This is a genomic window from Streptomyces sp. NBC_01485 (assembly GCF_036227125.1).
Lineage (GTDB): Bacteria > Actinomycetota > Actinomycetes > Streptomycetales > Streptomycetaceae > Streptomyces.
Genome location: NZ_CP109435.1, coordinates 1,413,287 through 1,470,203 on the forward strand (window position 1 = coordinate 1,413,287; position 56,917 = coordinate 1,470,203).

50 protein-coding genes, 3 rRNA genes and 1 riboswitch (1 of these 54 only partly in view) are annotated in these 56,917 nt (G+C 68.6%); of the genes, 19 read left to right on the plus strand and 34 right to left on the minus strand.

The window, feature by feature from the left end:
- The 3 genes in view from OG352_RS06600 to OG352_RS06610 are tightly spaced (each overlapping or abutting the next) and all read left to right on the plus strand, a layout consistent with a single transcriptional unit that may run on beyond the window.
- Window positions 1–45 carry the 3' portion of a hypothetical protein gene (locus OG352_RS06600; protein ID WP_329215324.1) on the plus strand. Its footprint begins 528 nt before the window's first position, so the window shows 45 of its 573 coding nt (coding positions 529–573); the start codon falls outside the window, past its left edge; it ends in the stop codon at window positions 43–45.
- Window positions 42–1,076 (plus strand): tyrosine-type recombinase/integrase, encoded by a 1,035-nt coding sequence (locus OG352_RS06605; RefSeq protein WP_329215325.1) that lies wholly within the window; start codon window positions 42–44, stop codon window positions 1,074–1,076. The genes OG352_RS06600 and OG352_RS06605 overlap by 4 nt, the downstream gene beginning before the upstream one ends.
- Window positions 1,073–1,393 carry a hypothetical protein gene (locus OG352_RS06610; RefSeq protein ID WP_329215327.1) on the plus strand — a complete coding sequence of 107 codons (321 nt, stop codon included), beginning with the start codon at window positions 1,073–1,075 and terminating at the stop codon, window positions 1,391–1,393. Before OG352_RS06605 ends, OG352_RS06610 begins: the two co-directional genes overlap by 4 nt.
- A 60-nt stretch (window positions 1,394–1,453) precedes the next feature.
- Here OG352_RS06610 and OG352_RS06615 read toward each other — a convergent pair whose 3' ends face one another.
- A complete protein-coding gene (locus tag OG352_RS06615) occupies window positions 1,454–1,795 on the minus strand; it encodes a DUF6233 domain-containing protein (RefSeq protein WP_329215329.1) in 342 nt (113 codons plus the stop codon).
- A 45-nt stretch (window positions 1,796–1,840) separates the two neighbouring features.
- Between OG352_RS06615 and OG352_RS06620 the strand changes: the two genes are divergently transcribed.
- Both OG352_RS06620 and OG352_RS06625 read left to right on the plus strand, forming a co-directional pair.
- Window positions 1,841–2,032, plus strand: a complete 192-nt coding sequence (locus tag OG352_RS06620) for a hypothetical protein (protein WP_329215331.1) — start codon at window positions 1,841–1,843, stop codon at window positions 2,030–2,032.
- Window positions 2,033–2,058: 26 nt separating this feature from the next.
- The gene (locus OG352_RS06625; protein ID WP_329215333.1) at window positions 2,059–2,187 is read left to right on the plus strand and encodes a hypothetical protein; all 129 of its coding nucleotides are present in this window, start codon (window positions 2,059–2,061) and stop codon (window positions 2,185–2,187) included.
- Here OG352_RS06625 and OG352_RS06630 read toward each other — a convergent pair.
- Window positions 2,184–2,381 (minus strand): hypothetical protein, encoded by a 198-nt coding sequence (locus tag OG352_RS06630; protein WP_329215335.1) that lies wholly within the window; start codon window positions 2,379–2,381, stop codon window positions 2,184–2,186. The genes OG352_RS06625 and OG352_RS06630 overlap by 4 nt on opposite strands.
- Window positions 2,382–2,797: 416 nt before the next feature.
- Here OG352_RS06630 and OG352_RS06635 point away from each other — a divergent pair, with 416 nt between their 5' ends.
- Window positions 2,798–3,016, plus strand: a complete 219-nt coding sequence (locus OG352_RS06635; protein WP_329215337.1) for a hypothetical protein — start codon at window positions 2,798–2,800, stop codon at window positions 3,014–3,016.
- Window positions 3,017–3,074: 58 nt separating this feature from the next.
- Here the strand turns inward: OG352_RS06635 and OG352_RS06640 are convergent, their stop codons facing one another.
- Entirely contained in the window at window positions 3,075–3,254 is a 180-nt protein-coding gene (locus OG352_RS06640; RefSeq protein WP_329215338.1) for a hypothetical protein, read from the minus strand.
- A gap of 162 nt (window positions 3,255–3,416) precedes the next feature.
- On the opposite strand from OG352_RS06640, the gene OG352_RS06645 reads away from it, so the two are divergent.
- The 3 genes from OG352_RS06645 to OG352_RS06655 all read left to right on the plus strand — a co-directional run bounded on the left by OG352_RS06645 (window position 3,417) and on the right by OG352_RS06655 (window position 5,259).
- Window positions 3,417–4,646, plus strand: coding sequence for a helix-turn-helix domain-containing protein (locus tag OG352_RS06645; RefSeq protein WP_329215340.1), 1,230 nt, complete (start codon window positions 3,417–3,419; stop codon window positions 4,644–4,646).
- A gap of 89 nt (window positions 4,647–4,735) precedes the next feature.
- Window positions 4,736–5,074, plus strand: a complete 339-nt coding sequence (locus OG352_RS06650) for a hypothetical protein (protein ID WP_329215342.1) — start codon at window positions 4,736–4,738, stop codon at window positions 5,072–5,074.
- A complete protein-coding gene (locus OG352_RS06655) occupies window positions 5,071–5,259 on the plus strand; it encodes a hypothetical protein (protein WP_329215344.1) in 189 nt (62 codons plus the stop codon). Before OG352_RS06650 ends, OG352_RS06655 begins: the two co-directional genes overlap by 4 nt.
- 269 nt (window positions 5,260–5,528) lie before the next feature.
- On the opposite strand, the gene OG352_RS06660 is transcribed toward OG352_RS06655, so the two are convergent.
- Entirely contained in the window at window positions 5,529–5,762 is a 234-nt protein-coding gene (locus OG352_RS06660) for a helix-turn-helix domain-containing protein (protein WP_329215346.1), read from the minus strand.
- 205 nt (window positions 5,763–5,967) lie between these two features.
- Here OG352_RS06660 and OG352_RS06665 point away from each other — a divergent pair, with 205 nt between their 5' ends.
- Window positions 5,968–6,177 (plus strand): hypothetical protein, encoded by a 210-nt coding sequence (locus OG352_RS06665; RefSeq protein ID WP_329215349.1) that lies wholly within the window; start codon window positions 5,968–5,970, stop codon window positions 6,175–6,177.
- 5 nt (window positions 6,178–6,182) lie between these two features.
- On the opposite strand, the gene OG352_RS06670 is transcribed toward OG352_RS06665, so the two are convergent.
- The 4 genes from OG352_RS06670 to OG352_RS06685 form a co-directional block, all read right to left on the minus strand.
- The gene (locus OG352_RS06670) at window positions 6,183–7,130 is read right to left on the minus strand and encodes an endo-1,4-beta-xylanase (RefSeq protein ID WP_329215351.1); all 948 of its coding nucleotides are present in this window, start codon (window positions 7,128–7,130) and stop codon (window positions 6,183–6,185) included.
- Between the two features lie 55 nt (window positions 7,131–7,185).
- Entirely contained in the window at window positions 7,186–7,950 is a 765-nt protein-coding gene (locus tag OG352_RS06675) for a carbohydrate ABC transporter permease (protein ID WP_329223734.1), read from the minus strand.
- A 128-nt stretch (window positions 7,951–8,078) separates the two neighbouring features.
- Window positions 8,079–9,080: a carbohydrate ABC transporter permease gene (locus OG352_RS06680; protein WP_329215353.1), complete on the minus strand. Its 1,002-nt coding sequence runs from the start codon at window positions 9,078–9,080 to the stop codon at window positions 8,079–8,081.
- 6 nt (window positions 9,081–9,086) lie between these two features.
- Window positions 9,087–10,379: an extracellular solute-binding protein gene (locus tag OG352_RS06685; protein WP_329215355.1), complete on the minus strand. Its 1,293-nt coding sequence runs from the start codon at window positions 10,377–10,379 to the stop codon at window positions 9,087–9,089.
- A gap of 465 nt (window positions 10,380–10,844) precedes the next feature.
- On the opposite strand from OG352_RS06685, the gene OG352_RS06690 reads away from it, so the two are divergent.
- Together OG352_RS06690 and OG352_RS06695 are read left to right on the plus strand one after the other, a co-directional pair.
- Complete coding sequence (locus tag OG352_RS06690; protein WP_329215357.1) at window positions 10,845–12,809, plus strand: APC family permease; 1,965 nt, start codon at window positions 10,845–10,847, stop codon at window positions 12,807–12,809.
- A 542-nt stretch (window positions 12,810–13,351) separates the two neighbouring features.
- Window positions 13,352–13,771 carry a TOBE domain-containing protein gene (locus tag OG352_RS06695; protein WP_329215359.1) on the plus strand — a complete coding sequence of 140 codons (420 nt, stop codon included), beginning with the start codon at window positions 13,352–13,354 and terminating at the stop codon, window positions 13,769–13,771.
- A gap of 212 nt (window positions 13,772–13,983) precedes the next feature.
- On the opposite strand, the gene gcvP is transcribed toward OG352_RS06695, so the two are convergent.
- Window positions 13,984–16,872, minus strand: coding sequence for an aminomethyl-transferring glycine dehydrogenase (gene gcvP / locus OG352_RS06700; protein ID WP_329215361.1), 2,889 nt, complete (start codon window positions 16,870–16,872; stop codon window positions 13,984–13,986).
- A 185-nt stretch (window positions 16,873–17,057) separates the two neighbouring features.
- Window positions 17,058–17,153: riboswitch (glycine riboswitch) on the minus strand.
- A gap of 112 nt (window positions 17,154–17,265) precedes the next feature.
- Here gcvP and OG352_RS06705 point away from each other — a divergent pair.
- Entirely contained in the window at window positions 17,266–17,637 is a 372-nt protein-coding gene (locus OG352_RS06705) for a PRC-barrel domain-containing protein (protein ID WP_329215363.1), read from the plus strand.
- A gap of 16 nt (window positions 17,638–17,653) precedes the next feature.
- Here the strand turns inward: OG352_RS06705 and OG352_RS06710 are convergent, their stop codons facing one another.
- The 14 genes from OG352_RS06710 to OG352_RS06775 all read right to left on the minus strand — a co-directional run bounded on the left by OG352_RS06710 (window position 17,654) and on the right by OG352_RS06775 (window position 33,644).
- On the minus strand, window positions 17,654–18,115 hold the full coding sequence (locus tag OG352_RS06710) for a nucleotidyltransferase domain-containing protein (RefSeq protein ID WP_329215365.1): 462 nt from the start codon (window positions 18,113–18,115) through the stop codon (window positions 17,654–17,656).
- A gap of 98 nt (window positions 18,116–18,213) precedes the next feature.
- Window positions 18,214–19,659, minus strand: a complete 1,446-nt coding sequence (locus OG352_RS06715; protein WP_329215367.1) for a DNA polymerase IV — start codon at window positions 19,657–19,659, stop codon at window positions 18,214–18,216.
- Window positions 19,660–19,727: 68 nt separating this feature from the next.
- Window positions 19,728–20,411 (minus strand): MerR family transcriptional regulator, encoded by a 684-nt coding sequence (locus OG352_RS06720; protein WP_329215369.1) that lies wholly within the window; start codon window positions 20,409–20,411, stop codon window positions 19,728–19,730.
- Between the two features lie 244 nt (window positions 20,412–20,655).
- A complete protein-coding gene (locus tag OG352_RS06725) occupies window positions 20,656–21,129 on the minus strand; it encodes a bifunctional nuclease family protein (RefSeq protein ID WP_093771173.1) in 474 nt (157 codons plus the stop codon).
- Between the two features lie 84 nt (window positions 21,130–21,213).
- Window positions 21,214–21,951, minus strand: a complete 738-nt coding sequence (ftsR, locus tag OG352_RS06730) for a transcriptional regulator FtsR (RefSeq protein ID WP_329215372.1) — start codon at window positions 21,949–21,951, stop codon at window positions 21,214–21,216.
- 43 nt (window positions 21,952–21,994) lie between these two features.
- A complete protein-coding gene (locus OG352_RS06735; RefSeq protein WP_329223735.1) occupies window positions 21,995–22,879 on the minus strand; it encodes an FHA domain-containing protein in 885 nt (294 codons plus the stop codon).
- A gap of 82 nt (window positions 22,880–22,961) precedes the next feature.
- A complete protein-coding gene (locus tag OG352_RS06740; RefSeq protein WP_329215374.1) occupies window positions 22,962–23,795 on the minus strand; it encodes a DUF881 domain-containing protein in 834 nt (277 codons plus the stop codon).
- 5 nt (window positions 23,796–23,800) lie between these two features.
- A complete protein-coding gene (locus OG352_RS06745) occupies window positions 23,801–24,133 on the minus strand; it encodes a small basic family protein (protein WP_030798533.1) in 333 nt (110 codons plus the stop codon).
- Window positions 24,130–25,026, minus strand: coding sequence for a DUF881 domain-containing protein (locus OG352_RS06750; RefSeq protein WP_329215378.1), 897 nt, complete (start codon window positions 25,024–25,026; stop codon window positions 24,130–24,132). The genes OG352_RS06745 and OG352_RS06750 overlap by 4 nt, the downstream gene beginning before the upstream one ends.
- Window positions 25,027–25,132: 106 nt before the next feature.
- Entirely contained in the window at window positions 25,133–27,628 is a 2,496-nt protein-coding gene (locus tag OG352_RS06755; protein WP_329215380.1) for a mannose-1-phosphate guanyltransferase, read from the minus strand.
- A gap of 115 nt (window positions 27,629–27,743) precedes the next feature.
- The gene (locus tag OG352_RS06760) at window positions 27,744–28,352 is read right to left on the minus strand and encodes a CDP-alcohol phosphatidyltransferase family protein (protein WP_329215382.1); all 609 of its coding nucleotides are present in this window, start codon (window positions 28,350–28,352) and stop codon (window positions 27,744–27,746) included.
- A gap of 109 nt (window positions 28,353–28,461) precedes the next feature.
- Window positions 28,462–28,578 (minus strand): 5S ribosomal RNA (gene rrf, locus OG352_RS06765).
- 95 nt (window positions 28,579–28,673) lie between these two features.
- A 23S ribosomal RNA gene (locus tag OG352_RS06770) occupies window positions 28,674–31,798 on the minus strand.
- A gap of 319 nt (window positions 31,799–32,117) precedes the next feature.
- Window positions 32,118–33,644 (minus strand): 16S ribosomal RNA (locus tag OG352_RS06775).
- The 16S, 23S and 5S rRNA genes sit together here, the layout of an rRNA operon.
- A gap of 588 nt (window positions 33,645–34,232) precedes the next feature.
- Between OG352_RS06775 and OG352_RS06780 the strand changes: the two genes are divergently transcribed.
- Both OG352_RS06780 and ptsP read left to right on the plus strand, forming a co-directional pair.
- Complete coding sequence (locus OG352_RS06780) at window positions 34,233–34,682, plus strand: PTS sugar transporter subunit IIA (RefSeq protein ID WP_329215384.1); 450 nt, start codon at window positions 34,233–34,235, stop codon at window positions 34,680–34,682.
- 79 nt (window positions 34,683–34,761) lie between these two features.
- The gene (gene ptsP / locus OG352_RS06785) at window positions 34,762–36,432 is read left to right on the plus strand and encodes a phosphoenolpyruvate--protein phosphotransferase (RefSeq protein WP_329215386.1); all 1,671 of its coding nucleotides are present in this window, start codon (window positions 34,762–34,764) and stop codon (window positions 36,430–36,432) included.
- A gap of 86 nt (window positions 36,433–36,518) precedes the next feature.
- On the opposite strand, the gene OG352_RS06790 is transcribed toward ptsP, so the two are convergent.
- Both OG352_RS06790 and OG352_RS06795 read right to left on the minus strand, forming a co-directional pair.
- Window positions 36,519–37,412 (minus strand): hypothetical protein, encoded by an 894-nt coding sequence (locus OG352_RS06790; protein WP_329215388.1) that lies wholly within the window; start codon window positions 37,410–37,412, stop codon window positions 36,519–36,521.
- A 349-nt stretch (window positions 37,413–37,761) separates the two neighbouring features.
- Window positions 37,762–39,729 (minus strand): acetoacetate--CoA ligase, encoded by a 1,968-nt coding sequence (locus OG352_RS06795; RefSeq protein WP_329215390.1) that lies wholly within the window; start codon window positions 39,727–39,729, stop codon window positions 37,762–37,764.
- A gap of 214 nt (window positions 39,730–39,943) precedes the next feature.
- On the opposite strand from OG352_RS06795, the gene OG352_RS06800 reads away from it, so the two are divergent.
- Window positions 39,944–42,310, plus strand: a complete 2,367-nt coding sequence (locus OG352_RS06800) for a glycoside hydrolase family 31 protein (RefSeq protein ID WP_329215392.1) — start codon at window positions 39,944–39,946, stop codon at window positions 42,308–42,310.
- Between the two features lie 16 nt (window positions 42,311–42,326).
- Here OG352_RS06800 and OG352_RS06805 read toward each other — a convergent pair whose 3' ends face one another.
- Window positions 42,327–42,863, minus strand: a complete 537-nt coding sequence (locus OG352_RS06805) for an NUDIX domain-containing protein (RefSeq protein ID WP_329215394.1) — start codon at window positions 42,861–42,863, stop codon at window positions 42,327–42,329.
- Between the two features lie 47 nt (window positions 42,864–42,910).
- Entirely contained in the window at window positions 42,911–43,729 is an 819-nt protein-coding gene (locus OG352_RS06810; protein WP_329215396.1) for a M15 family metallopeptidase, read from the minus strand.
- Between the two features lie 98 nt (window positions 43,730–43,827).
- On the opposite strand from OG352_RS06810, the gene OG352_RS06815 reads away from it, so the two are divergent.
- Together OG352_RS06815 and OG352_RS06820 are read left to right on the plus strand one after the other, a co-directional pair.
- Complete coding sequence (locus OG352_RS06815; protein ID WP_329223736.1) at window positions 43,828–44,253, plus strand: Zn-ribbon domain-containing OB-fold protein; 426 nt, start codon at window positions 43,828–43,830, stop codon at window positions 44,251–44,253.
- Entirely contained in the window at window positions 44,250–45,440 is a 1,191-nt protein-coding gene (locus tag OG352_RS06820) for a lipid-transfer protein (RefSeq protein WP_329215398.1), read from the plus strand. Before OG352_RS06815 ends, OG352_RS06820 begins: the two co-directional genes overlap by 4 nt.
- Before the next feature lie 466 nt (window positions 45,441–45,906).
- Here OG352_RS06820 and OG352_RS06830 read toward each other — a convergent pair whose 3' ends face one another.
- From OG352_RS06830 to OG352_RS06850, 5 genes are read right to left on the minus strand one after another with little or no spacing between them, the layout of a single operon-like run.
- Window positions 45,907–46,512 carry a GTP-binding protein gene (locus OG352_RS06830; RefSeq protein ID WP_329215400.1) on the minus strand — a complete coding sequence of 202 codons (606 nt, stop codon included), beginning with the start codon at window positions 46,510–46,512 and terminating at the stop codon, window positions 45,907–45,909.
- On the minus strand, window positions 46,493–50,149 hold the full coding sequence (locus OG352_RS06835; RefSeq protein WP_329215402.1) for a hydantoinase B/oxoprolinase family protein: 3,657 nt from the start codon (window positions 50,147–50,149) through the stop codon (window positions 46,493–46,495). The genes OG352_RS06830 and OG352_RS06835 overlap by 20 nt, the downstream gene beginning before the upstream one ends.
- 24 nt (window positions 50,150–50,173) lie before the next feature.
- Window positions 50,174–50,569, minus strand: coding sequence for a DUF742 domain-containing protein (locus tag OG352_RS06840; protein WP_329215404.1), 396 nt, complete (start codon window positions 50,567–50,569; stop codon window positions 50,174–50,176).
- 9 nt (window positions 50,570–50,578) lie between these two features.
- A complete protein-coding gene (locus tag OG352_RS06845) occupies window positions 50,579–51,010 on the minus strand; it encodes a roadblock/LC7 domain-containing protein (protein ID WP_329215406.1) in 432 nt (143 codons plus the stop codon).
- Window positions 51,007–53,931, minus strand: coding sequence for a nitrate- and nitrite sensing domain-containing protein (locus OG352_RS06850; protein WP_329223738.1), 2,925 nt, complete (start codon window positions 53,929–53,931; stop codon window positions 51,007–51,009). Before OG352_RS06850 ends, OG352_RS06845 begins: the two co-directional genes overlap by 4 nt.
- Window positions 53,932–54,351: 420 nt before the next feature.
- Between OG352_RS06850 and OG352_RS06855 the strand changes: the two genes are divergently transcribed.
- Window positions 54,352–55,002 (plus strand): hypothetical protein, encoded by a 651-nt coding sequence (locus tag OG352_RS06855; protein WP_329215408.1) that lies wholly within the window; start codon window positions 54,352–54,354, stop codon window positions 55,000–55,002.
- 134 nt (window positions 55,003–55,136) lie between these two features.
- Here the strand turns inward: OG352_RS06855 and OG352_RS06860 are convergent, their stop codons facing one another.
- Window positions 55,137–56,321: an NAD(P)/FAD-dependent oxidoreductase gene (locus OG352_RS06860; protein WP_329215409.1), complete on the minus strand. Its 1,185-nt coding sequence runs from the start codon at window positions 56,319–56,321 to the stop codon at window positions 55,137–55,139.
- A gap of 97 nt (window positions 56,322–56,418) precedes the next feature.
- The gene (locus tag OG352_RS06865; RefSeq protein WP_329215411.1) at window positions 56,419–56,742 is read right to left on the minus strand and encodes a bifunctional 3-phenylpropionate/cinnamic acid dioxygenase ferredoxin subunit; all 324 of its coding nucleotides are present in this window, start codon (window positions 56,740–56,742) and stop codon (window positions 56,419–56,421) included.
- Window positions 56,743–56,917 lie beyond the last annotated feature (175 nt).

The following is a 56,917-nucleotide window of genomic DNA, read 5'->3' on the forward strand; positions in this document are numbered from 1 at the left end:
ATGGAGACGGTCTCACTGACACGGCTCCGGGCTGTACGCCGATGACCGCCCTCGTCCCGCGCCAGTCGGCGGAGCTGTCGACCGACCGGCACGACCCCCGCGACGACTGGCCCGACGAAGCCCGCGCACTCGCCGACCACCTCGCCGCCATCTACGGCGACCGCGACCCGCTGCCCACCCTCGCCGGAGGATGGATCGCCCGCCAGAAGAGCCGCCACACCAGGCGGGCATACGTGCGCACCTTCAAGGCATGGGAGGAGTACGCCCGCTCCACCACGGTCCACCCACTCCAAGCGAAACTGCCGCTCGCCGACGCCTACGCCAAACACCTCGCCAAGACCCCGACGAGGAACGGTCGGCCCCCGGCCGAGACCACGCAGGCCCAAGCCCTCGCCGCCGCCGGGAGCTTCTACACCTACGCCGCCCGACTCCAAGCCGTCGACTCCGACCCGTTCAGCGCCGTCAACCGGCCCTACGTCGACCCCGACTACTCGCCCACCGAAGGCATGACAGAGGCAGAGACCACCCGCCTCGTCGAGACCGCCCTCGACTGGGCACCCCGCTCCTACGCCCTCGTCATGCTCCTCTACCTCACCGGCGCCCGCATCGACGAACTCCTCGCCCTCAACGCCAACCAACTCGGCTACAACCGAGGCCACCGAACCCTGCCCCTCACCCAGAAGGGCGGCAAGAAGCGGCCCGCACCCGTACCGCCACTCGCCCTCGACGCGCTCCTCGCCTACCTCGACGACCGCGCCGACGGCCCGCTTTTCACCACGGACTCCGGCCGCCGCTGGACCCAGCCCGAAGTCTGGAAGCACCTCCGCGTCCTCGCCCGCCGCGCCGGGATCCCACAGGCCGCCACTATCAAGCCCCACACGCTGCGACACCAGTTCATCACCGACAACCTCGCCAACGGCGTCCCGCTCCAAGACGTGCAAGACGCCGTCTCCCACTCCGACCCCCGCACCACCCAGAGGTACAACCGACGCCGTCGGCAACTCGACAACCACCCCGCCTACGCCCTCGCTGCCAAGCTAGGGGAGCGGCTGAACTCACACGAGGAGAGTCCATGACTCTGGAGTTCCGTCCATGCGGCGAACCACAGGGCTTCGATCTCTTCGAGGGTGACGACAAGGTTGGAGAGCTGATCTACTGCCCGCCCGACGAAGAGCTCGACCGGGCAACTTGGACCATTAGCGTCTGGAGCGCCATGGGTACCGGCAAGACGTGGTACTCCGACACCGCTGAAAGTCACGAAGAGGCAGCGACTCACGCACGCGAGATGTGCGAGGAGCGCAACGCCGAGCGCCGCGAGCTGAGCAAGGGAGCCCACGGCTGGACAACGAGCAGCATCCCCATGGGTGGTAAGCCGGGGTGGCGCCGCCGGTAAGCAGCCCCGTGCCAGACTGGCCGCATGCCCGTCAGGCTCCCCCGTCCTGGCGGGCGCCCGCTACCCGTCGAGGTATCCGAGTTCCGAGTCGGGTCGGCAGTGTGTGCAGGCGGGGATGCCTTCGGCGAGCCAGCGGAGGGCGTCTGTGCGGCTGATTCCCCGGGACCGTTTGCCGGCCATGTGGCAGCCGCCGACGTGGATCATGTTCGGTGGTGCGTCCCGATTGAGGCCCATCTCGATCAGCCAGTCCGGTGCTGGCGTCCGGGCTTCGAGGCCGTGCTGTTTCTCGGCTGTTTTGCGTTCTTCGTCTGCGATCCATCGTCGGGTGCGTTCGAGGTCGGCTTGCTGGACGCGTTCGAGGAAGCGCAGCATGTCGAGTCGAGGCGGGGTTGGATCGCTCACGCGTTCGAGTCTATGGCCGTCCGGTGCGCATGCCACCCTGGGGCCGTGAACCCCGACCGCTACCACCTCGCCCTCACCTCTACCGGCCGGCCGGTCATGCATGGCTGGTGGGGCAGCGAGGTCGTGGCCCGCTCGCAGTGCGCCGTCTGGGTCGGGTTGTGGGGCGTACTGCCGGGCGCGCGGGTGGTCCTCGTCGACGAGGAGGCGGGCGTGACGTTGACGAGGTGGCCGGACTAGGTGTGAGGGTCTGCCATTCTGGCGCGATGGACGACGAGCAGCAGGCCCCGCAGCAGGGTGACGACTTCGACGACGTGTCCGGCGCAGGGGCTGACTTCCCGGTCGACGAGTACCGGCTGTCGACGCGCCCCGGCGGTGTCGGGGACAGCGACTAGCCCGCCGGGTGGCGGACGCTCATCTTCAGCCCCATTTCAACGGCGTACCGGTCATGCCCGCCGTCGATGGCGAACGCGGTTACCGCCGCTTGCACGGCCTGCGCGGTGTCGACGGTGAGCCGCCCGTTCTGGATTTCCTCCCAGGCGGTGCGTTCGAGCTGGAGGAGGGTGTCGGGGAAGTCGAAGGTGGCCACGGGCGGATCCTACGTCGACCATGTTGCGCGTCTCCGCAAAATGGTCCCGGCCTGCCGGACACCCGCCGCTGGTCACCGCCAGGGGTACGCACCATCTGCTGACCCTTACGCCGCCTCCACCACCTCGGCCCGGACGGCTGCCGCCCACTCCTCGTACAGCCGCTCCAACACGACCCGCCCCTCCGGCGTCAACCGCACACGCGGGTCCAGCCACGTTTGCCGCGCACCGCATGGAGCCTCCGACAGGCGGGCACACCGGACAGCAGACCGTGCGGCAACCTCAAAGGAGGACTCGGCAATGCAATGTCCAAGTTGCGGCGCTTCCGCCATCCAGGGCTCGAACGGCTCATGGATCTGCTCGAACCAGTGCGGCTGGTCAAGCGGGCACGCCCCCACCCCACGGGTACCCTCAGCACATGACTCAGCAGCGGCCGACGGAAACCGTGCCGGGTGACACCGCCCGCCCTCGGGTCAGCCCTGAGATCACGACGACCGAGTGCCGACAATGCGGCGCCCAGGTGGCGGGATTGAACGGCCGTTACGCCTGCGGGCTGTGCGGCTGGGTCAACCACTGGTCGGAGGGATACGGAAATCTCCCCACGGCCGAGGACGACCCGGACCATCCCGGACGCTGAAAAGCCGCCGCGCCCCTCGTTCCCCCACGGGAGCGGGGGGCGTTCTGCTGTTCCCCGGCTACGCGGCGGTGGTCATCTCCGCGCGTACCGCCGCCACCCACTCATCGCGTAGTGCCGCGTACCGGGCCCGATCGCCTGCCGGGAGATGCCCGCCGGCCCGCGTCATGAGCGCCCGAATCTCGGCGTTGATGGCCGCAGCAGACCGCACGGAACCCGGGCGGGTGATGGAGGGGGACATGCCCCCAGCGTATCGACAGCGGGGGCCGTTCACTCATCGCGATCCAGGCAATCTCAGACACGGAGAAGGCCCCAACGGACCGTAATCCGTAAGGGCCTTCCCAAGTACACCACCGGCCGTCGGGCGTACCGTTCCAAGTGGACGCAAGGAACGGAGACCAGTATGACCCACGGTTCTGACATCCACCCCTCAGCCGAGAGCAACGGGCAACGCCTCGCCCGCCTGCGAGCCCGTCACCGCTGGACACAGCAGCGCCTCGCCACCGAATCCGGCTACTCCCTCGCCACCATCCGCGCCTTCGAACAAGGACGCCGCAGCCTCGACCGCGCCAGCATCGTCCTCACCTTCGCGCAAGCCCTCGACTGCCACCCCACCGAAATCACCGGAGCCCCCTACATGCCGGTCCAGGCCGACCGCGACGGGCAAGCCGCCGTCGCCTCGGTGGCCGCCGTCCGCCGCGCACTGATGCGCCACGGCCGGCCAACCCGACCAACGGACGCCGAAGCAGCCACCGTCAACCTGCCCGAGCTCCACGATCGGGTGGCCGAGGCCAACCAGCACCGGCAGGCGGCAGCCCTCGCCAAGTCCGGCGCCGCACTGCCCGCGCTGCTGCGCGACCTCCAGGTCGCGGCCGAACTGACCGAAGGCGACACCCGGCGTCGGGTGTTCGGCCTGCTGGCGTCCGGCTACGAGTGCGCAATGCAGTACCTGTACAAGCTGGGCCACACCTCGGATGCGACCTTGGCCACCGAGCGCGTGCTGTGGGCGTCACGGGAGACCGGGGATCCGCTGCGGGTTCTGGCCGCGCACTGGTACGACGCGGGCGAGTTCCTGTCGATCGGCGAGCACGACGAGGCCGGGGCCATCATCGACGACGCCCTCACCGAGCTCGGCGCGATGCCGTCACCCGGGCCGGAAGCCGTGTCCCTGAAGGGCGCATTCCACCTGAAGGCCTCGCTGAACCTGGCCCGCGCCAAGGACACGGCTGCCGCGGTCCGCCACCTCGGACACGCGCAGCAGGCCGCCGACCGACTCGGGGAGGACCGCAACGACTGGCAGATGCAGTTCGGCCCCACCAACACCGCCCTCTGGTCCGTCAGCCTGCCCGTGGAGATGGGCCACGGCAAGGACGCGGTCGCGCGAGCGGAGAAGGTGAAGCTCCCGGCCGGCTACTCGCGGGAGCGGACCTCGCACTTCCACATCGACCGCGGCAGGGCGTTCTTCTACAACGGGCAGCGGGAGCAGGCTGTGGCCGCATTCCTGGATGCGGAGCGGCTGGCGCCGCAGGCGACGCGTGCGCATGCGGCGGTGCGGGAGACGGTCGGCACGATGATCCGTACCCGCAAGCGGGGCGAGCTGGTGGAGTTGGGGATTCGGCTCGGCGTCGTCTGACACAGGTACTACAGTCTGTAGCACTTCCGTGACCCCCTGGGCTCTAGCGTCGGTTGAGCAGCACAAACCACGAGGCCAGGGGGTTCCGCATGTCAGGCAGAAGCGCAGGGCTGGGCACGGTCGATGTGCTCGCTCTGCTCCCTCTCCCCGCGCTCGACGGGCTGTCGCAGGAGCGGGTACGCGGCGCGGCTTGCATCTGGTGCGACACGCGCCTCGACACGGCAACCGCTGTCGACCTCGGTGAGCGCCGCCACAGGCGTTTGGACGGCCACTACAGCACGTTCCCGCGGGCCTGCCCCGCATGCGTCCGCGAGGCCGCCATACGGGCCATCCGCGACCATCCCGGCATGTGCGAGCAGTGCACCGACGACGCCTCCCACTGCGACGTGCGCGCCGCACTGGAACACCTCGCCCGGGAGGGCCGATGAACACCACGATCGCGACTCCGGAATACGTCGCCCTGCTGGAACACGGCACAACATGCCCCACCTGCATGGCCATGGACAAGGACGGCAAGAACCTCGGCCTGCCCTGCGAGCCAGGCGACCGCATCTACCAGGCATACCGGCAGACGCTACGCGGCCCCGCCGCACCACCCCAGACCGGAGCCTGACATGCGGCGCTGCGCCCGCTGCGGGCGACCCATCGAACCCGGCGACACATACAACGAGACGATCCCCGACTCGACGTCCGCCGCCCGCCCGACCGTGTACGTCCACGACTGGGAATGCAACCGGCCCCGCACCCTGGTGATACCCCACACCCGCTGAACTCCCGGCCGCCTCGCACCGCAGCGTGGCCCCCGGGACGGCCGCCCCCTGGAGGGGAAACGCGGCCACGGCCCGCCGCCGAGCGTCACCCCGCCCGCCGGCGGCGGGCCACTCACTGGACAAGATCAGCGAGAGACACGTCGAGCGCGCGAGCGATACGGAGCAGCGTCTCCAGGGTCGGATTGTTCCGGCCCGCTTCGATCTCCTGAAGGCTCCAGCGGCTGATGCCCGCCGCGAGGTGGAGGCGCTCCTGTGTCAGGTTCTGATGCATGCGTTCGGTGCGGATGCGGTCGCCGATGGCGTGGCGGCAGGCTTTGAGCCAGTCATCGTCGGAGAGGTCGAGCACTCGACACACGCTCTGACGTGGATGATCTTAAGTCAGCCCGGCAGACCAGGCATTTTTAGATCAAGGTCCATCGCGGCGCGCAAGACCAGCGCAGACAAAACACCCGTTCGGATGATGTGATCCTTGACGTCTTGCCTAACAAGAAACCACAGGCCAACGATTACATGCGCCCCCCACGCACCCGCACGACGACAGGCGACGCACCATGACCGACGAGCAGTCCGACCCCACCCCGGCGCTCGCCCTCACCAACCTCCAACGCGACCGTGTCAACTTCGCGCGCTGCGACCTCGAAGCCGCCCGCACCGAAGACCTCGGACAACTCCCCCCTGCCGGCCTCATCTTCCTCGTCGAACGCATGCGGGGACGCCTCGGCGACATCCTGGACCTCGTCGATGAACTAGCAGACAACTGAGTCCCCTAACCAACATTGTGATCCCAGATCGTGATCCCGACGCACCGCCGCACCGCGAGGCACGCCTCGGTCATGTCCCGGTACCAGTCGGCCTGTTGGGCCAGTTTCTCCTCGGTCGCGGGCAGCAGCATCCGTACGTCGACCTCGGTGAGCGCGGTGTCCAGGCCGAGCCGGGCGAAGCGGCGGAGGTTGTCCTCCAGGGTCGTCGGATAGCCGTACTGCAGGGCGAGATGGGCCTGCAGGCCGACGCCGTCGAGCGGGACGCCCTGCGCCTTCAGTTCCTTGGCCAGGCCGTAGTAGGCGTCGCTCTTCGGGCCGACGGCCTCGATGTTGTAGTCGTTGAGGTAGAGCTTCGCCTTCGGGTCGGCCTGGTGGGCCCAGCGCAGGGCGTCGGCGATGTAGCCGGGGCCGAGCGTCTTGTAGAAGACCGTCTCACGGTAGGTGCCGTCCTCGTTGAACGCCTCGTTCACGACGTCCCAGGAGTAGACCTTGCCCCGGTAGTGGCGCACCTCGGTCTGGATGTGCTTCTTGAGCACGGCCCGCAGCGCGTCGGCCGTCCACTCCTTGCCGGTCAGCCAGCCGGGCAGTTGGCTGTGCCAGACGAGGGTGTGGGCGCGGACCTTCTGGTGGTGGGCGCGCGCGAGGTCCACGATCGCGTCGCCGGCCGTCCAGTCGAAGACGCCCTGCTGCGGCTCGGTGGCATACCACTTCATTCCGTTGCCCGGCGTGATCATGTCGAACTCGCTGCCGAGGATCTTCGTGTAGGCGGTGTCGGTGAGTTCGGGGTTGTCGGTGGCGCTGCCGAAGTAACGGCCGTGGCGCTGCGCGAGGTCGGCGAGGGTGGGCGGGTCGTCGCAGTGGGCCTGGGCGGCCGGGTCGGCGGCGACGACCGCCAGGAGCGCCCCGGTCAGGGCGCCGACGAGTCTGAGCCGGGTGCGGGACGTGCGGGACATGGTGCGACTCCTCACGGTCGGTGGGTGTGGCGTGCCGTACGTCCGCGGGCGCGCGTCATCCCTTCGTGGCGCCGGCGGTGAGACCGCCGACGAGCTGGCGCTCGGCGACGGAGTAGAAGGCCAGGGCGGGAACCATGGCGAGGACGAGGTAGGCGAAGACGCGCGCGTACTCCGCGGAGTACTGGCCCTGGAACTGCTGGACGCCGATCGGGATGGTCCACCAGGTGGGCTCGTTGAAGACCAGCAGCGGCAGGAAGAAGTTGTTCCAGCTCCCGACCACGGCGAGGACGGAGACCGTGCCGAGGGCGGGCCGGGCCATCGGCAGCAGGATCCGCCAGAAGAAGCCGAGCGGCCCGCAGCCGTCGAGGGTGGCCGCCTCCTCCAGCTCGGCCGGGATCTCCCGGAAGAAGCCGCGCAGGATGACGATGGTCATCGGCAGCCCGAACGCGGCCTGCGGCAGGATCACGCCGAGCGGGTTGTCCAGCAGGTTCATGGAGCGCAGCAGCAGGAACAGCGGCAGCGCCGCCACCGCGAAGGGGAACATCAGCCCCATCGTGAACAGGGTGAACAGCATCTCCCGCCCGCGGAAGGCGAACCGGGCGAAGGAGAACGCGGCGAGCGCGGACACCGCGACGACCACCACGGTCGTCCCGACCGCGATCAGTGTGCTGCTGCCGACGAGCTGCCAGAACGAACCGGAGCCGAGGATGTCCGTGTAGTTGGAGACGACCCAGGGGTCGGGCAGCCCGATGGGGTTGCGGGAGAGCTGGTCGGTGGACTTGAAGCCGGACAGCACGGCGTAGACCAGGGGTACGGCCATCAGCGCGCCGACGGCGACGAGGACGAGATGCAGCGGAAGGCTGCGCCCGACCCGCCGGCTCCTGCCTGTCGTACCCGTCGCACTCGTCGTACCTGTCTTGCGGACGCTCCGGCCCGTCTTGACGACGCTCACGAGCCGCCGCCTCCTCGCATGGTCGTGGTGGCGCCCTGAAGATCGCGGCGCAGCACGAACCGCTGGTAGGCGAGGGCGAAGACGAGGCTGATGCCGAACATGGCCACGCTGATCGCGCTCGCGTAGCCGACCTGGTACCGCTTGAAGCCGTACTGGAACATGGTCACGGCCATCGTCTCGGAGTGGTGGTCGGGACCGCCCGCGGTGACCACCCACACCAGGTCGAAGAGCTGGATCGAGCCGATGACCGACAGGAAGACGCTGATCCGCAGGGTCGGCGCGAGCAGCGGCAGGGTGATGTTGCGGAACCGCTGCCAGGGCCCGGCGCCGTCGATCAGGGCCGCCTCGGTCAACTCGGCCGGGATGGACTGGAGTCCGGCCAGGTAGAGCATCATGTGGAAGCCGAAGTACTTCCACGTCATGACCAGGAACAGGGTGGCCATGACGGTGGACGGGTCGGCGAACCACTGCCCGCCCACCCCGTCCAGCCCGACCGCGCCCAGGACATGGTCGGCGAGACCGTCGTCCGGGGCGAAGATCATGCTGAACAGGACGCCGGTGATCGCCTCGGAGAGGATGTACGGCGCGAAGAACAGCATCCGGTACACGGCCCGGCCGCGGATCTTCTGGTTGAGCGCGACCGCGAGGGCGAGCGCGAACGGCAGTTGCAGGACGAGCGAGAGCCCGACCAGGAGCAGGCAGCGCCACAGGTCGCCCAGGAACACCGGGTCCTGGAAGAGCCGGGTGAAGTTGTCGCCGCCGATGTAGTCCTCGGGCATGCCGAAGCCGCCCCAGCGGAAGAGCGAGGCGTACAGCGCGAACAGCATCGGCAGCAGCACGAGCGTGCCGAACAGCACCAGCGCGGGCACCTGGAAGCCGACGGCGGTGAGCCAGTGCAGCGCCCGCCGCCGCGCCCGGCCCCGGTCCGGGCCTGCGGCCGGGGGCGGGAGGTCGACGTCGGGGCCGCGGCGCTTGTCCGGGAGGAAGGTGGAGGTCATCGCCTGCTACTGCTCTTCCTTGGCGACCTTGGTGATCGACTCGGTGACCTGCTGGGGCGACTTGGACCCGGCGATGAGGGCGGCGACGCTGTCGTTGACCTCCTGGCCGAGGGCGGGCGCGTACGCCTGGTCGAGGTAGAGCTGGAAGCCGGTGGCGGCCTTCAACTGGGCCTGTACAGCCTTGATGTTGGGGTCGGTGATGGCGCTCTCGGCGGCCGGGACGACGGGCAGCACCCCGGTCTTCTTGACCAGTTCGGTGTCCGTGGCGGCCGAGGCGAAGAACTTCAGGAAGTCGACGGCCGCCTGCGGGGCGCCCTTGCGCAGGGCGTGCCCGCCGCCTCCGCCGAACACCTCGGTGATCACGCCCTTGCCGCCGTCGACCGCCGGGAACGGGAAGAACCCGAGGTCCGCGCCGAGCCCCTTGCCCGCGTCGGCCTCCACCGCCGGCGCCCACTGGCCCATGAGTTCCATCGCCGCCTTGCCGTTGCCCACGGTGGCCGCCTGGCCGGTGGGGCTGTTGTAGGCGGCGCCGAGGAAGCCCTTCTGGAACGGCTGCAGGTCGACGAGGTCCTGGAGGTGCTGCCCGGCCTGGACGAACCCGTCCCCGGTGAAGTCCTTGGCGTCCCCGGCCTTCTGCAGGGCGTCGATGCCGGCGGTGCGCATCGCCAGGTACGCCCAGTAGTACATGCCGGGCCACTTCTCCTTGCCGGCCAGGGCGAGCGGGGTGATCTTGGCTGCCTTCAGCTTGCGCACGGCGTCGAGGAAGCCGCTCCAGGTGGTGGGCGGCGCGCTGACACCGGCCTGCTTGAAGAGCGCCTTGTTGTACCAGAACCCGATCATGCCGATGTCGAACGGGACGCCGTACACCTTGTCGTCCAGCAGATACGGCTCGCGGGCGACCGACAGCAGGCTCTCCCCCCAGTCCTTCGTCCGGTCCGTGAGGTCCTCGACGAGCCCGGCGTCGACCTGCTGCTTCAGGACACCGCCGCCCCAGGTGTGGAAGATGTCCGGGAGCTTGCCCGAGGCGGTCAGCGCCGTCATCTTCGACTTGTAGGCGTCGTTCTCCAACTGAACGATCTTGATCTTCACGTTGGGGTTCTGGGCCTCGAACTGCTTGGCCAGACCGGCCCAGACGCCCTTGGCCGGCTGGGTGGTGGAGATGTTCCACCACTCGATCGTGGTCGTCCCCGACGACCCCCCGTCCGAGTCGCCGCCGCAGGCGCTCAGTGCCGTCATGCTCAGACCGGCCGCGGCGGAGGCCGCCAGGAAGCCGCGGCGGGAGAATGCCGGGTCGCCCATCATGCGCTCCTTGATTGATCGAAAGTTTCGAACCAAATTCAGAAAGCTTCGCTGCTGCCGCACCCTAGAGACACCCTCCGACGGGTGGCAACCCCTTGAACACAGGGAATCCAAGGGCCCGTTCACGGAACAGGCCCCGAAGGGGCCCGGAAGAGAGCCGAAACATTCGACTTGGTCGGCGAACCTTACGAAGCGCAGCGCGGTGCGCGTCCGGCGGCCGGAAACAAACCCGTCCGCGCGACACCGGACAGGACACGGGCGCGTCTGCCCCGCGACCAGTCTTAACGGAAGCTTGACGCCCGTCCGGCCCATGATCCGTGGGCCCGGGCGTCACTCTCCGCTTACGCTGATCCCGCCGTCCGCGTGATGGCCGAAACCACACGCCGAGCCGCCGAGTCTCCGAGGTACTGAGCCACTGGGTGTCTCTGCCACTGAGTCTCCGAGCCGCACATCAGGAGCACGCCGATGGCCACCACCGAGCACCCTCCCTCCGGTCGCCTGCGCACCTGGATGCTGGAGGGCCTGTCCGACATGGGCAAGGGCCACGGCCAGCCGGCCGCCCCGGGCACCGAGGCGGCGCCCCAGCCCGAGCACAAGGGGCAGCGCTGGTACCGGGTCATGTGCCTGACCGGCGTCGACTACTTCTCCACCCTCGGTTACCAGCCGGGCATCGCCGCCCTCGCGGCCGGCCTGCTCTCCCCCGTGGCGACCGTCGTGCTCGTCATAGTCACGCTGGCCGGCGCCCTGCCGGTCTACCGGCGGGTGGCCGAGGAGAGCCCGCACGGCGAGGGCTCGATCTCGATGCTGGAACGGCTGCTGTCCTTCTGGCAGGGCAAACTGTTCGTCCTGACCCTGCTGGGCTTCGCCGCCACCGACTTCCTGATCACCATCACCCTGTCCGCGGCGGACGCCTCGACCCACCTCGTCGAGAACCCACACCTCACCAGCACCCTGCACGGGCAGCAGATGATCATCACCCTCATCCTCGTCGCCCTGCTCGGTGCGGTGTTCCTCAAGGGCTTCCTGGAGGCCATCGGCGTCGCCGTCGCCCTGGTGATCGTCTACCTCGGCCTGAACGTCGTCGTCGTGATCGTCGGCCTGTGGCACGTGCTCACCGAGGGCCATGTGGTCACCGACTGGACCAGCGCCCTGACCGCCGAGCACGGCAACGTCTTCGCGATGATCGGCGTCTCCCTGCTGGTCTTCCCCAAACTGGCCCTCGGCCTGTCCGGCTTCGAAACCGGCGTCGCGGTCATGCCCCACGTCCAGGGCGACCCCGACGACACCGCGGAGCACCCCAAGGGCCGCATCCGCGACACCAAGAAACTGCTGACGACCGCCGCCCTGATCATGAGCGTCTTCCTGATCGCCACCAGCTTCATCACCACCTGGCTGATCCCCGAGAAGGAGTTCGAGCCCGGCGGCAAGGCCAACGGCCGCGCCCTCGCCTACCTGTCCCACGAGTACCTGGGCAACGCCTTCGGCACGGTCTACGACGTCTCGACCATCGCCATCCTCTGGTTCGCCGGCGCCTCCGCCATGGCCGGCCTGCTCAACCTGATGCCCCGCTACCTGCCCCGCTACGGCATGGCCCCGCACTGGGCACGCGCCGTCCGCCCCATGGTCATCGTCTTCACCCTGATCGCCTTCCTGGTCACGTGGATCTTCGACGCCGACGTCGACGCCCAGGGCGGTGCCTACGCCACCGGCGTCCTGGTCCTCATCAGCTCCGCCGCGATCGCCGTGACCATCGCCGCCCGCAAGGCCGGCCAGCGGGGCTGGACGATCGGCTTCGCCGTCATCTCGGCGGTGTTCCTCTACGTCACCGTCGCGAACGTCTTCGAACGCCCCGACGGCGTGAAGATCGGCGCCTGCTTCATCGCCGGCATCGTCCTGGTCTCCCTGCTCTCCCGGCTGGCCCGCGCCTTCGAGCTCCGCGTGACCAGCGTGACGCTCGACGACATGGCGGAACGTTTCATCCGGGACATGGCCAGCCGCAAGATCCGGTTCATCGCCAACGAGCCCGACCAGCGCGACAAAGCCGAGTACCGCGACAAGATCGAGCAGATCCGCCAGGACAACGACATGCCGGAACAGGAGGACTTCGTCTTCGTCGAGGTCACGGTCCTCGACCCCTCCGAGTTCGAGTCCGGCCTGACCGTACGCGGAGAGGTCCTGCACAACCGCTACCGCGTCCTGACCCTGGAGTCCTCCTCCATCTCCAACGCCCTGGCCGCGCTGCTCCTGCACACCCGCGACTCCACCGGCCGCATCCCGCACATCTACTTCGAGTGGACCGAGGGCAACCCGTTCGCCAACTTCCTGCGCTTCTTCCTCTTCGGCCAGGGCGAGGTCGCCCCGGTCACCCGAGAAGTCCTGCGCGAGGCAGAACCCGACCGCGCCCGCCGCCCCCGCGTCCACACCGGCTGACCCCTGCCACCTGGGCGCCTGGGCGCCTGGGCCGGTGCACCGTCAGAAGTCGGCCCCATGCAAGGGCTGGAACTGAGACAGGGCCAGGGCCAGGGCCAGGCGGCAGACCGCCGTACCCGCCGTCAAGCGCCACCGGCGCGCCGACGTCCGGCTCGCCCTGAGCTGCGCGCCGGGCTTCTGCACGCTGACGTTCCTGGTCGACCGGGACGCCGAGACCCTCACCCTCCCCCACGCCCTGCTGTGGCTGACCCTCTCCACCGGCGTCCTCGCCATGCTCCCGACGGCTTGAGCTCGACCCCCGCGTCCTCACGGGCAACCCGCTGCTCTGGCACGACCTGGGCACGGGCGCACGCCGCTCCCTGGAGCACGGCACCCTGCACGAAGGCGCCGACGTGCTGGAGCACCTGCGCCACGAGATCGACGACACGATCACCCGGGCAATCCTCAAAGCCTCGGACCTGCCCTGAGGACACCTCCACTCACGGCGACGCACAACCACGCATACCAGACATATGCGCCTCGTCCCCCTACCGTTGGGGCCCATGACCCTGAGCATCCGCAATCAGCTCCCCGGCACCATCACCGCCGTCCACCCCGGCGAGGTCATGGCCACCGTCAGGATCCACCTGGCCGGCGGCCAGGACCTCATGGCGGCCATCACTCTGGAGGCCGTGAACCAACTCGGCCTCACCACGGGTACCGCCGTCCGCGCCCTGGTCAAGTCGACCGAGGTCTCCCTGTCCACCGGCCAGGTCGACGGCCTCTCGATCCGCAACCGCCTCCCCGGCACGATCACCGGACTCACCACCGGCGCGGCCATGGCCTCCGTGAAGGTCTCCGTGCCGGGCGGCGAACTCACCGCGGTGATCACCACGGACGCGGCCACCGACCTCGGCCTCTTCGTGGGCTCCGACGTCATCGCGCTGATCAAAGCGACCGAGGTGTCCCTGGCGACGGCGTAGCCCGCGGGCGGACCCCGCCCGGGAGGGACGCCGTCGGCGAATCCACGGGCGGCCGGGTACCAGTTCCGCGAATGTGACACTCCCGATAGGAAGTGTCACATTCGCGGCCGACAGCACCCGGACCTCCGGCACGGACTCACCCGGCCCCGGACCGCCCAGGCGGAATTCACCAACGGCATCCGGGACGGACGGGGCCCCGCGCCCCCACCCACTCAGTCCTCGTACGCGTCCAGCGGCGGGCACGAGCAGACCAGGTTCCGGTCGCCGAAGGCCTGGTCGATCCGGCGCACCGGCGGCCAGTACTTGTCGGCGGCGGACACACCGGCCGGGAAGACGGCCTCCTCACGCGTGTACGCGTGCTCCCACTCCCCGCCGAGCGCGGCCGCGGTGTGCGGGGCGCCCCGGAGCGGGTTGTCCTCGGCCGGCCACTCGCCCGCCCCGACCTTCTCGATCTCCGCGCGGATGGCGATCATCGCCTCGCAGAAACGGTCCAGCTCGATGAGGTCCTCGGACTCGGTCGGCTCGATCATCAGCGTCCCGGCCACCGGGAACGACATCGTCGGCGCGTGGAACCCGTAGTCGATGAGCCGCTTGGCGACGTCGTCGACGCTCACCCCGGTCGCCTTGGTCAGCGGCCGCAGATCGATGATGCACTCGTGCGCGACCAGCCCGCCCGGCCCGTTGTAGAGCACCGGGTAGTGCGGCTCCAGCCGCTTGGCGACGTAGTTGGCGCTGAGCACCGCCACCTGTGTGGCCCGCTTGAGCCCCTCGCCGCCCATGAGCCGCACATAGGCCCAGGAGATCGGCAGGATCCCCGCGGACCCCCAGGGCGCGGCCGAGATCGGCCCGACACCCGTCTCGGGCCCGGCGGCGGGCTGCAGCGGGTGGTTCGGCAGATACGGCGCGAGGTGCGACCGTACGGCCACCGGCCCGACCCCCGGACCGCCGCCGCCGTGCGGGATGCAGAACGTCTTGTGCAGGTTCAGGTGCGAGACGTCCCCGCCGAAGTGCCCCGGCTTGGCGAGCCCGACGAGCGCGTTGAGGTTGGCGCCGTCGACGTACACCTGTCCGCCCGCCTCGTGCACCTGGGCGCAGATGTCGGCGACGTGCTCCTCGAACACCCCGTGCGTGGACGGGTAGGTGATCATCAGCACCGACAGCTCGTCCCGGTGCTGCTCGATCTTCGCCCGCAGGTCCTCGACGTCGATCTCGCCGTCCTCGGCGGTCTTCACGACGACGACCTTCATGCCCGCCATGACGGCACTGGCCGCGTTGGTGCCGTGCGCGGAGGACGGGATGAGGCACACGGTCCGCTGCTCGTCCCCGTTGCCCCGGTGGTACCCGCGGACGGCGAGCAGCCCGGCCAGCTCACCCTGCGACCCGGCGTTCGGCTGCAGCGACACCTTGTCGTACCCGGTGACCTCGGCGAGCTGCTCCTCCAGCTCACGGATGAGCGTGAGGTAGCCCTCCGCCTGCTCGGCCGGCGCGAAGGGGTGCAGCTGCCCGAACTCGGGCCAGGTGACCGGCTCCATCTCGGTGGTCGCGTTGAGCTTCATGGTGCAGGAGCCCAGCGGGATCATGCCCCGGTCCAGCGCGTAGTCCCGGTCGGCGAGCCTGCGCAGGTAGCGCAGCATCGCGGTCTCGGAGCGGTGCCGGTGGAAGACGGGGTGCGTCAGGATGGTGTCGGACCGCCGCAGCCCGGCGGGCAGGGAGTCGCCGGTGGCCGCGTCGAGCGACTCGATGTCGCCGTCCACCCCGAAGGCGGCCCAGACGGCGGCCATCTGAGCCCGGGCGGTCGTCTCGTCGCAGGCGATCGACACCTGGTCGGCGTCGACGAGGTACAGGTTGACCCCGTGCTCCTCCCGCGCCGCGGCGACGACCTCGGCGGCCTTCGCCGTTACCCGCACGGTCAGCGTGTCGAAGTACGACCCGTGCACGACCTCGACGCCGCCGGCCGCGAGCCCGGCGGCGAGGATCGCCGCGTACCGGTGCGTGCGCAGGGCGATCGCCCGCAGCCCGTCCGGCCCGTGATAGACGGCGTACATCCCCGCCATCACCGCCAGCAGCACCTGCGCCGTGCAGATGTTGCTGGTGGCCTTCTCGCGCCGGATGTGCTGCTCACGCGTCTGCAGTGCGAGCCGGTAGGCCCTTTGCCCGTCAGCGTCGACGGACACCCCCACGAGCCGCCCGGGCAGGCTGCGCGCGAACTTCTCGTGCACGGCCATGTAGCCGGCGTGCGGCCCGCCGAAGCCCATCGGCACCCCGAATCGCTGCGTCGTCCCGACCGCGATGTCCGCCCCCAGCTCACCGGGCGACTTCAGCAGCGTCAGCGCGAGCAGGTCCGCGGCGACCGTGACGAGCGCGCCGAGCCCGTGCGCCTGGTCGATCAGCGGCTTGAGGTCGCGTACGGCACCGGAGGCGCCGGGGTACTGCACGAGCACGCCGTTGATCTCGCGCTCGGCGAGCTCCGCCGGAATCCCGCCGCTCAGGTCGGCGACGACGACCTCCAAGCCGGTCGGCTCGGCGCGGGTCTCGATCACGGCGATGGTCTGCGGCAGCGCGTCCGCGTCGACGAGGAAGAGGCCCTTCTTGTTCTTCCCCATCCGCCGGGACAGCGCCATCGCCTCGGCGGCGGCCGTGCCCTCGTCGAGCAGCGAAGCGCCCGAGGTCGGCAGCCCGGTCAGGTCGGCGACCATGGTCTGGAAGTTCAGCAGCGCCTCGAGCCGGCCCTGCGAGATCTCCGGCTGGTACGGCGTGTAGGCCGTGTACCAGGCCGGGTTCTCCATGACGTTGCGCAGGATGACGGGCGGCGTGAACGTCCCGTAGTACCCGAGCCCGATCATCGAGTCGAGCACCTGGTTGCGATCGGCCAGCGAGCGCAGCTCGGCCAGCACCTCGGCCTCGGTGCGCGCGCCGGGCAGGTCCAGCGCGTCGGCGTTCTTGATCACATCCGGGACGGCGGCGGCGGTGAGCTCGTCGAGGGAGCCGTAGCCGACCTGCGCGAGCATCTTGGCCCGCGCCTCGTGGTCGGGCCCGATGTGGCGCTGCTCGAAGGGGATTCCCTGTTCGAGCTCGGAGAGTGGAATGCGATGGGCTGTCATTACGGAGGCCTCCTGGTCTGACACGACCTTCGAGGGTCACCACGGCGCGGGTACCCGGACGGCCTCCCCCTCTGTCATCTCAACCTGAGAGCTTCACCGGCCGCCCGAGGGCAGCCGGCTTTCACCGTCGGTGAGAGCGGGAGCCGTCGACGCCGTCGGCAACCCGCTCTGCTTTCCAGAGTGACCTCGTCCGTGCGGTACGTGGGCCTGAGAGATTCCGGGGAGGATTTGCTCCTTCGGCGCCTCCGGTGATGTCCGGAGGACTCTCCCGCACGGGGTCAGCAGCCGTTGTCAGAGTACCAGCGAGGTCAACGTCACTCTCTCGAGTGGCCGCCCGTCCCAATGTGCTCTTTTGTAGTGCTTACGGATGAGTTGCGACCAAGTGGAGGGCCCGTGCAGACCGACATCGATCCGCGCAACCTGATCGGCCGCAAGGCGTTCGACCGCAACGGCACGAAGATCGGCACCGTCGACGAGGTCTACCTCGACGACGCCACCGGCGTGCCGGAGTGGGCGGCCATACGCACCGGCCTGTTCTCCCGCGACGCCTTCGTCCCCCTGGAGCCCAGCGAGCTGGTCGAGGGCACCCTGCACATCCCCTTCGACCGGGCCCTGATCAAGGACGCCCCGGACTTCGGTGTGGGCCGCCACCTCTCCCCGGAGCAGGAACTCCAGCTCTACCACCACTACAGCCTCGACGTGGCCGCCCCGCCTCCGCTCCCCGACCACGACTTCGGCCGACTGGCGGGCACGGACGAGAGCTGAGGCCCTCTGATCCAGCTCAGCCACAGGCCCGTATCAGCGCCCCGAGAATCCCGGCAGGGTCGTACAGCGGCCGGGCGCCGTCCATGACGACTCTCCGTGTGCCCGCGTCGACCGGACCGGTCCGCGCCCAGTCGGTAGAACCGACGCCCACCTCGACCTCCAGACCGGAGGCGGTGACATACCGCCGTTCGGTGATGGCCCCCCACTCCTGGACGCGGACCAGCTCCCCCATGGGCAACTCGCGCGTCCAGGCGTCGTCGTCGCCGTAGCGGGCAGGGGCCGTCGACAACAGCACGAGATCGACGTCCGAGTCGGGACGCGCGACCCCACGCGCACAGGACCCGACGAGGAGCAGCCCGACCACGTCGCTCCGATTCGCGGACCACCGAGTGACCCGATCCACCACCTGCCGCATCTCGGCCTCACGCTCCGGCGACACCCCGGCCGGATCCGCGAACCGGCCTCCGTGCAGTTTCATACAGCTCCCCATCCCTCACAGGCGCCCTCACGGAACACCGCCACCACTCCGACTCACCCCACACTTCGAGCCGCTTCACTCTGTGTAACTGATCCGACTCACCGAGAGTTCCCGGACCCTGCCGCCGACGACCCTGAATCCACGTCCTGCGCCCCGACCGTCCCGACCGCCGCCTCGCCGCCCTCCTCAGGTCTTCGCCGAACCAGCGGCAGCGGATCCGCCGGTTCCAGTTCCGGATCCTCGGTCCGGAACGTCCGCACCCGTCCCGGCCCCGACTCTGGCGTCTCGAACCGCACGGTGACCCGGCCCAACCCGCTGCCCTGCACCCACCCGTGGCCGAGCACGGCATGCCGCACGTCGTGTCCCGGTCGCCACTCGTGCTCCACCGGCACCGCCGCCTCGCCGACAGACTCGTCCGCGAGTTCCTCACCGGGCCCGTCCTCCCGCTCCACCGCCGCCGCCTCCACAGCCTCCGCCGCCTGCGCGAACAGGTCCTCCTGTGTGAAGTCCGCCAGGCCGCTGACACCCACCCCGAGCAGCCGCACCCCACCTGTCGTGTCCACGGAGTCCAGCAACCGGGCCGCCGCTTCCCGGATCACCGCCTGATCGTCCGTGGGCCCGCGCAGGGTCTCGGACCGGGTGAGCGTGGAGAAGTCGTACCGCCGCACCTTCAGCACGATGGTCCGCCCCGACAGACCCGCCCCCCGCAGCCTCCGCACACACCGGTCCGCCAGCCGCTGCACCTCCAGCTCGACCCGGACCCGGTCGTGGATGTCCACGTCGTACGTGTCCTCGACGGACACCGACTTGGTCTCCCGCGCGGCCACCACGGGCCGGTCGTCGCGCGCCAGCGCCATGGCATACAGGGCGTGCCCATGCGCCTTGCCCAGGAGCCGCACCAACTCGTCCTCACCGGCCTCGGCGATCTCGTCGACCGTGATGATCCCGGCCCGCCTCAGATGGTCCCCGGTCGCCGGGCCGACCCCCGGCAGGGTCCGCACCGACATGGGCCCGAGCAGCGCCCGCTCGGTCCCCGGCTCGATGAGCACCAGGCCGTCGGGCTTCGCCTGCTCCGAGGCGATCTTCGCGAGCATCTTGCAGGAGGCCAGGCCCACCGAACCCGTGAGCCCGGTGACGGCCCGTATGTCCGCGCGCAGTCTGACGCCGGCCAGCCGCGCCGACTCGCCGTCCCACGCTGCTTCCCCGGCCTCCAGGTCCACGAAGGCCTCGTCCAGACTCAGCGGCTCCACCAGCGGCGACAGTTCCCCCAGCAGCCCCATGACCTGCTCGCTGATCGACCGGTAGAAAGCGAAGCGCGGGACGAGATAGGCGGCGTTCGGAGCCAGCCTGCGCGCCTGGGCCATGGGCATCGCCGAGTGCACCCCGAAGGCCCGCGCCTCGTAGGAGGCGGTCGCGACCACTCCACGGGGCCCCAGACCGCCCACGACCACGGCCTTCCCGCGCAGACTCGGCTTCGACGCCTGCTCCGCCTGCGCGAAGAAGGCATCCATGTCGAGATGCAGGATCGTGGGCGCGTTTCTCACATGTCCGATGCTGCACCACACCACTGACAATGAGGTCCGCAGCCGCCCCTCGCGCCCTGCGAGGAGCCTCAGACCGCCCGGTTGCGCCGCCGCGCCAGCTCGTCCGCCGGGTTGTGCCCGACGAGCGTCTCACCGGTGTCGACCCGTTCCCCGTGCAGTTGCGACAGCGCGCTCTCGACGTCGCGCCACACCACGCCCACGGCGATCCCGAAGATGCCCTGACCGCCCTGGAGCAGCGCGTGGACCTCGTCCGGCGAGGTGCACTCGTAGACCGTGGCGCCGTCGCTCATCAGCGTCATGCGCTCCAGGTCGCTGAACCCGCGCTCCCGCAGATGCTGCACGGCGCTGCGGATGTTCTGCAGCGACACACCGGTGTCGAGGAACCGCTTGACGATCTTCAGGACGACAACGTCCCGGAAGCTGTACAGCCGCTGCGTACCCGACCCGTGGGCGGGGCGCACACTCGGCTCGACGAGCCCGGTGCGCGCCCAGTAGTCCAGTTGCCGATAGGTGATGCCCGCGGCCGCACAGGCCGTCGGGCCGCGATAACCGATCTGCTCGGACGCCATGGACGTCGCCCCTCCGCTGCTCGGCACGGCCGCCGGTCGATGCGGAGCCTGATCGGCCGCGCTGCCGTGCGGGGGATACCCCCTGCCCGACCGCAGCTGAGAGCTTGGGGGAGGGTACGGACCGCTCCCCCCGACACCGAGTCCGGGGGCACCCCCAGCCGTACCGTCGCCGCTGCTTCTCACGCCGACCTCCGTCCTTGACCTGCCTTCTCGACGGTAGGCAGTCACCAGGGGTGCGTCAACGATCGCCACACTCGGCACGCCGAGTGATAATCACCCTAGGAGTGGTTTCCCGCACCTCACCGCGGGGAAAGGCTAGCCGAATGCGCTGAGAAGTAGCCGTAGGACGCTCTCACTCGCCGCTGGCATTTGCCGTGTCCTGTACGGGCGCCCCCTACAGGACGCCCACGTCACGCGCAGGTACCAACTATTGGTTGCTGGTGCCGAAGTCCTCGGGCGAGATCTGGTCGAGGAACTCGCGGAACTTCTCCACCTCGTCCTCCTGCTCGTCCGGGATGGCGATCCCCGCGTCGTCGAGCACCGTGTCACTGCCGTAGATCGGCGTCCCGGTGCGCAGCGCCAGCGCTATGGCGTCGGACGGCCGCGCGCTCACCTCGACCCCGCTGGCGAAGACCAGCTCCGCGTAGAAGACGCCCTCCCGCAGATCCGTGATGCGCACTTCGCTGAGCTCCTGGCCGACGGCCTCCAGCACGTCCTTGAACAGGTCGTGAGTCAGCGGCCGCGCGGGGGCCATGCCCTGCTGGGCGAAGGCGATCGCCGTCGCCTCCCCCGGTCCGATCCAGATGGGGAGGTAACGGTCGCCTCCCACTTCTCGCAGCAGCACGATCGGTTGGTTGGAGGGCATCTCGACCCGGACACCTACGACATCGAGCTCGTTCACACAGCAACCCTAGGCCGTGCCCGGGACGTTTGGGTAGTCGGGCCGGGAACGGGCGACCGATCCGCCGAGGGCGAAACACCCCGCTCAGGGCAGCCGTACCCCGAGCGCCGTCTGCACCAACGCCGCGTGCAGCGCGACCGTGAGCCCCGCGAGCTCCTTCGTACGGGCCTCCGCATGGGCCCTGGTCTGCGGATTGCGGTGCCGCCTGAGGGGGGCCACCACCTGGTCCACGAGCCCGGCCTCACGGTCGGCCGCGGCCTTCATCACCCGCAGATGCCGAGGCTCGATCCCGAACCTGCCCAGCTCGGCCACGAGTGCGGCCACCGTGGCCGCCTCGGCGTCATAGACCCCGTCCTCCAACGGCACGACGAGCCCGTACGACTCCCACTCCACGAGTTCCGGCTCCCCGATCCCCGCGGCCGCCAGCAGCTCGGACCGGCCGATCCGGGCGACGGTGGGCGTGTCGGAGACCTCCAACACGGCCTCACCGTCCCGCTGCCGGCCCACGGTCGGCAACGGCGCGGCCTCGCCGCGCTCCATGGCGTCCAGATGCTCGCGGATGACCTTGAGCGGCAGGTAGTGGTCCCGCTGCATCCTCAGTACGTGGCCGAGGCGCTCGACGTCCTCCGCGCTGAACTTGCGATACCCCGAAGGGGTCCGCTGCGGCTCGATGAGCCCCTCCGACTCCAGGAAACGGATCTTGGAGATGGTGACTTCGGGGAACTCGTCGCGCAGCGCGTTCAGCACGGTGCCGATGCTCATCGGACCACCGTCCGCGGCGGCGGTGCCGTGTCCGGCACCGCCCCTCGGTGTTCGAAGCATGGACCTTCCCTGGGGGTCCCCCCGGACGGCGCCCGGGGGAGGGTCAGTAGCCCCGCTGGCTCGCGTAGAAGACCAGCCGGTACTTGCCGATCTGCACCTCGTCACCGTTCGACAGAGCGACCTCGTCGATCCGCTCCCGGTTGACGTACGTGCCGTTCAGACTGCCGACGTCCGCCACCGTGAACGTGCCGTCCGGGTTGCGCCGGAACTCCACGTGGCGACGCGAGACCGTCACGTCGTCGAGGAAGATGTCGCTCTGCGGGTGACGGCCGGCCGTGGTCAGGTCGCCGTCCAGCAGGAAGCGGCTGCCCGAGTTCGGACCGCGGCGCACGACCAGCAACGCGGAACCCAGCGGCAGCGCGTCGACCGCGGCCTGCGCCTCGGGAGAGAGCGCGGGCAACTGCGTCTGGCCGGTGACCTCGGCGTCGTAGGCCTCGAGACCGGAGATGGAGATGGTTGAGGTCGTCTCCGACGCACGCTCGGGCGTCAGACCGGGGCGCAGCGGCGCGCCGCAGTTGGAGCAGAAGCGGCTGTTCTCCGCGTTGCGGTTACCGCACCTCGTACACACCAGGGCCGACATAGGGGAAAACCCTCCACCCGTACTTGAGGTTGACGGTTGGCCGAAACCTATGCCGCCGGACTGCGCAGGGTCAACCGACGCCGCACCCTGGCCTCCGGAAACATCGCCGCCCGGACCGTCCACCTGGTCCCTGAACAGCGGCCGCTGACCCTCTGCGTCGGGCTGTGCGCGATGGCGAGCGGTCGCGTTGTCGCTGCCCTCTCGCGCGCTCTTGCCGAACAACTTCGCAAACAACTTCACGGGCGATTCCCCTTGACCGAAACAGACCCGCCCGTGGGGCAGGACGAACCCTGACTGAATACACCGGCCGACCCGGACACCTTCACAACGTCCATGTCCACCAGACAGTTTCCACCACGCACCACCCGATCGGTGCGTCGACCCCCCGCAACCTCATGCCCCTGCCTGACGCCCCCCATGCACCCCCGGTTCACTGCGTCGACGACCGAGCGTAGTCAGGCTGCTTCGCCGCTCGCAAGGCGTCCACAACGATCTTGTCCGACCGCTCGACGGTCACGGTGGCCTGCTCCTTCTCGAGATTCTGCACCACGCCTCCAGGGATGTTCAGCGCCGGCTCGAGGTCCTGCGGGTTACCGATGACCTTGAAACGAAAGGGCGCGTTGATCTTGTTCCCGTCGACGCTCACGCTCTTGCCGGAATCCGTCAGGTACGTGCCGGCGACGACCCGCACACCGTTCACCTGGATCGCCTCGGCCCCGGCCGCGCGCAGCTCCTGGATCGCGTCGAGCAGCATGTCCGCCTTGACCGTCCCCTTCGTGTCCCCGATGGTCATCGTGATGCCGGGCCCCTGCGCAGCCACCGTGCCCGCCAGAATGCCGAGCTGCTTCTCCTTCTCGACCGTCTGCTTACGGGCCTCCTCGGCCTGGTCGGAGCTGTTCTCCAGCTCCTGCTGCTGCTTCTCGAGGCCCTGCTTCTCGTCCTCAAGACGCTGACTGCGGTCGTCCAGTTCATCGAGGATGCGCACAAGATCCTCCTGACGTGCGCCGCGCAGGGCGTTTCCGCTGTCGCTGTTGGAAGCGACCTGGACGGCCAGGCCGAAGCCGAGACCGAACAGCAGCAGGGCCACGATGAGTTGGGCCCGCGACACGCGCGGCGGCCAGAGCCCCTGCACCAGCCGCTGCCGGCCGGTCAGCACGGGCGCGGCAGGCTCCTCGGCCGCGTCGTCCACGGACGACGTCACGGGGACCTCCTCGGGCAACTCCTTGCGCGGCCTGTTCTCGGGCGCCTCATCCTGGTCGCTCATCGGCCTCACGCCCGGAAGACGTGCCGACGGATCGCCGCGGCGTTGGAGAAGATCCGGATACCGAGGACGACCACCACACCCGTGGACAGCTGCGACCCCACGCCCAACTCGTCACCCAGGAACACGATCAGAGCGGCCACCACCACGTTCGACAGGAACGACACCACGAACACCTTGTCGTCGAAGATGCCGTCGAGCATGGCCCGCAGCCCGCCGAACACGGCATCCAGCGCCGCCACCACGGCGATCGGCAGATAAGGCACGACGGCTGCCGGAATCTCCGGCTGGACCAACAGGCCCGCCACGACTCCCACGACGAGGCCCAGTACGGCGATCACGATGCGTCCTTCTCAGTTCTCGGCTGTGCTGTACGTACGATCACACTCGGTGCGGCGGGCAGCCGGACGTCGTCCACCACGGAGATGGCCGTCCGGATGCCGTAGTTCTCCTGCAGGGCGTTCAGATACAGCCCGTCGGCGCCGTTCTGGAACCGGGTGCTGAGGTTTTTCCCGTCCCCCACCGCGAGCACCGTGTACGGCGGCACCAGCGGCTTGTTGTCGACCAGTATCGCGTCCCCCGCGGCCCTGATCGCCGACAGCGCCGTCAGCCGTTGTCCGTTGATCGAGACGGCCTCGGCACCCGACGCCCACAGTCCGTTGACCACGCGCTGCATGTCACGGTCCCGGACCCGCCCGGTGTCGGAGAAGCCAGAGGTCTCGCGCGGGTCGCCGTCACCGCCCGTGGTGGCCTCCTTGGCGTCGTCCACCACCAGTTTGACGCCTGGGCCGTGCACCTCGACGGCACCCGACAGGATGCCCACCAGGTCCGCCTGGTCGCTGCCGCCGCTCTGCTTGAGCGCCTCCTTCTGCCGGGCGCTCACGTCGTCGCGCAGCTTGTCGACGGCGCTCTCGAGCTCGTCGGCCGCCTCGGTCTCGCTGTCGATGCGGTCGATCAGCTCCTCGCGCTCCTTGGCGACGACCGGCGCCGCCACCCGCGCCTGCGCCGCACCGACGGTGACCACGAGGGCCGCGAGCACCAGCCCTCCGGCGAGACCGAGCTTCGCCCGCACCGTCTTGGGCAGCCCGCCCTTGCCTTCGGCCTGCTTGCGGGCGGCGGCCTCGGCATACCCGTCGTCGAGGCTGTGGTCCATGACGTTGGTGAGCAGCGACATGGACGCGTCCGGGCGCGACGCGCGCGCGGGTGTGCTCCGAACGGGGGGCTGCTGCGGCATGCCGCACATCGTCGCACGTCGCGCCCAGTACCTCCGAATGGCCCCACCGGCGTGCCGGACAGGCCCCCTGGGGGACACTTGTCCGGCACGCGCGCGTGCGCGTGGTTCAGCGTCCGGCGCTGTCCACGACCGACGACCACTCGTCGAGCAGAGCCTGTGCGGACGCGTCGTCCGGCCCCTCCGCCCACAGATGGGTGACGGCCTCGGCCGGGTCGGGCAACACCATCACCCAACGCCCATCCGTCTCCACCACCCGAACACCGTCGGTGGTGTCCACGAAGCGGTCTCCGGCCGCCTCGACGACCCGCCGCATCACGAGTCCCTTGACGGCCCACGGGGTCGCCAGATCCCGCTTCAGGACGTGCGCCCTCGGAATCCGCGCGTCGATCTGGCTGAGGGTGAGCTGCGTCCGCGCCACCAGCCCGATCAGCCGCACGAAGGCCGCCGTACCGTCGAAGACACTGCTGAACTCCGGGACGATGAACCCGCCCTTGCCGTCGCCGCCGAAGATGGTCGTCTCGTCCCGCCCGACCCGCGTGAGGTCGTCGGGCGAGGTCGTCGTCCACTCGACCTGCGTCCCGTGATATGCCGCCACCTGCTCGGCGATCCTCGTCGTGGTCACAGGCAGCGCCACCCGCCCGCTGCGCCGCTCGGCGGCCACCAGGTCGAGCAGCACGAGGAGCGCCCGGTCGTCCTCGATGATCCGGCCCTTCTCGTCAACGAGGGAGAGCCGTTCACCCACCGGGTCGAACCGCACGCCGAACGCGGCCCGCGACGAGGCCACGATCTCCCCGAGCCGCACGAGCCCGGAGCGCCGCTGGTCGCCCGTCTCCGTGGGCCTGGCCTCGTTCAGGCCGGGGTTGATGGTCAGCGAGTCCACCCCGAGCTTCCCGAGGAGACTCGGCAACACCAGCCCGGCACTGCCGTTCGAGGCGTCCACTACGACCTTGAGTCCGGACTCGGAGATCCCCGTCGTGTCCACGTTCCGCAGCAGCGACCCGGTGTACGAGTCGAAGACACTGGCCGGGAAGTGCAGGTCCCCGATCTCTCCCGGGAACGCCCGCCGGTACTCCTGCCGCGCGAACACCCGGTCCAGCTTGCGCTGACTGCCCTGCGACAGGTCCGCGCCCTGCCCGTCGAAGAACATGATGTCCACGGAGTCCGGCACCCCGGGCGAGGTCCGGATCATGATCCCGCCGGCACTCCCCCGCGCGGTCTGCTGCCTCGCCACGGGCAGCGGTACGTTCTCCAGGTCGCGTACGTCGATGGCACTGGCCTGGAGCGCGGAGATGACGGCCCGCTTCAGCGCACGGGCACCACGGGAGTGGTCCCGGGCCGTGGTGACGGTGGCCCCCTTCTTGAGCGTCGTGGCGTAGGCCCCGGCGAGACGCACGGCCAGCTCGGGCGTGATCTCGACGTTCAGGATTCCGGACACCCCGCGGGCGCCGAAGAGGTGCGCCTGTCCCCTCGACTCCCAGATCACCGACGTATTGACGAACGCGCCGGCTTCGATGGTCTTGAAGGGATAGACCCGCACATTGCCCTGCACGATCGATTCCTCACCGATCAGGCATTCGTCGCCGATGACGGCGCCGTCCTCGATCCGGGCCGCCCGCATGATGTCGGTGTTCTTTCCGACGACACAGCCCCGCAGATTGCTGTGCTGCCCGACGTACACGTTGTCGTGCACGACGGCTTTATGCAGAAAGGCCCCGCTTTTCACGACGACATTGGATCCGACGACCGTGTGCTCGCGGATTTCGGCGCCGGCCTCCACCTTCGCGTAGTCCCCGATGTACAGGGGCCCGCGCAGTACGGCATCGGGATGCACTTCGGCACCTTCGGCCACCCACACACCCGGGGAGATCTCGAAGCCGTCGATCTCGACGTCGACTTTGCCCTCCAGCACATCGGCCTGGGCCTTCACGTAGCTCTCGTGCGTGCCGACGTCCTCCCAGTAGCCCTCGGCGATGAACCCGTAGATCGGCTTGCCTTCCTTCATCAACTGCGGGAAGACGTCGCCCGACCAGTCGACGGACACATCGGCCTCGACATAGTCGAAGACCTCGGGCTCCATGACGTAGATGCCCGTGTTCACGGTGTCGGAGAACACCTGGCCCCAGGTTGGTTTCTCCAGGAAACGCTCGACCTTGCCCTCTTCGTCGACGATGGTGATGCCGAATTCCAGCGGATTGGGCACACGCGTCAAACAGACGGTGACCAGCGCGCCTTTTTCCTTGTGGAAGTTGATGAGGTCGGTGAGGTCGAAGTCAGTGAGGGCATCACCGGAGATGACGAGGAAGGTGTCATCCTTCAACGCCTCCTCAGCGTTCTTCACGCTTCCGGCGGTACCGAGTGGCTTCTCCTCATTGGCATAGCTGAGCTCCATTCCGAGCTCTTCGCCGTCGCCAAAGTAGTTCTTGACCAACGACGCCAGGAACTGGACAGTTACGACGGTCTCGTTGAGCCCATGCCTTTTGAGCAGCCTCAGCACGTGCTCCATGATCGGCCGGTTGACTACCGGCAGGAGCGGCTTGGGCATGCTTGAGGTCATGGGGCGAAGGCGTGTGCCTTCGCCTCCGGCCATCACGACGGCCTTCATGTCGGAAGCGTCCTCCTAAAGAGACGACGGTCTAGCCGACTTCACCCGTCCAGATTGTCCCGCACTTTTCCGCCGCGGGCCATCGAGCCACTGCTACTACTGCCAATCGGCGAGCTCAGTCGGCCATGGCGTCCGCACGAACGAGACGGCGGACCTGTACCACGTAGAGGACTCCTGCCCACCAGTAGAGCGTTGTACCCCATCCGGCGAACGCCCATCCGAAAATCGCACCGAGTGACGCCAGCCACCCACTTCCGTCACTGAGCAGAAGCAGTGGGAAGGCGTACATCAGGTTGAAGGTGGCCGCCTTCCCCAGGAAGTTCACCTGCGGCGGTGGATAGCCGTGCCGCCTGAGGATGCCCACCATCACCAGCAGAACCAGCTCACGCGCAAGAAGTACAGCGGTCAACCAGACGGGCAGAATCTCCCGCCAGGTGAGACCGACCAAAGTCGAGAGAATGTAGAGCCGGTCCGCAGCCGGGTCGAGGAGCCGGCCGAGGCTGCTGATCTGGTTCCAGCGCCGCGCGAGCATGCCATCCAGATAGTCACTGACCCCGCTGAAAGCCAGCACGAGGAGAGCCCAGCCGTCGCTTTGCGGGCCTCCGAACTCGGGCCGGAGAATCAGCCACAGGAACAGGGGCACGCCGACGAGACGCGCCATGCTGAGGATGTTCGGGATGGTGAGGACCCGGTTTGTCTGGACACGGGTCTCTTGGACCTCCACCCGGGGGCCTCCAGTAGGAAATGAGCCAACGATGCCCCCTGACCATACCCCAACGCAAAAAAGCTCTGGCTCTTGGGCTGTATGCCCAAGAGCCAGAGCTCTAAAAGGAGTTCGGCGGTGTCCTACTCTCCCACAGGGTCCCCCCTGCAGTACCATCGGCGCTGTAAGGCTTAGCTTCCGGGTTCGGAATGTAACCGGGCGTTTCCCTCACGCTATGACCACCGAAACACTATGAAACTGTTTCAGCCGCACCACACCCCGGCCAAAGGGGGTGTGGGGCTGTTCGTGGTTTCAGAACCAACACAGTGGACGCGAGCAACTGAGGACAAGCCCTCGGCCTATTAGTACCGGTCAGCTCCACCCATTACTGGGCTTCCACATCCGGCCTATCAACCCAGTCGTCTACTGGGAGCCTTAACCCCTCAAAGGGGGTGGGAATACTCATCTCGAAGCAGGCTTCCCGCTTAGATGCTTTCAGCGGTTATCCCTCCCGAACGTAGCCAACCAGCCATGCCCTTGGCAGAACAACTGGCACACCAGAGGTTCGTCCGTCCCGGTCCTCTCGTACTAGGGACAGCCCTTCTCAATATTCCTGCGCGCGCAGCGGATAGGGACCGAACTGTCTCACGACGTTCTAAACCCAGCTCGCGTACCGCTTTAATGGGCGAACAGCCCAACCCTTGGGACCGACTCCAGCCCCAGGATGCGACGAGCCGACATCGAGGTGCCAAACCATCCCGTCGATATGGACTCTTGGGGAAGATCAGCCTGTTATCCCCGGGGTACCTTTTATCCGTTGAGCGACGGCGCTTCCACAAGCCACCGCCGGATCACTAGTCCCGACTTTCGTCCCTGCTCGACCCGTCGGTCTCACAGTCAAGCTCCCTTGTGCACTTACACTCAACACCTGATTGCCAACCAGGCTGAGGGAACCTTTGGGCGCCTCCGTTACTCTTTAGGAGGCAACCGCCCCAGTTAAACTACCCATCAGACACTGTCCCTGATCCGGATCACGGACCCAGGTTAGACATCCAGCACGACCAGACTGGTATTTCAACGACGACTCCCCCTGAACTGGCGTCCAGAGTTCAAAGTCTCCCAGCTATCCTACACAAGCCGAACCGAACACCAATATCAAACTATAGTAAAGGTCCCGGGGTCTTTCCGTCCTGCTGCGCGAAACGAGCATCTTTACTCGTAGTGCAATTTCACCGGGCCTATGGTTGAGACAGTCGAGAAGTCGTTACGCCATTCGTGCAGGTCGGAACTTACCCGACAAGGAATTTCGCTACCTTAGGATGGTTATAGTTACCACCGCCGTTTACTGGCGCTTAAGTTCTCAGCTTCGCCACACCGAAATGTGACTAACCGGTCCCCTTAACGTTCCAGCACCGGGCAGGCGTCAGTCCGTATACATCGCCTTACGGCTTCGCACGGACCTGTGTTTTTAGTAAACAGTCGCTTCTCGCTGGTCTCTGCGGCCACCCCCAGCTCGGAGAGCAAGTCCCCTCACCAGTGATGGCCCCCCTTCTCCCGAAGTTACGGGGGCATTTTGCCGAGTTCCTTAACCATAGTTCACCCGAACGCCTCGGTATTCTCTACCTGACCACCTGAGTCGGTTTAGGGTACGGGCCGCCATGAAACTCGCTAGAGGCTTTTCTCGACAGCATAGGATCATCCACTTCGCCACAATCGGCTCGGCATCAGGTCTCAGCCTTAATGTGCGACGGATTTGCCTATCGCACGGCCTACACCCTTACCCCGGGACAACCACCGCCCGGGATGGACTACCTTCCTGCGTCACCCCATCACTCACCTACTACAAGTCTGGTCCGTCGGCTCCACCACTTTCCATTCCCCGAAGGGTCCGGAACGGCTTCACGGACTTAGCATCGCCTGATTCAATGTTTGACGCTTCACAGCGGGTACCGGAATATCAACCGGTTATCCATCGACTACGCCTGTCGGCCTCGCCTTAGGTCCCGACTTACCCTGGGCAGATCAGCTTGACCCAGGAACCCTTAGTCAATCGGCGCACACGTTTCTCACGTGTGTATCGCTACTCATGCCTGCATTCTCACTCGTGAACCGTCCACCACTGCCTTCCGGCGCGGCTTCACCCGGCACACGACGCTCCCCTACCCATCACAGCAGGCGTTGGCCCTATATGCTGCAATGACACGACTTCGGCGGTACGCTTGAGCCCCGCTACATTGTCGGCGCGGAATCACTAGACCAGTGAGCTATTACGCACTCTTTCAAGGGTGGCTGCTTCTAAGCCAACCTCCTGGTTGTCTCTGCGACTCCACATCCTTTCCCACTTAGCGTACGCTTAGGGGCCTTAGTCGATGCTCTGGGCTGTTTCCCTCTCGACCATGGAGCTTATCCCCCACAGTCTCACTGCCGCGCTCTCACTTACCGGCATTCGGAGTTTGGCTAAGGTCAGTAACCCGGTAGGGCCCATCGCCTATCCAGTGCTCTACCTCCGGCAAGAAACACACGACGCTGCACCTAAATGCATTTCGGGGAGAACCAGCTATCACGGAGTTTGATTGGCCTTTCACCCCTAACCACAGGTCATCCCCCAGGTTTTCAACCCTGGTGGGTTCGGTCCTCCACGAAGTCTTACCTCCGCTTCAACCTGCCCATGGCTAGATCACTCCGCTTCGGGTCTTGAGCGTGCTACTCAAACGCCCTATTAGGACTCGCTTTCGCTACGGCTACCCCACCCGGGTTAACCTCGCAACACACCGCAAACTCGCAGGCTCATTCTTCAAAAGGCACGCAGTCACGAGAATGCATGCAAGCATGCACTCCGACGCTCCCACGGCTTGTAGGCACACGGTTTCAGGTACTATTTCACTCCGCTCCCGCGGTACTTTTCACCATTCCCTCACGGTACTATCCGCTATCGGTCACCAGGGAATATTTAGGCTTAGCGGGTGGTCCCGCCAGATTCACACGGGATTTCTCGGGCCCCGTGCTACTTGGGTGTCTCTCAAACGAGCCGTTGACGTTTCGGCTACGGGGGTCTTACCCTCTACGCCGGACCTTTCGCATGTCCTTCGCCTACATCAACGGTTTCTGACTCGCCTCACAGCCGGCAGACTGTGAAAGAGAGATCCCACAACCCCGTATGCGCAACCCCTGCCGGGTCTCACACGCATACGGTTTGGCCTCATCCGGTTTCGCTCGCCACTACTCCCGGAATCACGGTTGTTTTCTCTTCCTGCGGGTACTGAGATGTTTCACTTCCCCGCGTTCCCTCCACATACCCTATGTGTTCAGGTATGGGTGACAGCCCATGACGACTGCCGGGTTTCCCCATTCGGAAACCCCCGGATCAAAGCCTGGTTGACGACTCCCCGGGGACTATCGTGGCCTCCCACGTCCTTCATCGGTTCCTGGTGCCAAGGCATCCACCGTGCGCCCTTAAAAACTTGGCCACAGATGCTCGCGTCCACTGTGCAGTTCTCAAACAACGACCAGCCACCCATCACCCCCAACCCTCACCGGGTCGGAGTGCACTGGGGCCGGCACTGAAGACAGACCTTGCGGCCATACCCTCAGACACCCAACAGCGTGCCCGACCAACCCCCGCCCGAAGATCATGCTTTCCACACCCTTACGAGCAGTACTTGCAGCCTCCGACCCGGAAACCGGCCGAATAATCAACGTTCCACCCTTGAGCAACCACCGTCGGACATACGCCGACGTAATGGCCCTGGACCACCGGGCAAGCCCGGCAGCCTAGATGCTCCTTAGAAAGGAGGTGATCCAGCCGCACCTTCCGGTACGGCTACCTTGTTACGACTTCGTCCCAATCGCCAGTCCCACCTTCGACAGCTCCCTCCCCGTGAGGGGTTGGGCCACCGGCTTCGGGTGTTACCGACTTTCGTGACGTGACGGGCGGTGTGTACAAGGCCCGGGAACGTATTCACCGCAGCAATGCTGATCTGCGATTACTAGCAACTCCGACTTCATGGGGTCGAGTTGCAGACCCCAATCCGAACTGAGACCGGCTTTTTGAGATTCGCTCCACCTCACGGTTTCGCAGCTCTTTGTACCGGCCATTGTAGCACGTGTGCAGCCCAAGACATAAGGGGCATGATGACTTGACGTCGTCCCCACCTTCCTCCGAGTTGACCCCGGCAGTCTCCTGTGAGTCCCCATCACCCCGAAGGGCATGCTGGCAACACAGAACAAGGGTTGCGCTCGTTGCGGGACTTAACCCAACATCTCACGACACGAGCTGACGACAGCCATGCACCACCTGTACACCGACCACAAGGGGGCGACCATCTCTGGCCGTTTCCGGTGTATGTCAAGCCTTGGTAAGGTTCTTCGCGTTGCGTCGAATTAAGCCACATGCTCCGCTGCTTGTGCGGGCCCCCGTCAATTCCTTTGAGTTTTAGCCTTGCGGCCGTACTCCCCAGGCGGGGAACTTAATGCGTTAGCTGCGGCACCGACGACGTGGAATGTCGCCAACACCTAGTTCCCACCGTTTACGGCGTGGACTACCAGGGTATCTAATCCTGTTCGCTCCCCACGCTTTCGCTCCTCAGCGTCAGTAATGGCCCAGAGATCCGCCTTCGCCACCGGTGTTCCTCCTGATATCTGCGCATTTCACCGCTACACCAGGAATTCCGATCTCCCCTACCACACTCTAGTCTGCCCGTATCGAATGCAGACCCGGGGTTAAGCCCCGGGCTTTCACATCCGACGTGACAGACCGCCTACGAGCTCTTTACGCCCAATAATTCCGGACAACGCTTGCGCCCTACGTATTACCGCGGCTGCTGGCACGTAGTTAGCCGGCGCTTCTTCTGCAGGTACCGTCACTCTCGCTTCTTCCCTGCTGAAAGAGGTTTACAACCCGAAGGCCGTCATCCCTCACGCGGCGTCGCTGCATCAGGCTTTCGCCCATTGTGCAATATTCCCCACTGCTGCCTCCCGTAGGAGTCTGGGCCGTGTCTCAGTCCCAGTGTGGCCGGTCGCCCTCTCAGGCCGGCTACCCGTCGTCGCCTTGGTGAGCCATTACCTCACCAACAAGCTGATAGGCCGCGGGCTCATCCTTCACCGCCGGAGCTTTCAACCCCCACCCATGCGAGTGGAAGTATCATCCGGTATTAGACCCCGTTTCCAGGGCTTGTCCCAGAGTGAAGGGCAGATTGCCCACGTGTTACTCACCCGTTCGCCACTAATCCACCCCGAAAGGCTTCATCGTTCGACTTGCATGTGTTAAGCACGCCGCCAGCGTTCGTCCTGAGCCAGGATCAAACTCTCCGTGAATGTTTTCCCGACTATGCTTAATTAAAAGCGCGGGTCGACACCACGAGAGCGGAACAGCCAGGCGGAATAAGCCCGGCCGTTCACAGCGTCCTCGCTGTGTTTTATTTCAAAGGAACCTCATCCCCGGCTATCACTGCCGGGAACGGGGTATCAACATATCTGGCGTTGATTTTTGGCACGCTGTTGAGTTCTCAAGGAACGGACGCTTCCTTTGTACTCACCCGAGAGACTCTCTCAGGCTTTCCTCCGGGCTTTTCCCTTCGGTCTTGCGTTTCCGACTCTATCAGGGTTTTTCCGGCTTCCTGACCACCGTCCTGCAGGCATGCAGAAGATGATCCAGAATTAGGATCTGACAAGCTGGATGCTGCTCGGCAAACGCGCTTGATCGCGTCGTTCACCCTCAAGCAGGAGTACGACTGTACACGGGGCCGCGGAGGCGCTGCAAATCGGCTAGGGTAGTGGTCTAGACCATGAATCAGGAGCTCTCGTGCGGAACCGTTACTTCATGTGACATAACGTTCTGCACGGTGCGCTGTCCTGGACACGCAGTAACGGCCCATTTACATCACCGCCCCTGGGAGGCTTCCCATGACCACCGTGACGTCCCCTGTTGTAGGACACGCTGTCGGACTGGCTGCCGTGCCGGATCCGGTCTTCTCCGGAGCCATGGTCGGCCCGGGCACGGCGATCGACCCGGTGCGTGAGCCTGCCGAGGCCGTCGCACCCGTGGACGGAGTCATCGTCTCCCTCCACCCGCACGCCTTCGTCGTGGTCGACGCCGAGGGACACGGGGTACTCACCCATCTCGGGATCGACACCGTGCAGCTCAATGGCGAGGGCTTCGAGGTCCTCGTGAACAAGGGCGACACGGTTACGCGCGGACAGAGCATCGTCCGGTGGAACCCGGCCGCCGTGGTGAAGGCCGGCAAGTCCCCGGTCTGTCCGATCGTCGCCCTTGAGGCCGCAGCCGATTCACTCGGCGAACTCCGTGAGGACGGCGATGTGAAGGCCGGCGACGTTCTCTTTTCCTGGCAGTAGTACCGCCGCCGTCATCAAGGCGGTACACAGGACAACCACCGCGGCGGCGGGATCCGCCGCACTATCGGAGACGGGTGAGATGGAGACAACGCTGCGAGGCGTCGGCGTGAGTCACGGTGTGGCGATCGGCGAGGTTCGACACATGGGAACGGCGGTGCTCGAACCGCCTGCCAAGCAGATCCCCGCGCAGGAGGCGGAGCGCGAACAGGGGCGCGCCCGCAAAGCCGCGGAGGCCGTGGCAGCCGACCTGAAGGCACGCGGCAATCTGGCGGGGGGCGAAGCCCAGGCGGTGCTCGAGGCTCAGGCCATGATGGCTCAGGACCCCGAGTTGATGGCCGACGTGGACCGGCGTATCGCCGTCGGCAGCACGGCCGAGCGGGCCGTCTACGACGCTTTCGCCGCCTACCGCGAATTGCTGGCAGGAGCCGGCGAGTACCTCGCTGGTCGCGTGGCCGACCTCGATGACGTGCGGAATCGTATGGTCGCCCGTCTGCTGGGTGTCCCGATGCCCGGTGTCCCGGACAGTGACGAGCCGTACGTGCTCGTTGCCCGGGACCTGGCGCCTGCCGACACCGCGCTGCTGGACCCGACGCTGGTGCTCGGTTTCGTGACCGAGGAGGGCGGGCCGACGAGTCACAGTGCGATCCTCGCCCGCGCCCTCGGCGTGCCGGCCGTCGTGGCTCTGCCGGGTGCCGGTGAGCTCGCCGAGGGAACGGTGATCGCCGTCGACGGCAGCACCGGCGACGTCTTCGTGAACCCGAGCGACGAGAAGAAAGCCCGGCTCGACGCAGCGGCCGCCGAGCGCAAGGCGGCGCTGAGCGCCTCGACCGGGCCGGGTGCCACCGCCGACGGTCACAAGGTGCCGCTGCTGGCTAACGTCGGCGGCCCGGCCGACGTGCCGGCTGCCGTCGAGGCCGGTGCGGAAGGCGTCGGGCTCTTCCGTACCGAGTTCCTGTTCCTGGACGACAGTAAGAACGCGCCGTCCGAGGAGAAGCAGGTCGAGGCCTACCGGCAGGTGCTCGAGGCGTTCCCCGAGGGGCGGGTCGTCGTGCGTGTGCTGGATGCCGGCGCGGACAAACCTCTGGATTTCCTGACCCCGGCCGACGAGCCCAACCCGGCGCTGGGTGTACGCGGGTTGCGGACGCTGCTGGACCACCCCGACATCCTGCGGACCCAGCTGACGGCGCTGGCGAAGGCCGCCCAGGGGCTGCCGGTCTACCTCGAGGTGATGGCGCCGATGGTGGCGGACCGCATCGACGCGAAGGCCTTCGCGGACGCGTGCCGTGAGGCAGGGCTGAGGGCGAAGTTCGGCGCGATGGTGGAGATCCCGTCCGCCGCTCTGCGGGCTCGTTCGATCCTGCAGGAGGTGGAGTTCCTGTCGCTCGGTACGAACGACCTCGCGCAATACACCTTCGCCGCCGACCGGCAGGTGGGTGCGGTGTCCCGGCTGCAGGATCCGTGGCAGCCCGCTCTGCTCGACCTCGTCGCCCTGTCGGCCGAGGCGGCCTCGGCCGAGGGCAAGAGCTGCGGTGTGTGTGGCGAGGCCGCGGCCGATCCGCTGCTCGCGTGTGTGCTGACGGGTCTGGGGGTCACCTCACTTTCCATGGGTTCGGCGTCGATTCCCTACGTGCGGGCCGCGCTGGCGAAGTACACGCTGGCGCAGTGCGAGCGGGCCGCGGCCGCGGCCCGTGCGGCGGACAGTGCCGAGGAGGCGCGCAACGCGGCGCAGGCCGTGTTGTCCGGCGAGTAGTCGGATTTGGCCGGTGGTCGGCCGGTGAGCAGGGGCGCTCCGCCTTCGGGTGGAGCGCCCCTGCTGTGTGTGGGCGTCCCTTCCGGTCAGTGCTGGTGGCCGGGCGTCGGTCGCTCCTGTCCGAGGTCCGGTGGGAAGCAGTAGTCCACGCCGGACTCGGGTGAGATGAGGTCGCCGGATTCGGCGTCGGTGCAGTAGGCGTCGAAGACCTCGCCAGCGGTCAGAGGTTCAAGGCCGTCGCCGCGCAGCCGCCACCCGTAGATCTGGTCGGAGGTTCCGGGAGCGGTGGTGCGCATGACCAGGCCGCCCGGATTCTGGGTGGCGAGGCCGACGGCGAGGACGGTGGTGAACTCGAGTGCTTCGGCCTCGTCGAGTTGTGTGGCGCCGTCGGTTTCGTCGTCCGCGTGGAGGACTGCGACGAGTGTTTCGGGTGTGGCGGTGACGCTGCAGACCAGGTGTCGGTTGCCAGGTGGTGCCGTGTCGAGGATGCGCGCGACGAGGTTCGATGCGCGGGTGAAGGCGGCGCGGCCGATGTCCTCGCCGCAGGTCGCGCAGGCGCCGAGGCGGGCCAGGAGGGTGGCCGCGTACTCCCAGGTCGCCTGTCGGACGGCTTCGTCGACGAGGACGGGCAGGAGGTCGGCGAGGGGTTGGCCCTCGTAGGGGATGGTGGGGCCTGCGGTCGCGAGTTCGGCCGTGAAGCGGGTGCGGTTGGCGGGGACGTCGGGGTCGAGCCCCTTGGCGGCGCAGTACTCGGCGTATTCCTGGGGGTCGAAGAGGGCCACGGTGGTGTGGGTGCCTTGCAGGGCGCGCGTCCGCAGGAGGTCTTCGACCTGCTGGAGGTAGGTGGCGTGATCGTCGAACGTGAAGGTGCGGTAGCGCCGCATGGCTCGGAAGTCGTGTTCGTCGGTGAGCAGACCGATGGTTCCGGCGATTTCACGGCGCAGGACGCGTCGCATGGTCTGGTGGTCGGTGTGGGCCATGTTTCCCCCTGTGTGCACAGTCGATCGATGCTCACTCACAGTAACCGTCAGCACTGACAACGGGCCGGGCGCGAGTCGGTCGCAGGCCGGGCGGTCCTGAAACATGCAGGTCACGACCATACCGTCGCCGAGGGTGAGCCAACCGAGGGTGCCCGTGGCGATCGCGGCGGTGACGGCGAGTGGTTCGAGCCTCGCGCTGGACGGACTGGCTAGGCCGTGGACGCCGAGGTCGGTGCGCTGACACCACACTCCGAGGCCGACGCGGTGCGGTCGGCCTCGGAGTTCGCTGTTGTGAGCGGCGAGTCCGAGGCCGTCTGTCGTGGCGAGTGCCTCGTGCTGACGGGCGTGTTCAGCCTCGTTTGCGGGCGAGGTCCTCGTAGAAGTGCAGGAGGTCGAGGTTGTCGATAGAACCGGGGTTGACGGCCTTTTTCAGCGGGGTGCCTTGGAGGAGGCGTTTAACCGGGACCTCGATGCGTTTGCCGGTGAGGGTGTGCGGCACTCCGGGTACCTCGATGACCTCGTCGGGGACGTGGCGTGGCGAGAGTTGTTCGCGGATGGCCTGTTTGATGCGGCCCAGGAGTGCGTCGTCGAGGGCTGCCCCGGGGGCGAGGTGTACGAAGAGGGGCATCCAGTAGCCGCCGTCGGGCTGCTCGATGCCGATGACCAGGGACTCCTTGATCTCGGGGAGCCGTTCGACGACCTCGTAGATGTCGGCCGAGCCCATGCGTACGCCCTGGCGGTTGAGCGTGGAGTCGGAGCGGCCGTGGATGACGACGGAGCCGCGCGAGGTGACGGTGATCCAGTCGCCGTGGCGCCATATGCCCGGGTAGGTGTCGAAGTAACTGTCGTGGTAACGGCTGCCGTCGGGGTCGTTCCAGAAGCGGACCGGCATCGACGGCATGGGGTTGGTGACGACGAGCTCGCCGACCTCGTCGATGACGGGGTGACCGTTCGGGTCCCAGGACTGCAGGTCGGTGCCGAGGCCGGGGGCCTGGAGTTCGCCGGTGTACACCGGGAGCGTCGGGACTGCCCCTGCGAAGCAGGAGCACACGTCCGTGCCGCCGCTGACGGAGGCGATCCACAGGTCGTCGCGGACCTCGTCGTGCAGCCAGCGGAAGCCGTCGGGCGGGAGCGGGGAGCCCGTGGTGGCGACGCACTGGACCTTGGAGAGGTCGAAGTCGCGGGCGGGGTGTACCCCCGCCTTGCGGCAGGCCATGACGTACGCGGCCGAGGTGCCGTAGAGGGTGGCGCCCGTGCGTTCGGCGATGCGCCACTGTGCGCCTGTGTCGGGGAAACCGGGGCTGCCGTCGTAGAGGACGATCGTCGTGCCGGTCAGAAGGCCGGAGACGAGGAAGTTCCACATCATCCAGCCGGTCGAGGTGTACCAGAAGAAACGATCCTTGGGGCCCAGGTCGCAGTGCAGGCCGAGCTGTTTGAGGTGTTCGACCAGGATGCCGCCCTGGGACTGGACGATGGCCTTGGGCAGGCCGGTCGTGCCGGAGGAATAGAGCACCCAGAGCGGGTGGTCGAAGGGCACCTGTTCGAAGACGGGTTCCTCGTCCGCGGTCGTCAGAACGGACCAGTCCAAGGCTCCCTGGGGCGGCTCCGTGCCCAGGAGGGGGATGTGGACCACGGCGCGCAGGGTGGGCAGTTCCGCGCGGAGTTCGGCGACGACGTCGCGGCGGTCGTGCTCCTTGCCTCCGTAGCGGTAGCCGTCGACGGTGAACAGGACGACGGGTTCGACCTGCTGGAAGCGGTCGAGGACGCTGCGGGCTCCGAAGTCGGGCGCGCAGGAGGTCCAGACGCCGCCCACGGCGGCCGTGGCGAGGAGGGCCACGACGGCCTGCGGGATGTTCGGGAGGTAGGCGCTGATCCGGTCGCCGGGGCGGACGCCGATGGCGCGCAGCTCGGCGGCGAGTGAGCCGACCTGGCGGCGCAGCTCGGACCAGGTCACCGGGGTCGGTTCGTGGGTCTCGTCGACGTACAACAGGGCCGGCTGCGCCGGGCGGGTGGCAGCCGCGCGCAGAGCGTGCTCGGCGTAGTTGAGCGTCGCTCCGGGGAACCACTGGGCGCCGGGCATGGACCGGTCGCCCAGCACGCGCGCGTAGGGTGTCGAAAACCGTACGTCGAACCACTCCGTGACGGCTGTCCAGAACGTCTCCAGCTCGTCGACGGACCAGCGGTGCAGTGCCGGATAGCCGCCTTCGGACGGGGCTGCGTACTGCTCGGCCGCCCAGGCCTGGAACTTCGTGACCTGGGCCTGGGCGATGCGCTGCGGATCTGGCCGCCAGAGCGGCTCGGGGTTCATGGTCGGCATGGGGCGGCTCCCGGACGGTGCGCGTCGTGTGCGTCGCCTGCGCACGCGCTGGGGTGGTGCGCGTGACGCGGCTGACATGGACGATGCCATGTGATCGACTTCGGCACCAGGGTGGGTTCCCCACAGTCCGTGTCGTGAAGATGTGGTCCCACCATGGGTGAACGCAAGTTGAACGACCCGCGCGCGTGGCGCGGTCAGTGACAGGGTGAACAGCATGGACGGTCGTGACCTGGTGCGTTCGATGAAGGCGGTCGGTTCCGCAGGAGCCGCCCAGGGGTTGCGTACCGTGAGGGCCGCGTGGCGCAGGAGGCGCGCCGATGCCACTGGGCTGCCGGTGCGGGGCCCCGAACGCGCGCGGGTGCCTGGTCTCGTGCAGGAGGCGGAGCCGGGGCCCGGTGGTGGGACGCTCCGGTTCAGCCGTTCGGAGCTGACGATCCGGGTCGCGGTGAACGGGGCCGTGTTCTGGGGTTGGGACGGTGCCGGACCCGAGCCGTCGTACGCGCTGGCCGGCCGCGGTCCGGAGCCGGATCCCCGGGCGGTGCTGGAGCCGGACAAGGACGGCGGGTGGCGGGTCGTCGCCGAGCGGGTGACGGTCGTCGTCTCACGACACGGCGCCGTCGAGGTGTGCACGCCGGGGGGCGTGATGTTGCGCCGCGATCTGCCGCCCCGGTGGTGGGAGCCGCAGGGCGGTGGCCCGGCGCGCTGGATGCAGCGCTCGGAGGTGGCGGCGGACGCGCGCTTCTTCGGTCTCGGCGGACGGGCGTCCGGGCCGCGTCTGCGCGACGGGGCGTACCGGCTGTGGAACACGGATCCCGGACACGCGTTCGATCGCGGGGACGATCCGCTCTACCTCACGATGCCGGTTCAGCTGGTGGTGGCGGACGCGGGCACGCACCTGGTGTTCCACGACTCCTCCTGGGACGGCGAGGTCACGCTGCGGGAGGGTGAGGAGGGGGCCGGTTCCGGGCACGACCGGGCAGGAACATGCGAGGTGCGGATGGACGGAGGTCCGTTGCGCTGCTGGGTGATGGTGGGCACCCCCGCGCGCGTGCTGCTGGCCTGGGCCTCGCTCACCGGGGCGCCGACGCTGCCGCCCGCATGGGCGCTCGGTCACCATCACGCGCGCTGGGGCTTCGGCAGCGAGGAGGAGGTGCGCCGGATCGTGGCGGGCTATCAGGAGCACGGTCTGCCGCTCGACGCGGTCCACCTCGACATCGACCACTACGACGAACACCAGGTGTTCACCATCGATCAGGATCGCTTCCCGAAACTGCCGGTGCTCGCCGAGGAGTTGCGGCGGGACGGGATACGCCTGGTGTCGATCGTCGACCCGGCGGTCAAGGCCGCGCCGGGCAACGCCGTGTACGACGGCGGGGTCGCCGAGGACGCGTTCGTGCGGGACGCGTCGGGACGGCTCGTCGAGGGCGTGGGGTGGCCAGGGGAGGTGGTTTTCCCGGACTTCACGCACGCGCGTGTGCGGCAGTGGTGGGGAGGTCTCTATGCCGAGCGGATCGCCCAGGGGTTCGCCGGCTTCTGGCACGACATGAACGAGCCGACGTCGTTCGCCGCCTTCGGGGAGTCGACGTTGCCACGGTCGGCCCGGCACTCCCTGGAAGGGCACGGTGGTGATCATCGCGAGGCGCACAACGTGTACGCGCTGTGCATGGCCCAGGCGGCCTACGAGGGCATGCGGGAGCTGGTTGCTGACGAGCGGCCGTTCGTCTTCTCACGGTCCGGTTGGGCGGGCCTGCAGCGCTACGGCGGCACCTGGTCCGGGGACGTCGCCACGGGCTGGCCGGGACTGCGGGCCTCCCTGTCGCTGGTGATGGGGCTCGGGCTGTGCGGGGTGCCGTATTCGGGGCCGGACGTGGGCGGCTTCGACGGCAGTCCGTCGCCCGAGCTGTATCTGCGCTGGTTCCAGTTGGGCGCGTATCTGCCGCTGTTCCGTACGCACGCGAGTCTGCGGGCGGGCCGCCGGGAGCCGTGGGAGTTCGGTCCCGAGGTGCTGGAGCACGCGCGCGTGGCGCTCGTCGAGCGGCGCCGGCTGTTGCCGTACTTCGTGACGCTGGCGCATCTGGCCCGGCGTACCGGGGCCCCCTATGTGCGCCCTGTGTGGTGGGGAGCGCCCGGTAACCGGGTGTTGCGGGACTGTGAGGACGCCTTCCTGCTGGGTGACTGCCTCCTGGTGGCACCGGTGCTCGACCCGGGCGCCGACCGGCGTGCGGTGCAGCTGCCGCGGGGACGCTGGTACGACACGGCGACGGGGCGGGCGTACGAGGGGCCGGGGCAGGTGCTTGTGGACGCCCCTCTGTCGCGTATTCCGGTGCTCGCGCGCGCGGGTGCCGTCCTGCCGGTGCGGGGAGACGACGGCGGGCTGGAGCTGGAGGTGTGGGCGCCGGTCCGGGGGCGGACGGGTGGCGGTCTGGTGGTGCGGGACGCGGGCGACGGCTGGGCGGAGCCTGAGGTCGAGCGGTATGTCGCCCGCTGGGAGGGCCCGCGGGTCGTCGTCGAGCGGGAGGGCGAGGACGGCGTGCGCGTGCCGTCCTACCCGGTGCGGGTACGCGGTCTCGGCGAGCGGTGAGCGGGCAGCGGTGAGCTCAGATGTAGCGGCCCTCGAAGAACGCCCGCACCGCGTGTGTGTGCAGGGGGAAGGCGAGCTCCTCGGGCCTGCGCAGGAGGTGCCAGCCCTCGGTCTCGTCCGTGACGGCGGACGACGGGAGGCGGTCCGCGGGGCGATCCGGAAGGAGCCCGAACAGTAGCAGGTGACCGTCGGAGGAGCTCATGGCGTCGGCGAGCCGCACGTCACGGGCCGCGGCCTCGATGCCGGTCTCCTCCTTGAGCTCGCGGACGACGGCCTGGCGCCAGTCCTCACGGTCGTCGATGTAGCCGCCGGGCAGTGCGACGCCCCCGCGCGCGGGGGCGATGGTTCGGGTGATGACGACCAGGGCGGTGCCCTTCGTGTCGTACACGGGCTGGAGCGCGACGGCCACCGGCAGCGGGTTGCGGTAGGCCACGGTGGCGCAGGCCTGACAGGTGCGGGGCCAGCCGGTGACGCCCTCCCCGTAGGGCGCTCCGCAGCTCGAACAGTGGGAGTCGCGCGCGGAGTTCGAAGTGGAGTGCAGAGTTTCGGACACGCGGCGGAGCGTATCCGATCTTGGGGAGGGCGTCGCACGGAGGCGGCTCACCGCCCCATGGAGAGGCACTCGGCGGACACGGGGAAGTCGAAGTAGGTGTCCGGGTAGGGCTCGGGCTTGAAGGTGAAGTGCCACCACTCCTCGGCGAGGTTCACGAAGCCGAGGTCTTCCAGGGTGCCCTTGAGGAGCAGCCTGTTGGCGCGCTGCTCGCCCTGGATGCGTGGGTCGAGGGTGTGCGCGAGGGTGTCGAAACAGTCGAACCCCGTTCCCATGTCGACGGAGTTGTCGGGGAAGCGCTGCTGTTGCGGCGCGTGGCAGGGGGCGAGAGCCTCGCCGGGGACGTAGGGCCTGGTCGGCGCGGACGGGAGTCTCACCAGGGTGAGGTCCATGGTCGAACCGCGGCTGTGGCCGGACTTCTCGGCGATGTAACCGTCATCGAAGAGACGGGACTTGTCGACGTTCGGGTAGAACTCCCCCTTCATCGACTGGTCGTTCAGGTTCTCGGCCCAGCGGACGAAGTGGTTCACGGCGCGCTGGGGCCGGTAGCAGTCGTACACCTTGAGTGTGTATCCCTGGGGAAGCAGTTTCGCCTGGGCCTTGTGCAGCGCTTCGGCGGCCGGCCGGGTGAGGATGCAGATCGGCTGCTGGTAGCCGTCGATGGGCTCGCCGACGAAGTTGTGCTGGGTGATGTAGCGCATCTCCTCGAGGATCGTCGGGTCCACGGTTCTCAGGGCCACGAAGTCCGTCGGGACCTCGGGGTCGGTGTGCGCCCGCGCGGCGGCGGAGGCCGGGGGCACGGTCAGCAGGGCGGCGAGTACGACGAGTACGGCGACGACACCGCGTGCTGCGCTGGAGAGTCGTGTCATGTCTCCTCCCTGCCCATTTCCCGATGGGCATGCCACACTCCTGACGTCTCGTCAGATTTCGTGGCCTGGAGGGAACCTTGTCGCGTACACGCACACCCGTGGTCGCCGGGTGGTTCACCGGGAGCGGAGACGACTTCAGACTGCTGGGGACGCGCTGCTCGGCATGCGGGTCGGTCTTCTTCCCGCGCGAGGACACGCACTGCCGGAATCCGGGCTGTGGGGGCGGTGGCCTGGAGGAGATCCCGCTCTCGCGACGCGGGCGTGTCTGGTCCTACACGGACAGCCGGTACCGCCCTCCGTCACCCTATGTGACCGATCGGGAACTTCCGTGGGAGCCGTACGCGTTGATCGCAGTGGAGCTGGAGTCCGAGCGGATCGTGGTGCTGGGACAGGCGGTTCCCGGGGTCACCGTCGCCGATCTGACGGTGGGCATGGAGGTGGAGGTCGTCCCGGGCGTGCTCGACGAGGGCGCGGAGACGACCTGGACGACCTGGCGATGGCGGCCGACGGGGGTGACGGGATGACGGCAGAGGTGGCGGTGCTCGGCGCGGGGATGCATCCGTGGGGCAAGTGGGGGCGCAGCTTCGTCGAGTACGGCGTGAAGGCGGCGCGGGCGGCCCTCGCGGACGCGGGCGTGGACTGGCGGGAGGTCGGTTCGATCGTCGGCGCGGACACGGTGCGTGGCGGCTATCCGGGGTATGTGGCCGGGGCGACGTTCGCGAAGGCCCTGGGGTGGCAGGGAGCCCGGGTCGCGAGTGTGTACGCGGCGTGCGCGTCGGGAGCCCAGGCGATCAACACGGCCCGGGCCCAGATCCTCGCGGGCCTGGCGGACGTGGTGCTCGTGGTGGGGGCCGACGCCGCCCCCAAGGGCTTCTTCCGCCCGGCGGGCGGGGACCGGCCGGACGACCCGGACTGGCTGCGGTTCCGGGTGCTCGGCGCGACCAATCCGACGTACTTCGGGCTGTACGCGCGCAGGCGGATGGCGGTGCACGGGGACACACCGGAGGACTTCGCCCAGGTCAAGGTGAAGAACGCGGCCATGGGCGCACTGAATCCGAACGCGCGCTACCGCAAGCGGGTCACCGCGGAGGAGGTGGCCGCGTCGGCGGTGGTCGCCGATCCGCTGCGGCTGCTGGACATCTGCGCGACCTCGGACGGCGGGGCGGCTCTGGTGCTGTCCAGCATGGAGTTCGCCCGTCGGCACGGGGCGACGGAGCCGGTGCGGATCAGGGCCGTGTCCACCGTGACGCCCCGCTACCCCAACACGGTGCTGGACCTGCCGGACATCGCGACCGATTCCGCGGTGGCGGTGGGGCCGTCGGGTGAACCCTTCCGGGCCTCGATCGCCCGAGCCGCATACGAGGAGGCTGGCATCGGACCCGAGGACCTGTCCCTGGCCGAGGTCTACGACCTGTCCACCGCACTGGAGTTGCAGTGGTACGAGGATCTGGGGCTGTGCGGCGGCGGCGAGGCCGCGAAGCTGCTGCGGGACGGTGTGACGGCACCGGGCGGCCGTATACCGGTGAACACGAGCGGGGGACTGGCCTCCTTCGGGGAGGCGGTGCCGGCGCAGGCGATCGCCCAGGTCTGCGAGGTCACCTGGCAGTTGCGCGGGCACGCGGGCGCTCGTCAGATCCCGGACGCGCGCGTGGCCGTCACGGCGAACCAGGGGCTGTTCGGGCACGGTTCGGCGGTGGTCGCCGTACGGTGAGCGGGGAGGGGTCACTCGGTGTGCGCCACGGCCGTCGAGCAGCTGCTCCTATCACACTCTGTGACCGGCCCGGCAGCTTGGCCGATCACCGCCAGGCGGCGGTGTGTCTCGCACCTTTGAAGAAGGCTGCGAAGTCGTTGAGAGGGGCGAGTTGGGTGGTGGGGCACGCCGGATACGAGATCCGGCGTGGAGTACCGCCGATGGCTCCTACGGGAGCGGTCGCGGCGGGGCTGGGGGTGGGCTGGTCTGAGGTCGGCCGACCCGGCAGGCGGATGAGCGGGGGGCTGGCAGGAGACGGCTAATCTGCTGGCGGGCTCGGTGCGCGGGGTGCTGGCATGGCGAGGGGGCAGCGTCCCGTTCAGGCACCAACCAGCGTGAGACGACGGTGCTGTGGGACGCGCCACGGACAAGCCGGTGCACAACGCGATCGTGTGCTTCTGATCCGCGACACGCGCGCGTGGGCGCCTCAGGTGGTGACGGGCTCGCGGCGTTCGGCCCCGTAGTCCATCGCGTGCTGGACCACGCCGACGAGGACGTCTCGGACCGATCTGCGGTCGCGGGCATCGCACAGCACCACCGGGATGCCGTCATCGAGGTCGAGGGCCTGGCGCACGTCCGCTTCCGGGTAACGGGCGGAACCCTCGAAGCAGTTGACGGCGATGAGGAAGGGGATGGAGCGCCGTTCGAAGTAGTCGACGGCGGCGAAGCAGTCCTCCAGGCGGCGGGTGTCGGCGAGCACGACCGCGCCGAGCGAGCCCTCGGAGAGCTCGTCCCACATGAACCAGAACCGCTCCTGGCCGGGTGTCCCGAACAGGTACAGCACCAGATCCTCGCGCAGGGTGATGCGCCCGAAGTCCATGGCGACGGTGGTGGTGTGCTTGCCCTCGACTCCGGTGGTGTCGTCGACCGGGCGGCCGGCCTCGGTGAGGTACTCCTCGGTGCGCAACGGCCTGATCTCACTGACGGAGGCGACCAGCGTGGTCTTGCCCACGCCGAAACCGCCGGCCACCAGGATCTTGAGCGTGACGGGCTCGACCGGGGGCTTGCCGCGCTCAGAACGCCCGAAGATCATCGTTCACTTCTCCTGCTTGATCACTTGACTGGGGGGTGGCGGGCGGTGGGCCGTAGCCTCCGCCGCCGGGGGTCTCGATGACGAGTACGTCGCCGGGGCCGACGTCCACGGTGTCGCTGCCGGCGAGCCGGACCACGGAGCCGTCCGCGCGTTCCACCCGGTTGGCGCCCAGCGCGCCGGGGGCGCCGCCCGCGAGGCCGTACGGGGGGATCCTGCGGTGTTGCGACAGGGTGGAGACGGTCATCGGCTCGTGGAACCGGATGCGGCGGACCGCGCCGTCCCCGCCGCGCCACCGTCCTGCGCCTCCGCTGCCGGGCCGGACCGCGAACTCGTCGAGTTGGACGGGCAGTCGCCACTCCAGGACTTCGGGGTCGGTCAGCCGCGAGTTGGTCATGTGGGTCTGGACGACGCTCGCGCCGGCGAAGCCGTCACCGGCGCCGGATCCGGAGGCGACGGTTTCGTAGTACTGGTGGCGTTCGTTGCCGAAGGTGACGTTGTTCATGGTGCCGGAGCCCTCGGCCTGGACCCCTAGGGCCGCGTAGAGAGCGCCGGTGATCGCCTGGGAGGTCTCGACGTTGCCGGCCACGACGGCGGCGGGCGGTTCGGGCGCGAGCAGGGAGCCCGGCGGCACGACGATCCTCAGGGGGCGCAGGCAGCCGTCGTTGAGCGGGATGTCGTCGTCGACCAGGGTCCGGAAGACGTACAGGACGGCCGCGTCGACGACGGAAGAGGGTGCGTTGAAGTTGGTGGTCAGCTGCGGTGAGGTGCCGGTGAAGTCGACGGTCGCGGAGCGGTTCTCGCGGTCCACGCGCACGCGTACCCGGATGATCGCGCCGGAGTCGGTCTCGTAGGCGTACTCGCCGTCCTCCAGAGCGTCGATGACGCGGCGCACGGCTTCCTCCGCGTTGTCCTGAACGTGCCTCATGTAGGCCTGTACGACGTCGAGCCCGAAGTCTCCGATCATGCGGGCCACTTCGTCGGCGCCTTTCCGGTTGGCGGCGATCTGGGCGCGGAGGTCGGCGAGGTTGGTCCGCGGGTTGCGTGAGGGGTACGGCGCTTCGGTGAGGAGGCGGAGGGTCTCCTCTTCGCGGAAGCGGCCGTTCTCGGCCAGCAGCCAGTTGTCGAAGAGGACGCCCTCCTCCTCGATGGTGCGACTGTTCGCGGGCATGGACCCGGGGGCGATGCCGCCGATCTCGGCGTGGTGGCCGCGCGAGGCGACGTAGAAGAGGAGCGTGTGCTCACTCTCCGTGGTTTCGGCGTGCTCGGCTTCGCCGGTGTCGAAGACCGGGGTGATCACGGTGACGTCGGGCAGGTGCGTGCCGCCGTGGTACGGGTCGTTGACCGCGTATGTGTCACCGGGGCGCATCGAGGAGCCGCGGCGGCGGATGACCTCCTTGACGCTCGTGCCCATGGAGCCCAGGTGGACGGGGATGTGCGGGGCGTTGGCCACCAGGTTTCCGTCCGGGTCGAACAGGGCGCAGGAGAAGTCGAGGCGCTCCTTGATGTTGACGGACTGGGCCGTGGACTCCAGGCGGGCGCCCATCTGTTCGGCGATGGACATGAAGAGGTTGTTGAAGACCTCGAGGAGAACCGGGTCGGCTTCTGTGTCGAGAGGGGAACTCTGCGTAATCGCCGTGCGTTCCATGACCAGATGCCCGTCGTGGCTCGTCGTGGCCTCCCAGCCGTCGTCGACCACGGTGGTGGCACTGGCCTCGGTGATGATCGCGGGGCCGGTGACGGTCTCGCCGGGAGGGAGGTCCTCGCGGCGGTGAAGGGGTACGTCGCGCCAGGCGCCGCCGGTGTGGAGGCGGACGGTCCGGGGTGCGGCGGGGTGGCCTTCGTACGGGGCGAGGGCGGACAGATCGGGGGGTTCGGTGATGCCAGTGGCTTCCACGGAGAGTGCTTCGACGACGATCGGGCGGTCAAGCATGAAGGAGTACGTGGCGCGATGACGTTCTTCGAAAGCACGCCTCATCAGGGCGGGTTCGGTGAGCTCGACGGTGAGGGCGGTGTCGGTGCCGTCGTAGCGGAGCTGCGCACGGCGGGTGATGCGGACGCGGTCGTCGGGGATGTCCTCGGCGCGGAGTTCGGCGCGGGCCGCCGTCTCCAGATCGTCGGCGGTCTTGAGGATCCCGGGCAGCGACGCGGCCTCCAGGGGTGCCTCCACGGACTGTTCGCGCATGGCGGTCGTGTCGGCGAGCCCGATGCCGAGCGCGGACAGCACGCCCGCCATGGGCGGGACGAGCACGGTGCGGATGCCGAGCGAGTCGGCGACCATGCACGCGTGCTGACCGCCCGCACCACCGAAGGTGGTGAGGGCGTAGCGGGTGACGTCGTGGCCCTTCTGGACGGAGATCCGCTTCACCGCGCCCGCGATGTCGGCGACGGCGATCTGCAGGAAGCCCTCCGCGACCTGCTCCGGTGTGCGGTCGTCGCCGATCTGCTCGTGGATCTCGCGCGTGAGGGCGGTGAAGCGGTCCCGTACGAGGGCGTCGTCGAGGGGCTGGTTACCGTCGGGCCCGAACACCTCGGGGAAGTGGGCGGGTTGGATGCGGCCGAGCATCACGTTGGCGTCGGTGACGGCGAGCGGGCCGCCGCCTCGGTAGCACGCCGGCCCGGGGGCCGCGCCGGCCGAGTCCGGTCCCACGCGGTAGCGGGAGCCGTCGAAACGGAGGACGGAGCCGCCGCCTGCGGCGACGGTTTGAATGTCCAGCATCGGGGCCCGCAGCCGCACGCCAGCGATCTGCGTGGTGAAGACACGTTCGTACTCGCCCGCGAAGTGCGAGACGTCGGTGGAGGTGCCGCCCATGTCGAAGCCGATGACGCGGTCGAAGCCCGCGAGCTGGGACATCCGGGCCATGCCGACGATGCCGCCCGCGGGCCCGGACAGGATGGCGTCCTTGCCGCGGAACTGGCTCGCCTCGGCAAGCCCTCCGTTGGACTGCATGAACATCAGTCGCACACCGCGCAGTTCGTCGGCGACATGCCGGACGTAGCGGCGCAGCACGGGCGACAGGTAGGCGTCGACGACGGCGGTGTCCCCGCGCGGGACGAGTTTCATGAGGGGGCTGACCTCGCTGGACAGCGAGATCTGCGCAAAGCCCGTGCGGGCGGCCAGCTGTCCGACGGCCAGTTCGTGCGCGGGGTGGAGGTGGCTGTGCATGCAGACGACGGCGACGGCCCTGATCCCGTCGTCGTACGCCTCCCGCATGGGACCGGCGAGGGCGTCCAGGTCGGGGGCGCGCAGGACGCCGCCGTCGGCGGAGACGCGCTCGTCGACCTCCAGGATCCGCTCGTACAGCAGCTCCGGGAGTTCGATATGGCGGGCGAAGATGTGGGGGCGGTTCTGGTAGGCGATGCGCAGTGCGTCGCGGAAGCCGCGGGTGATGACGAGCAGCGTGCGCTCGCCCTTGCGTTCCAGAAGGGCGTTGGTCGCGACCGTCGTGCCCATGCGGACGGCCTCGACGGGGTCCCCCGTGTCCGCCAGGAGGGCGCGGACGCCGGCGACCGCCGCGTCGGCGTACCGCGCCGGGTTCTCCGACAGCAGTTTGTGCGTCAGCAGCCGGCCGTCCGGGCGGCGCGCGACGATGTCGGTGAAGGTGCCGCCCCGGTCCACCCAGAACTGCCAGCCGGTCACGTCCTCACCTCGCTTCCGCGCTGCTCACAGCGCTCGGAGGCCGTTGATCACATCGCGCAGAATACTCTCGTCCGGCAGTTCGGCAGGGGGTACCGGCCGGTTCACATGGACGAATTCCGCGTCCACGAGGTCTCCGACCAGCACCCTTACCACTCCGATGGGCAGGTTGAGTCCTGCGGCGAGTTCGGCGACCGACTGCGGCGCGTCCTGGCACAGCTCCACGATGTCCACATGCTCGGGGGACAGCGAGGGGTCCGCTTCCGCGTCGTCGGCGTAGGGCTCGGCGACGACCACCGCGATCAGGTCGAGGCGGTGCTGGACCGCACTGGTGGTACGGCCACGCGTCATGGCGTACGGACGGACGACCGGCCCGGCATCGTCGTCGAACCAGTGACTTCTTCCCTGACCGTCTGTGCTCATGCCATCCCACTACCCGCCCGCGGGCACATCGGTGCGCGGGGCGGTGCCCAGATGTACGCCGACCCGCTTGACGAGGAGCGTCATCTCGTACGCCACCTGCCCCACGTCCGAGTCGGCGTCCGAGAGGACGGCGAGGCAGCTGCCGTCACCGGCGGCGGTGACGAACAGAAAGGCGTCGTCGAGTTCGACGACGGTCTGGCGGACGCTACCGGCCTCGAAGTGACGGCCGACGCCCTTGGCGAGGCTGTGGAATCCGGAGGCGACGGCGGCCAGGTGCTCGCCGTCCTCCCGGGACAGATCCTTGGACACACCCGTCGGCAGGCCGTCGCCGGAGAGGACGACGGCCTTGCGGATGCTGGCGACCCGGTCGACGAGTTCGTTGAGGAGCCAGTTCAGCTCGCCGTTGGTGGTGCTATGGCCGGTCGCCTTCGGTGCGGTCATCGACCGTCCCCCTTTGTCGTTCCTTGTGGTGCTGTGCCGCTGTGGGCGTCGTCGCCCGCGGCGTTCTCTACGCGACCGCGCTGCCAGCCGCGCTGGAGCGAGGCCATGCGGCTGCGTACCTCGTCGGCGTCCCGGTCTGCGGGGTCGGCACTGTTCTCGGTGCGCGGATCCGGGCCTTGGCGCAGTTGCGGGGCCAGGTTCGCCTGCCGTACACGCCGCGGCAGCGCTCCCGTGCCGGAGCCGGTGTCATGAGGCGCGGGTCCCTGATTGCGGGCACCGCTCCCCCGGTCACCGCCCTGCACGCTCCCGGCCGTCCCGGCGGACGCTGTGTCGGCACGCGCGGCCGGGTCGTCGGGGCCGCCGGACAGAGCCGGGGTCACTCGGCTACGCCGTGGGAGGAGCGGGGGCTGGGAAGGCTCCTCGGCGCCGCGGCCGGGGTGCTCCGGCGGTGCGGGTCGCTCGGTCGGGCCGCCGTGGTGGGGGATCTGTGCCGTCATGCCGCGGCGGCGGGACGGCAGGGGCGCGGGGCCTTCGTTCTCCACGCGGCGGGGGCCGGGCCTGGTCGGGGGCTCGGTGTCCGTCTCCGCGCGGCGGGGCCGTTGTTCCGAGACCGGGCGACCGTGCGAGCTGACCAGCTTCGGCGTGCGGCGGCCGGGCAGCAGCGGTACGGGGGCGGCCGGGTCGGCGGCGACGGTCCCGTCGGGGTCACCGGGGCCGTCGGACAGCCTGCGGTGCTGGTCGACGGCGTCGGCGGCCGGCTCGCCCTCGGCGCGGGTGAGGGAGCGGCGCGGGCGGAACAGGCCGCCGTGTTCGTCGTCGTCCTCGTCCAGGGCGACCGGGAAGCCACCGACGGCGTCCAGGCCGACGGGAGCCTCCAACTCGATCGGACCGTCGAACATCGAGGCGGGCACTCCGGGAAGCTGCACCGAGGCCGCGGAGAGCGCGGGCCTACGGGTCTCCCCGGCCGCCGTCTCCTTCGGGGGCCGGGGTCGGTCGAGCCGGAAGCCGATGCCGTTGGTGTCGGGAACGTCGTCGGTCAGGAGCGCGTCGGGAATGAAGACGACGGCGGTCGTCCCCCCGTACGGCGAGGGCTGCAGGGAGACGCGGACGTTCTGCCGTTGGGCGAGCCGGCTGACCACGAACAGCCCGAGGCGGTCGGTGTCGGACAGCTCGAATTCCGGTGTCTCGGCGAGCCGGAGGTTGGCTTCCAGGAGAGCCTCGGGTGCCATGCCGAGGCCACGGTCGTGGATCTCGAGGGTGAAACCGTTGGCGACCCGGTCGCCGAACACCTGGACGGCGGTGTGCGGCGGGGAGAACACCGTGGCGTTCTCCAGGAGTTCGGCCACCAGGTGGGTGAGGTCGGCGACGGCCGGGCCGGTGGCGGCGAGCCTCGGCAGGCGGCGGACCTCGATGCGTTCGTAGTCCTCGACCTCGGCGACCGCGGCACGCACGATGTCCATGAGCTGGACGGGCTTGCGCCACTGACGGGAGGGGGCCGCGCCGGAGAGGATCACAAGGCCCTCGGCGTGCCGGCGCATGCGGGTGGTGAGGTGGTCGAGACGGAAGAGGTCGGCGAGTTCCTCGGTGTCCTCGGTGCGGCGCTCCATGGTGTCGAGCAGCGTGAGCTGCTTGTGCAGCAGGACCTGGCTGCGGCGGGCGAGGTTGACGAAGACCTCGGAGACGCCGGAGCGCAGTTCGGCCTGTTTGACGGCCGCCTCGACGGCGGCGCGCTGGAGGGTGTTGAGGGCCCGGCCGACCTCGCCCAACTCGTTCCTGTCGTACTCCAGCCGCGGCACCTCGGTCTCCACGTCGACCTGTTCGCCCGCGGACAGGCGGCGCATCACGCTGGGCAGCCGCACGCCGGACGCGTCGTGGGCCTCCAGCCGGAGCTGACGCAGGTCGCGGATGAGGCCCCGGCCGATGCGCACGGACAGGACGAGGGAGACGAGCAGTGCGATCAGTCCGAAGACACCGGCGACGACCGCCTTGACGATGACCCCGATGGCCACCGGACCGACCCGGTCCTGATAGCGGTCGTTGGCCTGCTCGTCCAGGGTGCCGAGTTCGTCCAGGACGTTTCCGGCCGCGGTGTCCCAGTTCCGGGCGCCGGCTCCCCGGGGCAGGTCGCCGGGTGCGGCGGCGACGACAGCCTGCTCGACCGTCCGCAGCGGAGCGGTCGTGGCGTTCTTCCAGAAGCTCTCGTAGCGTTCGCGCTCCGCGGTGGGCAGTTGGGCGAGGCTGATGTCGTAGACCACTCCCCGCTGGGCCTCGAGGTCGGAGACGTCGCGGATCTCCTCGCGGGTCAACTTGCCCACGACCAGGGCGGAGCCGAGCAGGGCATCCTCCTGGGAGAGCAGTTCACGGGCGCGGGCGACGCCGACCAGGGCCCGGTACTGCTTGTCCATGTCCACGCTGTCGACCACGTCCATCTTGGCCAGCAGCGCGTAACAGGGGTCGATCAGCTGGGTGTAGAGGTCGAGGGCCTGGGCTCGTTCGACGGTGCCCTCCTCGACGCTTCGGCGCAGGGAGTCGACGCCGTCGAAGGCGTCGAGCACCGCGGTCAGGCCCTCGCCGTCGTCCTGGTCGAGGACGTCGCGTACGTCGGGGTCCTGGGCGTTTTTGCGGATCTCGGCGAGTGCCTTGTCGGTGGCGGTCCGGGTGCGGCGCAGCGCGGACAGCGCGTCGGAGGCGCGGGGGTCGGCGAGGTAGACGAGGGTCTGGCGGCGTTCCTGCTGGACGACGCGGACGGTGTCCTCGACGGGGTAGCCGACCTTCTCGACGAGGGACGTCATGGTGAACAGGCGGCTCGCCTCGCGGCCCGTGAGTACCGTGGCGAAGCCCCAGATGGCGGTGAGCGACACCAACGGCACGAGGAGCAACGCCACGATCTTCCGGCGGATCGACTTCCCGCGAAAGCGCATGGCCTCCCCCAGCTCGAACCCCCACCGGTAGGGGGTACGCATGTGCGTCAACAAACGGCGCGAGCCTACTACCGACGCGCAGTTAACTCGAAGAGCCGTCTGGAAGCTGAACTTCCGCACCCAGGGCGAGACATGGTGTGTTGTCAGGGCATTGTGGGAGATTACCTCCCCGAATCCAGTGCACGAACTCAGACGGGATCCGGTCGACTCCGCAAACGAGTTGGCCAGAATTTTTCGCAACGCGGGAATCTTCGGGGCATGTCGTTCGTCCTACTCATTGGGAATTGGGGGCGGAATCGGCCACACGAGCCGTATGCCGCACCTGGGCGGCGTAAATCAGCGCAAGCCGGGCAGCCACTGGGGAGCCGGGTCTTCGATCCGGAGGCGAGCGGTCTGCTGGCGGTGGGGAGTGACACGGTGATGGGCACGGCAGAGCGGCGTGAGGCGCTCGAAGAGGGCGCGGCGGCGGGCGGTACGGCGCTGCGGGATCCCGAGGCGTCGGGTGGCGGCATTCCGGCGAACGGGCACGTGACAGCGGAGCGGCGCGACAGTGGGACAGACAGGCGCGGGGCGACCGACCGCGGCGCCACAGCGGCCGTCGACTCGGCGCGAGCTGGTGTTCGACGGACCGGTGCGACCGGCGCCGGCGGTGCGACCGCCACAGGACAGGAGCGGGCGGCCTACCGGCCGTTGTGGGTGGAGGAGCCTGCGCGTCGGCGCCGGATGCCCGACCCGGTACGTACGGCGGCCGTGCGCGCGGTGCTCCTCATCGCCGTGACGCTGATTCAGGCGATGGTCGCCTTCCTGTGCACGCTGGCCGGATCCTGGCTGGCCTTCCCCATGGTGATCAGCGGCGTGGTGAGCACGGTGCTGGCCACCTGGGGCGCGCTGGACGTCTGGGTGACGCGCCAAGTGTGGAACCAGCGCAACGGTGTGGTGTCGACGCCGAGCAGTACAGCGCGTTCGCTGCGCCGCGAGCGCCGCAGGGCGCGCCGGCAGACAAGGGCCGCCGAGCGCGCGCAGGAGCGTATACGCAGGCAGAGCGGCACCGGGCAACTGTCCCACCCCTGAGGCCGGTCGGCGCGCTCCTGAAGCAAGCAGCGCGCCGGACGCCCCGGTCCAGGCCTGGGCAGGCCCTGCTCTGACCCTGGGCACGCCCTGAGCACCCCCGGACAGGTCATGGTCAGGGCTCGGTCCGGGCTCGGTCAGACCGTGCCGGACGCCACCCGTCCCTCCTCGCGGGCCAGTTCGCGTCGGGCTCGCATGAAGGGGCGCGGGCGGTCGACGGACAGCACCGCCGTGGTAAGGCCCGCGCGTTCGTACAGGGCGAGGAAGCCACCCTCGGCGGGGGCGCCGTCGTCGAGTCCTCCCTCGGTGATGCGGACGGTGTCGCCGTCCCGGCGCCGGCCGGCGAACTGGATGCGCACGCCGTACTGGTCGGACCAGAAGTACGGCACCGACCGCACCGTCTCGGCGGTTCGTCCGGCGAGCAGGTTGGCCACAGCCACGCGGGGCTGTTCGGTCGCGGAGGTCCAGTGCTCCATGCGGGAGCCGCCGACCCGGGCGACATCGCCGACGGCGACGACCTGCGGGAGTGCGGCGACACAGCCGTCGTCGCACAGGACACCGTCGTGCAGGGCCAGCGTCGAACCGTCCAGCCAGGCGGTGTTGGGGGTGGCGCCGATGCCGACGATCACGAGGTCGGCGGGGAGGATCCGGCCGTCGGAGAGTTCCACGCCGGTGACGGCAGTGGTGCCACGCAGGTCGGCCACACCGACGCCCGTGATCAGTTCCGCACCGCCGCGGCGGTGCAGGGTGGCGCAGACGGCGGCCATTTCGGCGCCGAGTGGGGGCACGAGGGGAAGCGGGGCGGCTTCGACGACGGTGACGGTATGGCCGAGGGAGGCACATGAGGAGGCGGTCTCGGCGCCGATGAAACCGCCGCCGATGACGACGACCTCGCGGTGGCCTCGGGTGAGTTCCTCGCGCAGGGTGCGGGCGTCGTCGAGGGTGCGCAGAGTGTGGACGCCGGTGAGTGCCTCGCCCGGAAGTCGGCGGGCCGAGGCGCCGGTGGCGATGACCACGCCATCCGTGGGGACGGTGCGGCCGTCGTCCAGGAGCACGGTCCGGCCGCGGGCGTCGAGGCCGCGGGCGCGGGTGCCGAGGAGCCACTCGGCCGCGAGGTCGCCGGTCTCCTCGGGGTCGGTGAGGGCGAGTTGGGCCTCGTCGGCCCGGCCGGTGAGGAAGTCCTTGGAGAGGGGAGGTCGGTCGTAGGGGTTGTGGGGTTCGTCGCCGATGATCACCAGGCGTCCGTCGAAGCCCTGGGCGCGCAGTTCACGAGCCGCGTACAGGCCGGAGAGGGAGGCGCCGACGACGGTCACGGTCCTCATGCGGTGCCGCTCCTCTCGGTCGGGACAGGGGCCGGAGCCTCTGAGGTCGGGTGGGTGAGGGCGGGAGTGAGGCGGGCGGCATCCGCTCGGGCCTCGGTCACGCCGCCGTCCCCTCCTCCGCCATCAGGTGGACGTGGATGACGCCGTCGTCGACGGTGACGCGATGGGTGCGGACGGGGCGGCGGGCCGGCAAACAGGTCGGCCGGCCCGTGCGGAGGTCGAATGCGGCGGCGTGCAGCGGGCATTCGACGAGGCAGCCCTCCAGCCAGCCCTCGGAGAGGGAGGCGTCCTGGTGGGTGCAGGTGTCGTCGATGGCGTAGAACTGGCCGTCTTCGGCGTGGAACACGGCGACGGGTGGGTTGGTGTCGACGCGGACGGACTCACCCTCGGGGAGGTCTTCGAGGCGGCAGACGGGTATCACGGGCCCCCCTCTCGGTCCGGGACGCTCGGTCCGGAACCTTGCGGTCAAGAGCAGAACTGCGGTCCAGAGCAGAACAAGGAGTTCTCGGGGAAATGCGCGAAGCAAACGGAATCTCGACCATTCCGGAGCCTCGTCGGTCCGGGGTGCCGTCGATCCGGGCTGGTCGGCCCCCTTT

Excerpts from the sequence above, each read along its gene's own strand:
- OG352_RS06605 (WP_329215325.1), top strand. The coding sequence starts at position 42 with ATGACCGCCCTCGTCCCGCGCCAGTCGGCGGAGCTGTCGACCGACCGG.
- OG352_RS06610 (WP_329215327.1), top strand. The coding sequence starts at position 1,073 with ATGACTCTGGAGTTCCGTCCATGCGGCGAACCACAGGGCTTCGATCTC.
- OG352_RS06625 (WP_329215333.1), top strand. The coding sequence starts at position 2,059 with ATGGACGACGAGCAGCAGGCCCCGCAGCAGGGTGACGACTTCGACGAC.
- OG352_RS06635 (WP_329215337.1), top strand. The coding sequence starts at position 2,798 with ATGACTCAGCAGCGGCCGACGGAAACCGTGCCGGGTGACACCGCCCGC.
- OG352_RS06640 (WP_329215338.1), bottom strand. The coding sequence starts at position 3,254 with ATGTCCCCCTCCATCACCCGCCCGGGTTCCGTGCGGTCTGCTGCGGCC.
- OG352_RS06645 (WP_329215340.1), top strand. The coding sequence starts at position 3,417 with ATGACCCACGGTTCTGACATCCACCCCTCAGCCGAGAGCAACGGGCAA.
- OG352_RS06650 (WP_329215342.1), top strand. The coding sequence starts at position 4,736 with ATGTCAGGCAGAAGCGCAGGGCTGGGCACGGTCGATGTGCTCGCTCTG.
- OG352_RS06655 (WP_329215344.1), top strand. The coding sequence starts at position 5,071 with ATGAACACCACGATCGCGACTCCGGAATACGTCGCCCTGCTGGAACAC.
- OG352_RS06665 (WP_329215349.1), top strand. The coding sequence starts at position 5,968 with ATGACCGACGAGCAGTCCGACCCCACCCCGGCGCTCGCCCTCACCAAC.
- OG352_RS06670 (WP_329215351.1), bottom strand. The coding sequence starts at position 7,130 with ATGTCCCGCACGTCCCGCACCCGGCTCAGACTCGTCGGCGCCCTGACC.
- OG352_RS06675 (WP_329223734.1), bottom strand. The coding sequence starts at position 7,950 with ATGGCCGTACCCCTGGTCTACGCCGTGCTGTCCGGCTTCAAGTCCACC.
- OG352_RS06680 (WP_329215353.1), bottom strand. The coding sequence starts at position 9,080 with ATGACCTCCACCTTCCTCCCGGACAAGCGCCGCGGCCCCGACGTCGAC.
- OG352_RS06685 (WP_329215355.1), bottom strand. The coding sequence starts at position 10,379 with ATGGGCGACCCGGCATTCTCCCGCCGCGGCTTCCTGGCGGCCTCCGCC.
- OG352_RS06690 (WP_329215357.1), top strand. The coding sequence starts at position 10,845 with ATGGCCACCACCGAGCACCCTCCCTCCGGTCGCCTGCGCACCTGGATG.
- OG352_RS06695 (WP_329215359.1), top strand. The coding sequence starts at position 13,352 with ATGACCCTGAGCATCCGCAATCAGCTCCCCGGCACCATCACCGCCGTC.
- gcvP (WP_329215361.1), bottom strand. The coding sequence starts at position 16,872 with ATGACAGCCCATCGCATTCCACTCTCCGAGCTCGAACAGGGAATCCCC.
- OG352_RS06710 (WP_329215365.1), bottom strand. The coding sequence starts at position 18,115 with ATGAAACTGCACGGAGGCCGGTTCGCGGATCCGGCCGGGGTGTCGCCG.
- ftsR (WP_329215372.1), bottom strand. The coding sequence starts at position 21,951 with ATGCTTCGAACACCGAGGGGCGGTGCCGGACACGGCACCGCCGCCGCG.
- OG352_RS06740 (WP_329215374.1), bottom strand. The coding sequence starts at position 23,795 with ATGAGCGACCAGGATGAGGCGCCCGAGAACAGGCCGCGCAAGGAGTTG.
- OG352_RS06750 (WP_329215378.1), bottom strand. The coding sequence starts at position 25,026 with ATGCCGCAGCAGCCCCCCGTTCGGAGCACACCCGCGCGCGCGTCGCGC.
- OG352_RS06755 (WP_329215380.1), bottom strand. The coding sequence starts at position 27,628 with ATGAAGGCCGTCGTGATGGCCGGAGGCGAAGGCACACGCCTTCGCCCC.
- OG352_RS06780 (WP_329215384.1), top strand. The coding sequence starts at position 34,233 with ATGACCACCGTGACGTCCCCTGTTGTAGGACACGCTGTCGGACTGGCT.
- ptsP (WP_329215386.1), top strand. The coding sequence starts at position 34,762 with ATGGAGACAACGCTGCGAGGCGTCGGCGTGAGTCACGGTGTGGCGATC.
- OG352_RS06790 (WP_329215388.1), bottom strand. The coding sequence starts at position 37,412 with ATGGCCCACACCGACCACCAGACCATGCGACGCGTCCTGCGCCGTGAA.
- OG352_RS06795 (WP_329215390.1), bottom strand. The coding sequence starts at position 39,729 with ATGCCGACCATGAACCCCGAGCCGCTCTGGCGGCCAGATCCGCAGCGC.
- OG352_RS06800 (WP_329215392.1), top strand. The coding sequence starts at position 39,944 with ATGGACGGTCGTGACCTGGTGCGTTCGATGAAGGCGGTCGGTTCCGCA.
- OG352_RS06810 (WP_329215396.1), bottom strand. The coding sequence starts at position 43,729 with ATGACACGACTCTCCAGCGCAGCACGCGGTGTCGTCGCCGTACTCGTC.
- OG352_RS06820 (WP_329215398.1), top strand. The coding sequence starts at position 44,250 with ATGACGGCAGAGGTGGCGGTGCTCGGCGCGGGGATGCATCCGTGGGGC.
- OG352_RS06830 (WP_329215400.1), bottom strand. The coding sequence starts at position 46,512 with ATGATCTTCGGGCGTTCTGAGCGCGGCAAGCCCCCGGTCGAGCCCGTC.
- OG352_RS06840 (WP_329215404.1), bottom strand. The coding sequence starts at position 50,569 with ATGAGCACAGACGGTCAGGGAAGAAGTCACTGGTTCGACGACGATGCC.
- OG352_RS06845 (WP_329215406.1), bottom strand. The coding sequence starts at position 51,010 with ATGACCGCACCGAAGGCGACCGGCCATAGCACCACCAACGGCGAGCTG.
- OG352_RS06850 (WP_329223738.1), bottom strand. The coding sequence starts at position 53,931 with ATGCGCTTTCGCGGGAAGTCGATCCGCCGGAAGATCGTGGCGTTGCTC.
- OG352_RS06855 (WP_329215408.1), top strand. The coding sequence starts at position 54,352 with ATGGGCACGGCAGAGCGGCGTGAGGCGCTCGAAGAGGGCGCGGCGGCG.
- OG352_RS06860 (WP_329215409.1), bottom strand. The coding sequence starts at position 56,321 with ATGAGGACCGTGACCGTCGTCGGCGCCTCCCTCTCCGGCCTGTACGCG.